This is a genomic window from Mesorhizobium caraganae (assembly GCF_016836705.1).
Lineage (GTDB): Bacteria > Pseudomonadota > Alphaproteobacteria > Rhizobiales > Rhizobiaceae > Mesorhizobium > Mesorhizobium caraganae.
In genome coordinates this window covers 1-57,671 of record NZ_JAFCGY010000025.1, presented here as the reverse complement: position 1 = coordinate 57,671, position 57,671 = coordinate 1, and the positions used below count along the sequence as shown (strand labels likewise).

Genomic DNA, 57,671 nt, shown 5'->3' with positions numbered 1-57,671 from the left:
CGGGTGACGCCGACCGCCAGCACGATGGTGAAGGCCTCGACCACTTCGACGAAGGAGGCGAGGAACGAGGCGGCCACAGCGGAAAGTATGGGCGTCAGGCCATGCATGAAGGCTTCCTGTCTGCTCGGGAATCACTGGACCGGGAATCACCAGGTATTGAGAACGATACAGCGCTGCGGCGGCAGCGAGAATGCGATCGATGCGTCGGCCGGTGGCGTTTTGGCCCAATCGAGACGGACGCGTTGCGGCCCGAGCCACCGCAAGGTGCGCCAGCGACGGCGCTGGAAGTTGCCGCCGCCGATATTGACACCTAGCAAAGCCTAGCACTAACCTGCGGCGTAATCGGTTGCGTAACCGATTACTAGGGATCACAGAGGAGGAATCATGAGCAAGAAAACAATTACGGACGGGCTCGGCCCGTTCTCGCGCCGCCAGTTCCTGATGACCAGCGCCATGGCCGTGGGCGCACTCGCGCTGCCGCTTGGGCCGGTCTTTGCCGCCGACAAGCCGAAGGTCGGACTGGTCATGAAGTCGCTGGCCAATGAGTTCTTCAAGCAGATGCAGGCCGGCGCCGAGGAGTATGCCGCCAAGAACAAGGACAAGTTCGACTTCGCCGCCGTCGGCATGAAGGACGAGCGCGACTTCGCCGCCCAGGTCGACGCCATCGAGAACTTCATCACCCAGAACTACAACATCATCGTCGTCGCGCCGGCCGATTCGAAGGCCATGGTGACGCCGATCGCCAAGGCGCTGCAGGCCGGCATCAAAGTCATCAACATCGACGTCGCGCTCGACGCCGAAGCCAAGAAGAAGGCCGGCATCGACCTCGCCTTCTTCGGTCCGGACAATCGCAGCGGCGCCAAGCTTGCCGGCGATGCGCTAGGCAAGGCGCTGGGCAAGGGCGGCAAGGTCGTCATCCTCGAAGGCAACCCGGAAGCCGACAATGCCAAGGAGCGCAAGCTCGGCTTCGACGACGCGGTCAAGGAGAACGGCCTCGAGCTGCTCGACTCCAAGACGGCGCATTGGGAGACCGAGGAAGCCAACACGCTGATGACCAACTTCCTCACCCAGTACCAGGACATACAGGGCGTGATGGCGGCCAATGATTCGATGGCGCTCGGTGTCGTCAAGGCGCTCGACGCGGCCGGCAAGTCGGGCCAGATCAAGGTTGTCGGCTTCGACAACATCCCGGCCGTCGGCCCGCTGCTCAAGGCGGGCAAGATGCTCGCAACGGTGGAGCAGTATGGCGCGCAGATGGCAGCCATGGGCATCGATTACGGCCTGCGCGAACTTGCGGGCGAAAAGTTCTCCGGCTGGGTCAAGACCGACATCAAGCTGATCACCGGCTGAGGCGAACGAAGGCGCCGGTACTCCCTCCGGCGTTTCCGCTTGTCTCATCATCGCCGCCGGCAAACTGTCGGCGGCGATGGCGACGCTCCCGCGCCGCTTTCGCGGCGGACGCGCGCAGTTTAGGATTCCGCTGCCCATGGATGCGATTCTCTCCCTTGAAGGGGTCGGAAAGATTTTTCCCGGCGCCGTCGCGCTGAGCGAGGTGTCGTTGTCGATCGCGCGCGGCGAGACCCACATCATCCTGGGCGAGAACGGCGCCGGCAAGTCGACGCTGATCAAGCTCTTGGCCGGCATCTACCAGCCGGACTCCGGCTCGATCGCCTTCAACGGCCAGCCCTATCGGCCGAAGACGCCGCATGATGCGCAGCTCTCCGGCATCCGCATCGTGCATCAGGAACTCAACCTTCTGCCCTATCTCAGCATCGCCGAGAATCTGATGCTGGAAAACCTGCCGCGCCGCGCCTTCGGCATCGTCGACGGCAAGGCGCTCAACAGCCGCGCCGTGGCGCTGTTGAACGAGGTCGGCCTCGACATCGACCCGCGCACCCGCGTCGAGGCACTCGGCGTGGCGCAGATGCAGCTGGTCGAGATCGCCAAGGCGCTGAGCAATGACTCAAAGCTGCTTGTCCTCGACGAGCCGACGGCGACGCTGACGCCGCCGGAGATCGAGCGGCTGTTCGCCATCATCAAGCGGCTGAAAGCCAAGGGCGTCACCATCATCTACATCTCGCACCGCCTGCACGAGGTGTTCGAGATCGGCGACCGGGTGACGGTGCTGCGCAACGGAAAACTGGTCGCAACCCGCGACTTGCAGGGCCTCACCGTGCCGGACCTGGTGCGCATGATGATCGGCCGCGACATTGCCGACGAATATGGCTTCGATGCTTCGATCGTGCCGGGCACCGTCGCGCTCAGCGTCGCCAATCTCAAACGCAGCACCGAGACCCCAGCCATTTCCTTCGCCGTCCGCCATGGCGAAATCCTCGGCGTCGCCGGGCTGGTCGGCAGCGGCCGCACCGAGGCCATGCGGGCGCTGTTCGGGGCCGATCCGAAACTCGACGGCGTGGTCGAGATCGACGGCAAGCCAGTGGCGATCGCCGCGCCCAAGGATGCAGTGCGGCACGGCTTGAGCCTGCTCACCGAAGACCGCAAGGGCCAGGGCCTGCTGCTCGACATGGCGGTGGACAAGAACATCACCATCACCGATCTGGGAAAAGTCTCGCGCAACGGGCTGCTCAACCGCCGGGCGGAGGCTGCCGCCGCCAACGATCTGGTCGGCCAGCTCAGGGTCAAGGCGAGTTCGATCGAGCAGGCGGTGCGCAATCTCTCGGGCGGCAACCAGCAGAAGGTGGTGCTGGCGAAGTGGCTGTTCCGGGGCACCTCGACGCTGATCCTCGACGAGCCGACCCGTGGCGTCGACATCGGCGCGCGGCGCGAGATCTACCAGCTGCTGTGGATGCTTGCGGCGGCAAAAAAGGGCATCATCATGGTGTCGTCCGACCTGCCCGAGTTGATGGGCATGTGCCACCGCATCATCGTCTTTTCCAAAAACAAGATCGTCGGCGACGTGCCGCGCGCCGCGTTCGACCAGGAGCACATCCTGTCGCTCGCCTATCAGGAGTATGTGCGACCATGAGCGAGACGTCGCAAGTGACTGCGTCGGCGCCTGTTTCCCCGGGCCGCGCGAAATTCCTGCGCTTTCTGGTGCGCGATGCCGGCGTGCTTCTGGCGCTGGTGCTGATCACCGTGTTCTTCTCGGCGACGGCGCCCTACTTCGCCACGTCGGGCAATGCGCTGAAGATCTTCGTGCAGATCGCCATCAACACGGTGCTCGCCGCCGGCATGACCTTCGTCATCCTCACCGGCGGCATCGACCTTTCTGTGGGATCGGTGCTGGCGCTGTGCACGGTGGTCGGCGCCACTGTCATGATCGACGAGAGCCTGTCGCCGGGGGTGGCGATCCTGCTGGCGCTGCTGGCGTGCATGGCCACGGGAGCGGTCTGCGGCTTCCTCAATGGCTGGATCTCGACGCGCTGGAAGATCCCGTCCTTCATCGTCACGCTCGGCATGCTCAACATGGCGGCGGGCGCGGCCCGCGTGGTCAGTGACAATTCGACCATCACCGGCCTGCCGCAGAGTTTCGTCGATTTCGGCAACCTCATCATTGGCGGCTTCCTGCCGTCGATCTTCCTGATCGCGGTGCTGGTGATCGCGGCCGGCTGGTTCGTGCTGCGCTTCACCGTGTTCGGCCGCATGATCTTCGCCGTCGGCACCAATGACGAGGCGGTGCGGCTGTCCGGCCACAATCCGGATTTCTACAAGATCGCCGCCTTCATCATCAGCGGCCTGACCGCCGGCATCGCGGCAATGGTCTATCTGTTGCGCCTCAACATAGGCAGCCCGATCGCCGGCGTCGGCTACGAGCTCAACGCCATTGCCGCCGTCATCATCGGCGGCACCAGCCTTAGCGGCGGCAAGGGCTCGATCATCGGCACGCTGGTCGGCGCCTGCATCCTGCAGGTGCTGTCGACCGGGCTGCAGCTGCTTGGCGTCGGCGATAATTTCAAGCCGATCGTGATAGGCCTTGTCATTGTGCTTGCCGTCATCCTAGACGCCTATCGGGAAAAGCTGCTGAAGGTGATCCGCTAGAGGGACAACTAATGACGACGATTGCCGATGTCGCGCGCCATGCCGGAGTATCGGTCGCAACCGTCTCGCATGTGATGAACCGCACGCGCCATGTCGAGCCGGAGACGGCCGAGCGCGTGCATTCGGCCATCGCCGCTCTGCGCTACAGGCCCAACACGCTCGCCCGCAGCCTGAGGCGCGGCGAGACCAAGACCATCGGCCTGCTGCTGCCGGACAATTCCAACCCGTTCTTCGCCAGCGTGGCGCGCCAGATCGAGGATGCCGGCTTCCTTGCCGGCTATACGGTGATCCTGTGCAACTCCGACGGCAGCGCCGAGAAGGAGGAGCGCTACCTCCAGGTGCTGATGGCCAAGCAGATCGACGGGCTGATCTTCGCCGGCTCGTCCGACCATGCGCGGGTGTTCTCCAATCTTCTGCCCGGCGTGCCGGCGGTGCTGCTCGACCGCGAGATCCATTCGGTCAATGTCGATACCGTGCTGGTCGATCACGATCATGGCGGCTATCTCGCCGGCCGCTATCTGGTCGGGCTCGGTCACGAGAAGATCGGCGTCATCGGCGGCCCGCGCGATTCCAGCTCCAGCCCGGCCCGTCTACGCGGCTTCGCCAGGGCGCTGCAAGAAGCCGGGCTCGACCTGCCGGCGAATGCCGTCGTCGATTCCGACTATCATTTCGCCGGCGGCCGCACGGCGATGGAACGGCTGATGGCGCAGGCGCCCGACATCACCGCGCTGTTTGCCTGCAACGACCTTATGGCGATGGGCGCGCTGACGGTGCTGCGTTCGCGCGGGTTGCGGGTCCCCGACGACATCTCGATGGTCGGCTTCGACGACATCCCCTATGCCGTCACCACATGGCCGCCGCTGACGACGATCGCGCAGCCGGTCGAGAAGATCGGCACGCGGGCGGTGAGCCTGCTGCTCGCGCGGGTTGCCGAGCCGGCGGCGCATTCGCGCCGCGAAGTGCTCACCCCGGTGCTTGTCGAAAGGGAGAGCTGCGCGCCGCTTCGGCAGTAGAGCCAGCCTTCTAGGCGTCTGCGCTGCCCCTCACCTGCCTGCCGGCATCCTCTCCCCGTATAGTGACGGGGAGAGGGGCGCTCTGTCCGAACCGGATAGATGGGTAACAGAATGGACCGATTAGATGGGTGACAGTTTTCTCCCTCGCCGGGAGGACCGGCGATGGTTTGGCGAGAGACTGGCATCATGGATGAGCGGCTTCGGTTTGTGGTGGGGTGCCTGACCGGCGAGGAGACGATGACGCAGCTGTGTGCGACGTTGGGTATCTCTCGCAAGACTGGCTACAAATGGCTTGAACGCTACCGGAAGTTTGGGCCGGCAGGTCTGCATGATCTTCCGCGTGCGCCACTCAATCACGGCCGGGCTACGCCTTGGGATGTGGTGGAGCGGATCGTTGCCATGAAAGAGGCGCACCCGCTGTGGGGTCCCAAGAAGATCATGGCCAGGCTCAAGCATGCGGAGCCTTGCTGCGGCTGGCCCGCGGTCTCGACGGCCGGTGAACTTCTGAAGCGACATGGACTTGTGGGGCGCAAGCGCAGGCGCTGGAAGGCGGCAGGCAATGGCCCATGGCCGGAGGCTTCGGAGCCGAACACGGTGTGGAGCGGGGACCACAAGGGCTGGTTCCGGACCCGAGACGGGTGGCGTTGCGAACCGCTGACGGTGATGGATGTGGCGAGCCGCTATCTGTTGGGGCTGGAGGCAACGAACTCGACGGCGGATGAAGAGGCCTGGCCGGTGTTTGAGCGGTTGTTTGAGGAGAATGGCCTGCCGGATCGGTTCAGAAGCGACAATGGTTCCCCATTTGCATCGGCCGGCGTCACCGGGCTGACGCCACTCGCGGCGCGCTTCGTCAAACTCGGCATCGTCCTTGAGCGCATCCAGCCGGGAAAGCCGCAGCAGAACGGACGCCATGAACGTTTCCATCTGACCATGCTGCCGATGGCCAAGGCGCCGGAAGCCGACAGAACGGCCCAAGCCCAGGCTTTCGAGGCCTTCCGGCGCAGCTACAATGAGGAGCGCCCGCACGAGGCACTTGGCATGGGAACCCCAGCACAGCATTACCGGCCCTCGACCCGGTCCATGCCCAAGACTACCCCTGAGCCGGACTATCCGGCCGAGGCAGCGGTGCGCAGTGTGCGCCAGAACGGAGCCGTCAAATGGCAGGGCGCCGAAATCTACGTCTCGGCCACGCTGGCAGGCGAACCGGTTGCCATCGAAGAAACTGAGCGCGGCGAATGGGCGATACGCTTCTATGCCCATCCGCTCGGGTTTATCGACCAGAAGCACGGGAAACTGGTTCGCCGAAGCGCCGCGCCAACCAAACCGCTTGGCGCTGCGGCGAACTCAACATAAGGCGAAAACTGTTACCTATGTATCCGGTTCAAACTGTTACCCATCTATCGGCTGGACACCGGCAGGCGGATGAGGGGCGGCGCTGCCGTGGCAAGCAGAGTTTCGATCGGCTTTGACACTCGAGCAAATTTCTTCACGCGGCCGGCTGCAAACCTGCCCTGAGCAGCATGCCGAACAGGTCGCGCGGCTCGTCGGGGTCGGCGAGCAGATCGAGCTCTTCATAGAGTCCGGTGGCCTGGAGCTGGTCACGGACATAGCGCAGTGCCGAGAAATCCTCGGTGGCGAAGCCGACGGAATCGAACAGCGTGATCTGTTCCGCCGTCTTGCGGCCTTCCGCCTGGCCGGTCATCACCTGCCACAGCTCGGTCACCGGATGGTCGGCGTCGAGCTGCTGGATCTCGCCCTCGATGCGCGTCTGCGGCGGGAACTCGACGAAGATGTCGGAGCGCAGCAGGATGTCGCGATGCAGCTCGGTCTTGCCGGGGCAGTCGCCGCCGACCGCGTTGATATGGACGCCGGAGCCGACCATGTTGTCGGTGAGGATGGTGGCGTACTGCTTGTCGGCGGTCACCGTGGTGATGATGTCGACGCCTTCCACCGCATCCTGGCCGGCCGTGCAGATGGTGATGTCAAAGCCCTTGCCGGCGAGGTTGCGGGCGCATTTTTCCGAAGCGGAGCGGTCGATGTCGTAGAGCCGCAGCCGGTCGATGCCGAGCAGGGCCTTGAAGGCTACGGCCTGGAACTCGGACTGGGCGCCATTGCCGATGATGGCCATGGAGCGCGAACCCTTGGGCGCCAGATATTTGGCCGCGATAGCGGAGGTTGCCGCAGTGCGCAGCGCCGTCAGGATCGTCATTTCGGTCAGCAGCATCGGATAGCCGGAACCGACATCGGCGAGCACGCCGAAGGCGGTGACCGTCTGGCGGCCCTCGCGCATGTTCTTCGGATGGCCGTTGACATATTTGAAGCCGTAGAGGCGTCCGTCGCTGGTCGGCATCAGCTCGATGACGCCGTCATGGCTGTGCGAGGCGATGCGCGGTGTCTTGTCGAACAGTTCCCAGCGGCGGAAATCCTCCTCGATATAGGCGGCGAGTTCGGTCAGGAACCGCTCGACGCCGATGGTCAGCACCAGCCTCATCATGCGGTCGACGCTGACGAAGGGGACGATGGCAAGGCGGGAAGGTTGGGTCATGCAATGCTTCCGGAATGGCTGCGGGTCGGGCGGTCCATGATGCGGCGGCCCATCAGGCTGGCGGCGAGGTCGACCATCAGCGTGGCGGTGCGGCCGCGCTCGTCGAGGAACGGGTTGAGCTCGACAAGGTCGAGGCTGGAGACCAGGCCGCTGTCTGACAGCATCTCCATCACCAGATGCGCCTCGCGGAAGGTCGCGCCGCCGGGCACAGTGGTGCCGACGGCCGGCGCGATCGAAGGGTCGAGGAAGTCGACGTCGAGGCTGACATGCAGCAGGCCATTGGCCTTTTCGACGAGGGCGAGGAAGGCGCGCAGCAGAGGTGCGACGCCGTGCTCGTCGATGGTGCGCATGTCATGCACGGTCACGCCCGCTTCGTTCAGCGCCCGGCGCTCGGCCGGATCGACGCTGCGCAGGCCCATGACGCAGATGCGGGCGGGATCGACGGCGACGGGCAGGTCCGGGAAATAGCCGTTGAAGCCTGGTCGGCCGCTGGCATAGGCAAGCGGCACGCCGTGCAGGTTGCCGCTGACGGTGGTTTCGAGCGTGTGGAAATCCGGATGCGCGTCGAGCCACAGCACGAAGAGCGGCCGGCCGCGCTCGGCCGCCCGGCGCGCTATGCCTGATACGGTACCGGCTGATATCGCGTGGTCGCCGCCAAGAAAGATCGGCATGGCGTCCTGCGAGGCCGCATAGGCGGTCTCGGCGATCGCCGCCGTCCAGGCGGAAATCTCCGGCAGCGCCTTCAGCGCAAGATTGCCGTGGACGATGGCGCGCGCCGCAGCCGGCTGCACCGCGCCCCAGTCCTCGACCTCATGGCCGAGTTCGGAGAGGACCGAGACAAGCCCTGCCGTGCGCAGCGCGCTCGGCCCCATCTCGCATCCCATCCTGCCCGCGCCGTCCTGCACCGGCGCGCCAACGATCCTGCAGCGCATGATTCTTTTGTCCTTGCAATTGATTGGGCGATTGATGCGTGGAATGAACCATTCCCGCCCGGCAGTTTGAACAGGTGAAATTGGCATTTCGAAAAGAATGATTTATCATTTCGAGAAGTCATCCTGATCAAAATGGATAAATCATGGACGCGCTCGACGAAAGGCTGGTCACGCTGCTCAGGCACGACGCGCGGCGCAGCATCTCCGACCTGGCGGTCGATCTCGGGGTGTCGCGCGCAACGGTCCGGGCGCGCATGGAGCGGCTGGAAAAGTCGGGTGAGATCATCGGCTACACCGTGGTGCTGCGCGCCGACGCCGTCGACCAGAGGATACGCGGGGTGATGATGATCGAGATCGAAGGCCATGCCGCCGACCGCGTGGTGCGGGCGCTCGGCGGCCTCGCCGAGGTTTCGACCATCCACACCACCAATGGCCGCTGGGACCTGGTAGTCGAACTCGGCACGGCGTCGCTCACCGATTTCGACGCGGTGCTGAGGCGGATACGGCTGATCCCCGGAATAACCGGCAGCGAGACCAGCCTTTTGCTGGCGACGCCGCGCACGACAAGGGCAAGGCTGGCGTAGTCAGGCCGGCATCTCTAGGCGAAGCTGGGGTGCGGAACTGGCGAACGGGTCGCCTGCCTGACGAAGCTCGCATTGGCCTGCGCGGCAAGCTGCTCGGCTTCGCGCCGCGTCAGCCCCATCAGCAATCGTCCTTCTACCTCCGCCGGCAGGGCTGACATCAAATCGTAGACAAGCCAGTGGTCACATGGATCTTGCATGGCTGCGAATCTCATTGGCGCTCCTCTTATCAGCGCACTTAAATTTTTTGAGGCGGTCGAACCGTCCCGCCAACAATCGATAAAACTCGATTAATGAGTGAAATATCGAGAACCTGCAGACGCTACGTACTGTCAGAACAGCTTCGGCTGATCGGCCTCCGCAAGCTCGAAATGCATGTAGTCCTTGGTTTTGATGGCAGCGCCCAGCCAGCGCAGGCCGCCGCCGTCGCTGGCGGCCAACCCGGCTGCGGCTTGCGGAGCAAGATTGAAGAAGCCGAAGCGGGCAACCGAAGCGTCGGTACCGATGATCTTGGGTGAGCTGACCCTGGCCGCCCTGCGGGAGAGGTCGGCGGCATCGGCCAGCAGCTTCGCGGTCGACTTGGCCTTGGCCGGCGTGGCGCCAGCGCCCTGAAGCAGCGTGGCGAGATCGGTCTGCTTGGCCGGCACGGCGGTTGCCAGCGCATGGGCCGTGGCGAGCTTCGCCGCCGGCAGGGTCACGCCGGCCAGCCGTGTTACGGCGTTGCCCATGGCGGCCTTGAGGCCATCGGCATTGGCGAAAGCGGCAACGACAGCGGCGTTGGCCTTCGACAGTACAATAGCCGCCGGCAGCAGCGTGTCATAAAGGCCGCCGGCGCGCAGCGTGGCGCTCTCGGCGCCGTAGAGGTCGACACCGGTGAAGGCGGCGATGATGGCCAATGGCAGATTATCCTTGTTGACATTGGGGTTGATCGCCGGATCGATGTCCACCGCCCAGCCGAAGGAATGATTGCTGAGCCGCGCGGGCGAATTGACATTGGGCCTGATGTTGAACCCGCCGACGCTCTTGATCTTGGTCAGCGCGGCCGTAGCGCCCTTGGCCGTCAGCAGCGCCACCGTGTTCGCCAGCCGGGCCTTGAGCACGGGATGCACCGGCGACTTGAAGCTCGCCTTGGGGAAGCCGGCACCCGAGAGCTGGCTGTAATAGGCGTTGAAGCGGTCGATCGCCTTGGCCGGATTGCTGGGCGCGCCGAACTGGGTATAGAGCCGGGTGCGAATGTTCTGAAATCCGGAAAAGCCATCGCTGATGTTGTTTCTGACGAAGGCCGAAGCTTGTTCCATTCCGCCAGTATGTCGGCAGCACTTGTGGGCGCGGCGGCCTCGAGAGGGCTGACCCTGTCCAGGGTCGTCAGCAGCGCCAGCCTTAGCGCGGCGGCCAGGTCGCGCCGGCTGAGCGCACGCGGCAGCGCCGTCACGGCAGGCGCCTCGAAACCGGGAAACAATGTCGTCTGCAGATGGCCATCATAGGCCATCAGCTGCTTTTCGAGCTGCGGCCACAGCCAGATCAGCGCCTCGCGGTCCGTGACCCGCGCCGTGATTGCCGCAACGATGGCTTCGACACCTTCCCTGGTAAGCTGATCAGTATTGGCTTCAGCTGTCATGGCAAATCCCCGAAGATACGGCGCGAAACAGTCTGGAAGACCGCAGGATCGCGCACCCCCAGTGTTGCCGGCCAGCGCTTGAAAGAAGACGAATCCACTGCACCCCCCGGTCAAGCAGTCGCAAACATCTGATGCGATACTACCGCATCCGGTTTTCTTTCAACGGCGAGCTGATGCTTTCGTCTCAGAACTAGACTTGCTCTCCGCACGCGCCAAAGTCACGAACAACTTCGGCTGTGGTTGCAAGCTTGTGGCGATCCGCGTCACCGAAATCTGCGTCGACCGATTGGGCAGATCATGCGCGCCCAGCTGTCGGCCTTGGCTCAGGTGCGGCGGGCGCGCTATCCGGAAACCCTCCACGTGACGAGGCTTGCCACCGGCCTACGCTGATGGCAGGATAAAAGGCCGCAACGTGCGGCCTCTGGCGGTCGTTGCGTTTCAATGGATTATGAAGCATTTTCCCAAGGTGCGGGGTTCTCCTCACAATGTGCGGCAACCTCGTTTCCCCTGGTCGCTCTCAACTTTTCGCAATATGCGCTCTGCCTGCCTCAGGCCGCAGGCATGTAATTCCACGGGGTCAAGCCTCATGACAGAGATTTGTGCTCGGGTCGTCTATCGTCTGCGAAGACAAGGGATCGCGCCACAAACAGCGCCCCTTGGCATTCGTGCCCAGGGGAAGAACGCCGTTGTGTACCTCGCGCCCATCACGTCTCAGAACAGGTCGGCAGGCCCGCGGATGATTTCGAAGCTTGCGGGGTTGCCCACCGTCCGGCGAGAATTCTAAAAGACGTTCAACATGACACAGCACGCAAAAGACGCTCGAATTCTCATGTACAGCCACGACACGTTCGGGCTCGGCCATTTGCAGCGGTGCCGAACGATCGCGCATTCGCTGGTCGGGGATTTCCGCGGACTTCAGGTGCTTATCATCTCGGGTGCGACCATCGCCGGCGCCTTCGACTATCGCGCCCGTGTCGACTTCGTGAAGATCCCCAGCGTCATCAAGCTGCGCAACGGCGAATACACCTCCCTGGAAAAGGATATCGATCTGCATGAGACGCTGAGGATGCGTCAGTCGATCATCCGCCACACGGCCGAGAGCTTCCGGCCGGATATCTTCATCGTCGACAAGGAGCCGCTCGGCTTGCGCGGTGAGATCGAGGACACGCTGTCCTACCTCAAGACGCGGGGCACCACGCTCGTGCTCGGCCTGCGCGAGGTGATGGACGCGCCGCATCTGCTCGAAGCGGAGTGGGCACGCAGGGACGTGATGCGCAAGATCGGCCTGTTCTACGACAAGGTCTGGGTCTATGGCCCGCCGGATTTCTACGATCCGTTGACCGGCCTGGATGTGCCGCCGGCGGTCAGGGCAAAGATGAAGTTTGTCGGTTTCCTGCAACGGAGCCTGCAGCAGAACGAGTTGCCCGGCCACAGGCCCGAGGGCGACTATATCCTGGTTACCACCGGTGGCGGCGGTGACGGGGCCGACCTGATCCACGACGTCATCGATGCCTATCAGCAGGATTCGCAATTGCAGCATAGGGCGCTGATCGTGCTGGGGCCCTACATGCCGGCGCGCAAGCGCAACAAGCTGGTCAGGAAGGGTGCCAAGATCCCCTATGTCAAGATCATCGAGTTCGACAACCGCATGGAAGAGCTGATTGCCGGCGCCAAGGCGGTGGTGGCGATGGGCGGTTACAACACCTATTGCGAGATATTGTCTTTCGACAAGCCGGCGCTGATCGTGCCACGCGTCACGCCCCGCGAGGAACAACTGATCCGCGCCCGGCGCGCAGCCGAACTCGGCCTCATCGAGATGCTTTTGCCGGAAGAAGCCGAGGATTCCCAGCGGTTCGCCGATGCATTGAAGGTGTTGCCGGATCGGCCCCGCCCATCGCAAAGCAATCCGCATCTGACGCTGGAAGGGCTGCCTCATATTTCCGAAATCGTCGCAGAACTGCTCGACCGCCGGGCCGGCCATCACCTTTCGGTCATTGAAGGTGTGAACTGAGTTGCAAAGCCGCAAGATCGTCGTGGTTCTGAAGGGCTATCCGCGGCTGTCGGAAACCTTCATCGCGCAAGAACTGCTCGGTCTGGAGCGTGCGGGGTTCGACCTCATACTTTTCGCGCTCAGGCGGCCGACCGACGCACAGCGTCACCCCGTGCATGACGAGATCAAGGCGCCCGTCCATTATCTGCCGGAATATTTGCATGACGAGCCGTTGCGCGTGGTTCGCTCGCTGTTTGCCGCCCTGCCGCGGCCGGGCTTTTGGCGCGCGCTCAAATCGCTGGCTGCAGATATCGCCCGCGACTTTACGCGCAATCGCGTGCGCCGCTTCGGGCAAGCGCTCGTGCTGGCGGCCGAATGGCCGCAAGACGCGGGTTGGCTGCACGCCCATTTCGTGCACACGCCGGCATCGGTGACGCGCTATGCCAGCCAGCTTCGTGGCCAGCCCTGGAGCTGTTCGGCCCATGCCAAGGACATCTGGACTTCGGCGGACTGGGATCTGGCCGGCAAGCTTTCCTCGGCGCGCTGGACGGTCACCTGCACGCAAACCGGCTTCGACCGCCTGAAAAAACTCGCCAACGGCAGCTCGTCCGTGCATCTGAGCTATCATGGGCTCGACCTCGATCGCTTCGGCAGTTTCGAGGCGGCGCGAAATCAACATGACGGCTCGGCGCCGGACGAACCGGTCCTCATCTTGAGTGTCGGGCGCGCCGTTGCAAAGAAAGGTTACGACACGTTGCTGGAGGCTCTCGCCCTCTTGCCTGGTGATCTGGCGTGGCGGTTCGAGCATATCGGCGGCGGTGAGGAACTGGAACGGCTCAAGGCGCTGGCGCGAAAGCTCGGACTGGAGGGTCGCATCTCCTGGAAAGGCGCGATGGCGCAGAAGGAGGTGCTCGAGCACTATCGCAGCGCCGACATCTTTGCGCTCGCTTGCAGGATCACCGCGGATGGCGACCGGGACGGTCTGCCCAATGTTCTGGTGGAGGCGGCCAGCCAGCGGCTTGCCTGCGTGTCGACCGATATTTCCGGCGTGCCGGAGCTTTTATCGTCGGATGAAACCGGGCTGCTGATTCCCTCAGAAAACCCGGCTGCCCTGGCACAGGCGCTGGAGCGCCTGATCCGTGATCCCGTGCTGCGCGCCCGCCTCGGCGACGCCGCGGAGCGGCGCGTGCGCGGCAATTTCGATCATATGGCAAGCATTGGACAGCTCAAGGACCTGTTCGAGCGGGAGTGGCGGGCCGCCGAATGAAGCGGCTGCGCGCTTTCTTCTATGTCCAGCACCTGCTCGGCATCGGCCATCTCGCGCGCGCCAGCCGCATTGCGGCGGCCCTGGCCGATGACGGGTTTGACGTAACCGTCGTGACCGGCGGAACGCCGGTCACGGGGTTTCCGGGACCTGGTGTAAAATCTGTAACGCTGCCGCCTGTCACCTCCGGCGATGAAGGATTTTCCGGGCTTGTCGACCTGCAAGGCAAGCCCGTCGACGATGATTTCAAGACGCGGCGCTGCGAGATGCTGCTGCAGGCATTCCGCGATTGCAGGCCTGACATCGTCATTGTCGAGGCGTTTCCCTTTGGACGCCGGCAGATGCGTTTCGAACTCTTGCCGCTGATCGGGGCCATCGACGCGATGTCGCCCAGGCCGCTTTTGGCGACGTCGGTGCGCGATATCCTTCAGGAGCGCGTCAAGCCGGGCCGAAACGAGGAAACGGTCGATCTCGTCAACAGGCACTTCGACCTTGTCATGGTCCATGGCGATCCGGCTTTCGCAACCATCGAGAAGACATTTCCACTGGCGGGAGCGATCAGGGCCGAGGTTGCCTACACAGGGCTCGTTGCCGCGCCCCCGGCGCCCGCGGCTTCCGAGCGTTTCGACGTTCTGGTGTCGGTTGGCGGCGGGGCTGCCGGAAAGAGCCTTGTCCGATCCACCATCGCGGCGGCGCACAATGCCGATAACTCCTGGAAGTGGTGTTTGATCACCGGCCCAAACCTGCCGAAGGACGAGTTTGACGCGATTTCACGCGATGCCACGCCGGGCCTGTCCATCTTCAGGTTCCGCGAGGATTTCGCCAGCCTGCTGACCGGCGCCCGGCTGTCCGTCTCGCAGGCGGGTTACAACACGGTCTGCGATGTCCTGCGCGCGGGGTGTCGCTCCCTGCTTGTACCGTTCGCGGCCGGCGGGGAAACCGAACAGACGGTCCGCGCCCAGATGCTAGAAGAACTCGGTCTGGCAACGGTGCTGGCGGAAAAGGACCTGACGCCTGAGGGTCTGGCGAAAGCGATCGAGCAGGCGCTTGCGGGACCGAAGCCGGCCGCGCATCGTCTCGATCTGGAAGGCGCGCGCCGCTCGGCGCAAATCCTGCGCGAGCGGTATCGGACCTGGTCCCCGAAAACCTAACGCGGGTCGCGTCCGGGTTCGATTCGCCCAACGCGCTTCAAACAGCTCCAATCAGCATGAAGCGCGTATAATTTTTTGTCGGCAGTTCGCCGGAGAACCTGATCTCCCGCAGCGCCGCCATGGCCTCGAAGGCTGCCAGTGACGCCACGCAGTTGATGTGCGTCGGCTCGCTGAAATAATCGTTCGATTGCAGCAGCACAGTCGTGCCCCGCGGAAGCAGGGCAAGCCAGGCGCTGAGGTCGGCTATGTGTTCGCAGCTCGTATTGACCACCAGGTCAGGCTGCCCGGCCGCATAGTCGAGTGCGTACATATCTTCCGTCAGCGCCCGGAAGCGGTCGCCGGCTTCCCGGTTGAGGGTTCGGGCGACCGGCCCGACTTCGGGATCGATGTCGATGCTGTCGACCGCCGCGATGTCGAAACGGGCGTCGTTGAAAAGCATTGCCGGCAACACGCCGTACCATCCACCCAGAACCCATATGCGCCCGAACCGGCCGCCGCAGCTTTCGAACAGCCTGTCGAGCGCCCACATCTTGCAGGCGACCTGCTTGTGGTTGAAGGCGTTGGCGATATTGGCCTGCGGATGCTTGGCGATGACGCGCGCCAGCCCGGCCACGAGAGGGTCGTTGACGTAGGCAGCAATTCCCCGCGTGAGGTCCAGGGCTTGCTCGTGCCCGTCCATGCCGGCATTGCGTGGTTGCGTGACATCCATCATATTCGTCTTCTATGTTGGGATTTCGGGCGACACAACGCAATCTTGCCTCCCGCGAGGCTGTTCGACTTGCGGACGTGACTATGCCGCAAGTCGTTTTGCCATTGCCCGCTGCCGGAGGGAACCTATTGCATCTGTTCGGACCATTGGCGTCCATCCGCCGGCACGAGTCGCGCAGCGGCCGCCCCCTGCTGTTAGGCTATTCGCCAAAATCCCACGCAAGCCGCCAGCCGTTTGGCCGCCTGCATCGTTCCAACTGAGGGGTCCGCAGTCGCATATGGAACCCAGCCTAACCCGCTATATCTGGAGGCACACCAGGAAGCAGCAGATCTGGATATTGGCGATCGTCTTGCTATCGATGATCCCTTATTTCATGTCCTTCAACCTGCCGAAGCTGATCGTCAACGGCCCGATCCAGGGCAAGGGCTTCGAGCAACCCGGCGCGACCCTTCCCTTCATGAGGCTCCACTATGACCTGCCGTTCATTGGCGAGGTCCAGTTCTTCTCCGGTTTTCAACTCGACCGCACGGCGACGCTGCTTGCCCTCAGCATCGTGTTCCTCTTGCTGGTCGTCATCAACGGCCTGTTCAAACTCTACATCAATACCTACAAAGGCCGCCTCGGCGAACGCATGCTGCGGCGTATCCGCTTCGATCTGATCGATCGTGTGCTGCGTTTTCCGCCGATTTACTTCAAGCGGGTGAAATCCGCCGAAGTGGCGACCATGGTGAAGGACGAGGTGGAACCGCTGGGCGGCTTCATCGGCGATGCCTTCCTGCAGCCGGTGCTGCTCGGGGGCCAGGCGCTGACGGCCATGCTGTTCATCATGGTCCAGAACGTCTGGCTCGGCATGATTGCGGTCGTGATTGTGGTGATCCAGATCGTGCTCATCCCGCGCATGCGGCGGCGCCTGCTCGTGCTCGGGCGCCAACGGCAATTGACGGCGCGCGCGCTTTCGGGCCGGGTTGGCGAAATCGTCGACGGCATCGGCGCGGTTCACGTCCACGACACCTCGAACTACGAGCGCGCCGACATAGCCGCCCGGCTAGGGCTCATCTTCAAGATCCGCTTCGATCTTTACCAATGGAAATTCATGGTAAAGTTCCTCAACAATTTTCTCGCGCAGCTCACGCCGTTTCTGTTCTACATGATCGGCGGCTATCTGGTCATCGCGGGCCGGCTCGACGTCGGCCAACTGGTGGCCGTGATCGGTGCCTACAAGGACCTGCCCGGACCGATGAAGGAACTGATCGACTGGGATCAGGATCGGCAGGACGTCCAGGTCAAATACCAGCAGGTCGTCGAACAGTTCAGCGTCGAGGATATCATTGCGCCGAGCATCGGGGCATTGACGATCGACGATCCCGGTCGGATGACAAACCCGCTGTCGGCGGTCGGTCTGTCCATAGCAGACGATGGCGGTGCAATGCTCCTCAACCGTATCTCCATGCAGGTCAGGCCGGGCGAGACGGTGGCGTTGGTCAGCACCTCAACAGGTGGAGCGGAGGCGCTGGCAGAAGCCTTCGCACGGCTGAACTGGCCGGAAAGCGGAAAGGTCGCTTCGGGCGCCGATGACCTGCTTGAACTCCCCGAAGCAGTGACCGGCCGGCGCATGTCCTACGCCTCGTCGGATGTTTTCCTGTTCCAGGCAAGCCTGCGCGATAACCTGCTCTACGGGTTGAAGCATGCGCCGCTGACATCGGTGACTTATGAAGGCGCCGCGGCAGACAAGCAGCGCTGGAACATCGACGAGGCGCGCCGGTCGGGCAATCCGGATTTCGATATCCACAGCGACTGGATCGACTATGTCTCCGCCGGTGCTACCGGCCCGCATGACCTCTTTGAAGCCGTGCGCCGGGTGCTCGACGCGGTTCTTCTGTCGCGCGACATTCTGGATCTTGGCTTGCGCTCTTCGGCTGACCTCACGCGTCACACGAAGCTTGCCGGGCGGATCGTCGAACTGCGTGCAGCGCTGCGAACCCGGCTGGAACAGGAAGGGCTGCGCGAACTGGTGGTTCCTTTCGAGCCGGGCGCTTACAACACTGAAGCGACGATCGGTCAGAATCTGCTTTTCGGCGCTGCCGCCGGCCCCGAGCTGGCCGACAAGGCTCTGGCGGCCAATCCCTATTTTGCTTCCGTGCTGAAGCAAGCCGGCCTCGACCGCACGCTCTACGAAATGGGCATGGAGATTGCCGAACAGGCGATCGAGCTGTTTGCCGACCTGCCGCCCGATCACCAGTTCTTCCAGCAGCTCGCCTTCATGAGCGCCGAGGAGATACCCGCCTACGAGACCTTGCTGCAGCGGCTCAAGAACCGTCCCTACGAGGCGGTTTCGGAGGCCGACCGCGCCATGATCATCACCTTGAGCTTTGCTTATATCGAGCCCCGGCACCGCTTCGGCCTGCTGACCGACGAGCTGATGGGCAAGATCGTCGCCGCGCGCAACCAGTTCTATGAAAATCTGCCGCCCCAGCTGCAAAACGCGATCGAACGGTATGATCCTGACAAATACATTGCCGCGGCCACCGTCATGGACAATGTCCTGTTTGGGCGCGTGGGCACCAACCATCCCGACGCGCCGGACCGCATACGCTCAATCGTCTATGACATTCTTGACGAACTGGGGCTTTATGCCGAGCTGCTGGATGTTGGCCTGGACTTCAATGTCGGCGCCGGCGGCAGGCGGCTGACCGGTGGACAGCGCCAGAAGCTCGATGTTGCCCGGGCCCTGCTCAAGCGTCCCGATTTTCTCATTCTCAACCGGCCGCTATCGGCGCTCGACCAGCGCATTCAGGACAAGGTGCTGCGAAACGTGCTCGAGGAAGCCAGACGCGACGGCCATTCGCCGGCAATCGTGTGGGTCGTCACGAGTCCGGCAATGGCGATGATGTTCGACCGCGTTATCGTCTTTGACTCTGGCCAATTGGTGGAAGACGGTACGCACGAGACACTTTTGGCAGGGAACGGTATCTTCAAGGAACTTCTGTCATAGTCTGGCAGACGCGAATTTAGGAAGGTTTGCGACAATGCTGCTCAAGGATGAAGTTGGAATGCTGCAACGCGTTCCCTTGTTCTCTGGCATCGAGCCGGCAAAGCTCAAGCTGCTTGCGTTCACATCCGACCGCGTGAACTACAGCGCCGGCGAGATTCTTTTCCGGCAGGGCGACGAGGGAGACGCTGCCTATGTCATCCTTTCAGGCAAGGCGGATATTCTGGTCGATTCCGACAGCGGGCCGATAAAAGTTGCCGAACTGCTGCCAAATTCGATCGTTGGCGAGATAGCCATATTGTGCAACAGCTCCCGCACCGCCACCGTCAGGGCGGCAACTTCGCTGGAAGTCCTGAGAATCCGCAAGGATCATTTCCTGAGGCTTATGAAGGAGTTTCCGGAAATGACCATCGAGATGGTGCGGGTTCTTGCCGATCGGCTAAGCCATACGACCGCGGATCTGATCGATGCACGAAACGCCTGAACTACGGTAGGCAAAAGGTAGCATGGACGACGATTTTTTCCTGGTCAGGTTTTGGGGCGTGCGCGGCAGCATTGCGGTATCCGGGCCAGAATTCGCTCGCTATGGCGGCAACACAATCTGCATTGAAATGCGATGCGGCAAGCATACGCTTCTGTTCGATGCCGGCTCCGGCCTGCGGCCTGCCGGAAAGGCGCTTAGGGCGTCGGGCGTCACCGATTTCGACCTGTTTTTCACCCATTGCCACTACGACCACATCATCGGGCTGCCGGCTTTCAAGCCGATGTATGAACGGGGCGTCAAGCTTACGCTTTGGTCCGGGCATCTCGCTGGACACATGACAACCCGCCAGATGATCGACGAGTTCATTCGGCCGCCGTGGTTTCCGGTAAAACTGGATATCTGCAGGGCAAGCCTAGACTACCGCGATTTCGTATCCGGAGCCGTGCTTCGGCCGCGCGAAGGGGTTGTGCTGCGAACCGGCAGTCTTACCCATCCGGGCGGCTGCATCGGCTACCGGGTCGAATGGGGCGGCCGCGTCGTGGCGGTGATCACGGACACCGAGCACGAGCCGGGAAAACTCGATCAGGCGGTGCTTCAGCTGATCGAAGGTGCCGACCTCGTCATCTACGATTGCACCTACACCGAGGAGGAAATGGAGCGCTACCGCGGAAATGGGCACTCGACATGGCAACAGGGCGTCAAGCTGTGCGAGGCGGCCGGTGCGCGGGGGCTTGCGCTGTTTCACCACGATCCGACACGCACCGACGAGCAACTGGACGAGATGGAGAGACTGGCCAAGGAGAGGTTTGCCGGCGCTTTTGCCGCGCGGGATGGCCAGACGCTCCAATTCCCGGTCTCGTTGCACAAAAAGCGCTGAGCTATTTTTCTTTCCTTGTTTGAGCATGATCTCTGGACCAACGGAAACCGTTTGTCCGAGAAAACCGGATTCCACTTTTCGGGATCATGCTGTAGCGGCGCTGCGCCCGATCAATGTCCGGATCGGAAGCCATGTGCAGGCTTCAGTCCGAGCGGTGACTGCGAACAGCCGTTCAAGGAAAAGCCAGGCCGATTCATCATGGACGAGGTGGTGGGTGAGCAGGCCGACCGGTTCGCCGCCATCAAATGCATGCTGCAATTGCGCGATGATGGCCTGAACCAACAGGCCATGGTCGCGGCAGCCGCGCGTGCCATGCCAATCCATGATGTCGACATTGCTGTTGATGACGGCCAGGGGAGCCGGCTTCGGCGGCCCATAGATCGACAATGCCGCAAATCCTATGGATCCAAGGTCGGATACCAGACCGGCGTCGATCCTGTTCCAGGGTGGCACCAGCATGGGAACGGCACGTGCGCCGTGCAGGCCGCCTAGGTGCGACAGCCCGCGAGCCAGATCGTCGAGCACCACCTCCCGTGGCCGATGCGGGCCGAGCTCCTGCTTTTTCTGGTCCGCGGGCGCATGATTTCGGTGCGCCCAGCCATGGATGGCGACCGTGGCATGCGGCGCCTCGTCAAGCCGGACGACAAGCTTGCCGTCGGTCTCGGCCGGAATGACAGCCAGAGTGACCGGAACCGCGAATTCACCGGTGAGGTCGAGCAGCCGATCAAGCGCGGGCGTCGGATCCACGGCGTCATCGTCGCGCAGCCAGAACTCCGCCTTGCGGCCCGCCCGTTGCCGGCGCGCCAGTTCGTCCACCAAGGGCTGCCAGATCGGATCGGGTGTCATGAGACCGGGATCTTCTTGAGAAGTTCGGCCAGACGCGCCGCCGCACCACCCAGCGAGCGCTCTTCGAGGACGAAACGCCTGGCTTGTGCGGCCATGATGGTCCTTTCGTCGTCATGGGCCAGAAGCCTTGCAATGGCGGAAGCGAACGCCGCCACATCGCCCGGTGGGGTGAGAAACCCGGTCTGGCCATCCCGCACGACCTCCGGCACGCCGGCAATGTCCTGAGCCACCACCGGCAGGCCGGCGGCCTGTGCTTCAAGATAGGCAACGCCATAGGCCTCGCCGTAACCCGGCCAGACGTAAATTCCCTTGGTGTAAAGGACATCCGGCACGGCGGCCGGCTCGATCGCGCCAAGCCATTCAATACGGTTGGCGGGCAAGCCGGCGAATTGCGCCTTGACCTCGTCACGGGCCGGCCCGTCGCCGATGACCGACATGGTCCAGGGCAGGTGGCCGATCGAGCCGAGCGCTTGCGCCAGCATGCGATAGCTTTCGACTTTGTCGCCCGGGCGCATCATGGCAACGGTCACGAGGCGCGTCGGACAACCCCGGGCTGGCGTTTCCCGGAATGCCGATGTGTCGATGAAGGGCGAAAGCATGCCGAGAGCGGCGTCAGGAATCACATCTGCCAGTCCCTGCCGATCCCTTTGTGTGAAGCAGATGTTCAGCGCCGCCTGTTCGATGGCTTGCGCCACCAACGCCTGGCTATCGGCCCACAAGCCGGCGTTGCGCCGCCTGGAATAGGAGGCTTCCGCCGTCACATAGGGGACAGCAAAGGCCGACGCCAGCTCTGGTCCGATCAGGTCGGGCGCCTTGTAGTAGGGATGATAGCAGAACCAGAGATCGGGCTTGCCGTCACGCTGCCAAAGCCTTGTCAGCCGCGCGGCTTCGTCCCGGGCCTCGATCTTGAGCGCATCGAAACTTTTCGGCTCCGGCTGGCGTAGATAGAAGCGCAACTCCGATGCCAGTTCGACGCTATGCCCGCCGTGCTGCAGCGCCTTGACCAGCATCCGTGCCATCTGGCGGTCGCCGGAGACAACGGGATCATTGGGCGACTTCAGCGGCGCGTAAAAGGCAATTCGCATTGCGCGATCCTATCATCGCAAAGCTGTGCCAAGTCAATTTCGACGCATGATCGACTTCACCTTCAAGGGCTGGAATGTGCTATCTGATGCTCATGGAAACAGCTGTCGCGTCCGACCCGTTTGTCGCCTCTTTGCCGGTCTTCGCAAAGTTCGAAAGCGTTGCCGATATCGATAACTATCGGCCGCTCCCCGAGGGCTGGGCGCTGGCCACGGCCGACATCGTCGGCTCGACCAAGGCGATCGGGGCCGGGCGCTATAAAACCGTCAATATGGCCGGCGCCAGCGTCATTTCGGCGCTGCTCAATGCGCTGGGTCGGCAAGATCTTCCCTATGTCTTCGGCGGCGACGGCGCACTCGTGGCGTTTCCCGGCTCGGCGCTGGAGATCGCCCGCAACGCGCTGGCTTCTGTCCAGAGATGGGTAGCGGACGAACTGGACCTGACCTTGCGTGCGGCAATCGTGCCGATAAAGGACATAAGAGCGCAAGGCCTCGACGTTCGCGTGGCGCGGTTCCAGGCCTCCGAAGCGGCCTTCTATGCCATGTTCGCCGGCGGTGGCGGCAGTTGGGCGGAAGCCGAGATGAAAGCGGGGCGCTACCGCATCGACCCTGCGCCGGCCGGTGCGCGGCCGGATCTGACCGGCCTCTCTTGCCGCTGGAACCCGATTGAAGCCCGGCACGGCGAAATTGTCTCGATCATAGCCATACCAGGGGCTTCGCGAGATTTGCGCGGTTTTCAGTTTCTGGCGTCCGACATCATCGCCCTTGCCGGCAGGCAGGAACGCGATGGCCACCCGGTGCCGGTAGACGGGCCGGCCTACAGTCTGCTGCCCGCCGGCCTCGATGTCGAGGCGCGGGCCACGGCGCCGCCAGGGCGGCGGTGGCTGGCGAAGCTGTGGGTGATATTCCTGATGACGCTTACGGCCGTCACCGACAGACTTGGCTGGACGATCGGCCGTTTCGATCCGAAGGTTTACAAACGCGAAGTGGCCAGCAATTCGGATTTCCGCAAGTTCGACGACGGCTTGAAGATGACCATCGACGTTGACGCGGATGTGTTGCAACGAATCGAGAGCCGGCTGAAACAGGCGGAAGAAGCGGGCATTTGCAGCTATGGCCTGCACCGCCAGAAATCGGCCTTGATGACATGCCTCGTCATCTCGCCGCTGCAGCCCGATCACGTTCATTTCATCGATGGCGCCGACGGCGGCTATGCGATGGCTGCCGCGAGCCTGAAGGCTAAGGCGCCCGCCTGATGACGGCTTGCGGAAATCGGTTTTCCGCAATATGCCTCGGCCACGGCTCTCGGGGCCAGGTGAGCCTCCCCATGGAGCGGATAGTCTGTCCGAATTGACGGGAAAGCAGATTTTTGGACGCCTCACGATCGACATATGACCGTCTTCTGAACCGGATTTCGACGCGCGCCGCGCAAGTCGGCGTGATCGGACTGGGCTATGTCGGGTTGCCGCTGTCGGTTGCAATCGCACGCGCCGGCTTCCCGGTTTCCGGCTTCGACGTCGAAGCCCGGAAGGTCGAGAGCCTGAACAGCGGACAATCCTACATCGAGGCCGTGACGTCGACGGCCCTTGCCGGCCATGTGGCGAGCGGACGGTTCCGCGCCACCGCGGATTTTGCCGAACTGGCCGTCTGCGATGTCATCATCATCTGCGTTCCGACACCGCTGACGAAACACCGTGAACCGGACCTCTCCTTTGTCAGGAACACGGCAGGCACCATCGCCAAGCATCTGCGCCTCGGCCAGCTGATCGTGCTGGAGTCGACCACCTATCCCGGCACCACCGACGATGTGATCAAGCCCATACTGGAAGAAACCGGCTTGCATTCGAAGACGGACTTCTTCCTTGGCTTCTCGCCCGAACGCGAGGATCCCGGCAACCGCAGCTTTGAAGTCGCGACGATCCCCAAGGTCGTGGCAGGCGACGGCGTTGAGGCAGCGACGCTTGTGCAGGCTTTCTATCAAAGCGTGGTCAAGACCGTCGTTCCGGTTTCCAGCACGGCGACCGCCGAGGCGGTCAAGCTGACGGAAAACATCTTCCGCTCGGTCAACATAGCCCTCGTCAACGAGTTGAAGGTCGTGCTCGGTGCAATGGGTATCGACATCTGGGAGGTGATCGAGGCGGCAAAGAGCAAGCCCTTCGGCTACATGCCTTTCTATCCTGGCCCAGGCCTTGGCGGGCACTGCGTTCCGATCGATCCCTTCTACCTGACGTGGAAGGCGCGCGAATACGAACTGCCAACCCGCTTCATCGAGCTGGCGGCGGAAATCAACACGGCCATGCCGCGTCATGTGGTCGATGAACTGGCAAAGGCGCTGGACCGGCGCTGCGGCAAGGCGCTCAGCCGCTCGCGTATTCTCATCATCGGGCTCGCCTACAAGAAAAATGTGCCCGACATCCGCGAAAGCCCCTCACTGCGGCTCATTGAACTCATCGAGGAATGGGGCGGCAAGGCGGAATTCCACGATCCGCATGTTACCGAGATTCCGACCACACGCGAGCATATGGCGATCAAGGGGCGTCGCTCGGTCGAGCTGACCGAGGCGGCCTTGACGGAGTTCGATGCGGTCGTCGTTGCAACCGACCACGACGCGATCGACTATCAGGTGATCGCTGATCACGCACTTCTGATCGTCGACACGCGCAATGTTTTTGGCCGCCTCGGGCTCCCCCGAGGGACGGTGGTGAAGGCCTGACAGCGGCTGAGCCGGCGAATTCTTTGCCCGATGTCAGGATTGGGATTGCACTCCGAGGGCAGCCTCGCCACATAATGTTTCGCGAAGTAAACGCAGTTACGCCTGTTTCCTTCCTGCAAGGACAGTCATTCGGGAATTTCTTCGCCGGCTTTTGCCCCCGAAGCCGGTTTCATTGACTTAGAGGATTTGGCAGATCAAAGGAGATGGCTCGTCTTCGACGGGTTTCGGGATAGCATGAGCACAACGCAAGCAGAAATTTCCAGCATTCTCATGGATAAGGTTGCCGATTGGCTGACCCAATCGGCGCTGGCCGGCGACGACCTGGAAACCTTGGTAAAGGGCTTTTGTGAACGGCTGGCTGCTGCCGGCGTGCCGCTGAAGCGGGTGCATTTGAGCTTTTCGATGCTTCATCCGCTTTATGACGCGCTTGGCTTCACCTGGCTTCGCGGCCAGGGCCTGGAAGTGGAAGGCTTCCGCAGTGAGAACGGCGTTCATTCCGACAGATTCCTGACCAGCCCATACTACCATCTGCTCAGCAACAAGCTCGACCATCTGCGCCGCCGGCTCGACCCGTCGGTGCGGTCGGAGTTTCCTGTTTTCGATGACCTCAGGCTCATGGGCGTCACCGATTACATGGCTTTCGTCCATCCCTTCAACGGCGACACCAGTCAGGGCATGATGGGGTCCTGGTCCACGGACAGTGCTTCAGGCTTCAGCGACAGCATGATTTCGGCGCTGCTGCGCGTCCAGAACCATCTCGCTATCGCAGCCAAGATGGCTGTGCTCACCAAGCTCGCCGACAACATGATGACCACGTATCTCGGTGGCGACGCCGGCAGGCGCGTCCTGGACGGCCAGATCAAGCGCGGCGAGGGCGACACAATCCGGGCCGCACTGGTCATGGGCGATATGCGCGGGTCGACGAGGCTTGCCGAAACCTCCGGCCGCGAGCTCTATATCGATACGTTGAACCAGTTTTTCGATGCCATTGCTGCACCTTTCAATCGCAAAGGCGGGCAGATCATGAGTTTCCTGGGGGATGGCTTCATTGCCGTCTATCCCTGCGAAAGGCACCGCGCGCAGTCCGAAATCGCCTGCCAGGCTGCTCTTGCGGCAGCGCACAAGGCCAGCACGCGTATGATGGAGCTCAATCTGCGCAGAAAAGAGCAGGGGTTGGACGACATAAAATTTGGTATCGGCCTGCATGTCGGCAATGTGATGTTCGGCAATGTCGGGCTTACCGACCGGCTCACATTCTCCGTCTTCGGCTCGGCTGTAAACGAGGTCCAGCGCCTCCAGACCCTGACCAAGAAATATCCGCACAGCGTTCTCGCCAGCAAAGAGTTCGCGGGCTATTGCGGCGCCAACAGCTGGCTGACGCTCGGTAAGGAGGAGCTGGCCGGCATCAAGCAGAAGCTGACGGTGCTTTCACCCGACCTGTCGGGTGCTCTCGCACTCGATGAAGACGTTGCGCTGGAGCCGTTTCACGACCGGATATCGGACGCCGAGCAAGTCATGCTGCTTCATCGTGATGCCGCGCGGCTGTCGGCGGGCGACCGGAGGAAGCTCCAGTAACCGTCACGATCTGATCCGAACGCCTTGGGTCGGCAGTTCGGTCGCCGTCCACCGGCGAACTCGTTTCGAATCCAAGTTGCTCTAGGCTGACAATGCGCTAGTCTTGCTTCTGGGCAGGCCGGGAGGGCCGCCAGAGTGGGGGCTGGTGCTGGGCATGAGTGCAGGCGTTGATCTGCTGCGGATCGAGGATGTTGGCATCTCGTTTGCCATTGTCGGGGGACCGCTGCATGCCGTCAGGCGCGCAAATCTGCGCGTCCTGCCGGGCAAGGTTACCGCGCTTGTTGGCGAGTCCGGTTCCGGAAAATCGGTTCTCAGCCAGGCAGTGATGGGCATTTTGCCGAACACAGCCCATGTTCGCGGCCGTATCCTGTTTTCCGATCCCGAAAAGCCCGGCACGACGCAGGATATCCTGAAGATGCCGCGTGATGGACCCGAAATCCGGGCGTTGAGAGGCAGCCGCATCGGCAAGATCTTTCAGGAGCCGATGACATCGCTGTCGCCGCTGCACACGATCGGCAATCAGGTCAGCGAATCCCTGCAGATTCATACGCCCATGGCTCGAGCAGAGCGCAAGGCGCGGACCGAGGAGATGCTCAGTCTTGTCGGGTTTCCCAATCCCAAGCGCGCCTATGACATGTATCCGTTTGAACTTTCGGGAGGATTGCGGCAACGCGCCATGATCGCCATGGCGCTTATCTGCCGGCCCGCTCTGTTGATCGCCGATGAGCCGACGACGGCGTTGGACGTCACCATCCAGGCGCAAATCCTGCAACTGCTGCGCGGGCTTCAGACCAAGCTGAACATGGCGATGCTGCTGATCACGCACGACCTCGGCGTTGTCGCCAATGTCGCCGACGAGGTGGTGGTCATGTACCATGGCGAGATCATGGAAGCGGGACCTGTGGAGGCGATATTCCGCCGGCCAGGTCACCCTTACCTGAAGGGCCTGATGGCAGCCGTTCCGCATTTCGACCTGAAGCCCGGCGAGAGGCTAAAGGCGCTCCGCGAGGTGCCGGTGAATGTCGGCAACCTGCTGGGCAAACAGACAGCGCCGGACTCGAAGGGGCCGGACGACATCCTGCTGTCGGTCAGGGATCTGAAAAAGGTCTACACCACCCGCAAGTCCGCATGGTTCGGCGGGAGCCATCAAACCTCTGTTCGCGCCGTGGACGGCGTGAGCTTCGACATCAGGCGGGGTGAGTGCCTGGGTCTGGTCGGCGAAAGCGGCTGCGGCAAAACCACCGTCAGCAAGATCCTGATGCGGGCTGTCACCCCCAGCGGCGGCTCCGTGGTCTTCAACGGCCGCGAAGGACCGATCGACGTTCTGGACGCCGAGGGAGAGGCCCTGCAGTTGCTGCGCGCGAAAATCCAGATGGTCTTCCAGGATCCGGTTTCGTCGCTCTCCCCTCGCATGACGGTGGAGAACATCTTGAGCGAGCCGTTGGAAATCCATCAACGCGGCAATGCCGCGTCCCGACTGGCCACGGTCAAGAGCCTGATGCAGGCAATCGGGCTCGATCCGCGCTTCATCCAGCGCTATCCCCACAGTTTCTCCGGCGGGCAGCGTCAGCGTATCGGCATCGCGCGCGCGTTGGCGCTGGGGCCTGAGCTCCTGATCTGCGACGAGCCGGTCTCGGCGCTCGATGTCTCTGTCCAGGCGCAGATCCTGAACCTTCTGAAGGACCTGCAGAAAGAACTGGGTCTGACCTACCTGTTCATATCCCACAATCTGGCGGTGGTGGACTACATGGCGGACCGCATCGCGGTGATGTGCGGCGGGCGTATCGTCGAGCTTGCGCCGCGCGAAATTCTGCTCAGGAAACCGATCCACCCCTACACGCGCTCACTGCTCGCCGCAGTCCCTTTCCCCGATCTCGACCGGCCGATGGATTTCAAGACGCTGAAGCTCGGCGGCGCTTCCGACACCAGCGCATGGGGACCGCAATTCCGCGATGAGGGCGGAGAGGATATGCTGTCGCCGCTCGATCTTGGCGGTGGCCATCTCGTGCTGGCCAGACGTTCCGCCGATGTCAGCGAGTTGCGCCATTGATCAGCCGTCGCACCCTCCTTGGCCTCATGGCTTCGGCATTCCTGCCGGGCACGTCGCGCGCTGGCGATCTGGAGCCGGATTTTCTTCAGCCGCAGCTGACGGCCAAGGCGCTGCCGGCACTCGCTGAGCGCTTGCCCAAGAGCCCGCGCGCGTTGAATCTCGCCGCCATGGGCCGGCAACCCGGCGAGTATGGCGGCACGCTGCGGACGATCATCGGCAGCCAGAAAGATATCCGGATGATGACGATCTACGGGTATTCTCGGCTGGTCGGCTATGACGAAAAGCTTAGCTTGCAAGCCGACATTCTCGAAAGTTTCGACGTAGCGGATGATCGCATCTTCACCTTCAAGATAAGGGAAGGACATAAATGGTCCGATGGCAGCCTGCTGACGCCGGAGGATTTTCGCTATTGCTGGGAAGATGTCTGGCTGAACGATGAGCTTTCGCAAGGCGGGCTCGCTCCGGCCCTGATGGCGAACGGCAAGCCGCCACGCTTCGAGATCGTCGATCCGTTGACGGTGCGCTACAGTTGGGATGCGCCCAATCCCGACTTCCTGCCCAAGCTCGCTGCCGCTGCGCCGCTATCGCTTGTTCTGCCGGCCGCCTATCTCAAGCAGTTCCACAAGAAATACCAGGATCCATTCCGGCTCGCCGGCCTGATGAAGGAGAACCGGGCCAAGAAATGGACGCTCCTGCATATCCGCATGTCGCGGCAGTATCGCCCGGAGAACCCTGATCTGCCGACGCTCGACCCCTGGCAGAACCGGACCAAGCCGCCGGCCGAGCAGTTCATCTTTGAACGCAACCCGTTCTTCCATCGAATAGACGAGAATGGCCGGCAACTGCCCTATGTCGACCGGATCATCATGAATGTCAGCTCATCGGCGATCATCTCGGCCAAGACCGGTGCGGGCGAGAGCGACCTGCAAGGCCTGGGAATTGACTTCACTGATTACGCTTTCCTGAAGGACGCGGAGAAGCGCTACCCGGTGAAGATGCATCTGTGGAAACGCACTCAGGGTTCGCGGCTGGCGCTGCTACCCAATCTGAACTGTGCCGACCCAGTGTGGCGTGGCCTTTTGCGTGACGTGCGCGTGCGCCGCGCCCTTTCGCTCGCTGTGGACAGGCGCGAGATCAATTTGGCCGTGTTCTACGGATTGGCGCAGGAAAGTGCAGATACGGTCCTTCCGGAGAGCCCGCTCTACCGGCCGGAATTCGCGAAAGCATGGGTCGCCCATGATCCCGACCAGGCCAATGCCCTGCTCGACGAGGCCGGGCTTCAGGCACGTGACGATGACGGCCTGCGGATGCTTCCCGATGGACGTTCTGCGAAGATCATCGTGGAAACGGCCGGCGAAAGCACACTGGAAACCGACGCGCTCGAGCTCATCACCGATCACTGGCGCAAGATCGGCATCGCCTTGTTCATCCGGACTTCGCAGCGCGACATCTTCCGCAGCCGCGCGCTTGGCGGCCAGATCATGATGTCGATGTGGTCGGGCATCGACAATGGCGTGGCGACCGCCGACATGAACCCGTATCAGCTGGCTCCCACCATCGACGACCAGCTGCAATGGCCGCTCTGGGGTGCGCACTACCTATCTCATGGCAAGATGGGCGAGGCGCCCGATCTTCCTGAGGTGGTCGAGCTGATGGCTTTGCTCGAACGCTGGAACGCATCGACCGCAACCACGGAGCGCGCCGAAATCTGGAATTCGATGCTGTCGATCTACACCGATCAGGTGTTTTCGATAGGCACCGTGAACGGAACGCATCAGCCGATTCTGGTGTCCTCGCGGCTGCGCAATCTGCCTGACAAGGCGCTCTACGGCTACGACCCGACAGCCTATTTCGGTGTCTACATGCCGGATACATTCTGGCTTGGAGGCTCCTGAGCGTGCTTCGATATCTTGTCTGGCGCATCGCCGTGATGGTTCCAACGTTGCTGGTCATATCGGCACTGGTGTTCACGATCATCGAACTTCCGCCGGGCGACTATTTCGACAGCTATGTCGCCGAGCTTCGGGCCCAGGGCGAAGCGGTGGATTCCGATCGCATCGAGATGATGCGCAAGGAATATGGTTTCGACCAGCCGCCGGTCATTCGCTACTTCTACTGGGTCGGCGGGATGCTACACGGCGATTTCGGCTATTCCTTCGAATATGAGCTGCCGGTTCGCGACGTCGTCGGGGACCGAATGTGGCTGACCGTGCTGGTTTCCTTCGTCACGATCATCTTCACCTGGCTCATTGCCTTTCCGATCGGCATGTACTCCGCCACGCATCAATACAGCTGGGGCGACTACGGCCTGACTTTCTTCGGCCTTCTCGGCCTTGCCATTCCGAATTTCATGCTGGCGCTGATCCTGATGTACTTCGCCAACATCTGGTTCGGCACGTCCATCGGCCACCTCATGGACCAGCAATATCTCGGCGAGCCGATGAGCTGGGCCAAGGCGAAGTCGATCCTCGCCCATCTCTGGATCCCGGTCTTGATCATCGGCACCGGGGGCACGGCAAGCATGATCCGGCGGCTGCGCGCCAATCTGCTCGATGAGCTGCACAAGCAATATGTCGTGACCGCGCGCGCCAAAGGCCTTCATCCGTTCAGGGCACTGGTCAAATATCCGCTGCGCATGGCGCTCAATTTCTTCATTTCCGACATCGGCTCCATCCTGCCGGCCATCATCTCCGGCGCCGAAATCACGGCGATCGTGCTGTCATTGGAAACGACCGGGCCGATGCTGATCAAGGCGCTGCAAAGCCAGGATATGTATCTGGCAGGGTCGTTCCTGATGTTTCTCGCCTTCCTGACGGTCATCGGCGTGCTGATTTCCGACCTGGCGCTGGCGATGCTTGATCCACGAATTCGTTTGCAGGGCGGCAGCACCAAATGAACACGCAATCACCGCTGCCCGCTCCGGGTGCTCCACTGCAGCACTACATTTCCATCGAGCCCTTTGACCTGCAGTCGGTCGAGGCGATGACGCCGGAGCAGTCGAAGGTCTTTCAGGCGTCGCAGTTGCGGCTGATGTGGTGGAAATTCCGCAAGCACCGGCTTGCCCTTGTATCCGGCATCTTCCTGGCGGTGCTTTATTTCGGGATACTGATCTGCGAGTTCCTGGCGCCCTACAATTTGCACACGCGCAACATGGACTACATCTATTCGCCACCGCAGCAGGTGCACCTGTTCCACAACGGCGAGTTCATCGGGCCGTTCGTCTATGGCCGCCAGATGATGCTGGACATGGACACGCTCAAGCGGAACTACATCGACAAACAGGATGATGTTCAGCGGCTCCGTTTCTTCTGCAAGGGCGACAGTTACCAGTTCTGGGGCCTGATCGAAGGTGACAGGCATTTTGTCTGCCCGGCCGAAAACGGCCAGCTCTTTCTGGCCGGCACTGACAGGCTCGGGCGCGATGTGCTCTCGCGCATGATCTATGGCGCACGCATTTCTCTGACAATCGGCCTCGTCGGTATCAGTTTCAGCTTCCTGCTCGGCATCGTCATCGGAGGGCTGGCCGGCTACCACGGCGGTATCTTCGACCTGATCGTTCAACGGATAATCGAAGTTCTGCAATCGATCCCCAGCATTCCGCTATGGCTGGCTCTGGCGGCGATCATGCCGATAACCTGGAGTCCGATCCTGATCTATTTCGGCATCACCGTCATCCTCGGGTTGCTTGACTGGACCGGACTGGCGCGTGCGGTGCGTTCAAAGCTTCTGGCCTTGCGCGAGGAGGATTACGTTCTGGCCGCGCAATTGATGGGTGCCGGGAGCAGTCGCATCATCCGGCGGCATCTCATTCCCGGCTTCATGTCGCATCTGATCGCGACGGCGACGCTGTCGATACCCGGCATGATCCTGGGCGAGACGGCGCTGAGCTTCCTCGGGCTCGGCCTGAGGGCGCCGATAACCAGCTGGGGCATCCTGCTCACCGAGGCTCGCAGCGTCAGCGTGATCGCGTTCTATCCATGGCTGCTTTTGCCGATGCTCCCCGTCATTCTCGTCATCATGGCGTTCAACTTCCTCGGCGACGGCTTGCGGGACGCCGCAGACCCCTACAAGTGACATCGCAGTTGCGCGGCGGCGGGCGCCTATTCCACCCGGTATGATCCTTGTCGGCAGCCTATGCGGTTGTTGCAGGGTCCGTCATTCGCCTCTATATGCGGCAAGCCTCGATCGGGGCTGCTGGTTCAGGACATACAATCGCATATGAGTCGCCTCGATAATTTCATCAGCAGGATGACCGCACAGCGCGACATTCTCAATCAAATCTGCCCCGAGGTGGCGAAGATGGAGGGGCTTGTGTTCGAGCTCGGCCTCGGCAATGGCCGGACGTTCCACCATCTGCGCGAGCGCCTGCCCGGACGCCGGATCGTGGTGTTCGACCGCGAAGTTGGCGCACACGCCAGCTCAATTCCCGACGCTGAAAATCTCGTGCTCGGCGATATACGCGAGACGGCGAGGAGATTCATTGGCATCGACGCCGCTCTTGTCCATGCCGACATCGGCACCGGCTATGAAGATCGCGATGCAGTGACCGCCACCTGGCTTCCCGATCTGATTGCGGGCATGCTTCGCGTCGGCGGCTTCGCGGTGAGCGGCACGCCGCTCGATCACCCGCAACTGCAACGCCTGCCGGCGCCGACTTCGGAGCCCGCCGATCGTTATTTTCTCTGCAAGCGCGTGTGAGGGTGGAGACGGGTCTTTAGAGCGTTTCACCGTTTCACGGAAACGGCGAACCCCTCTATCTCTTTGTTTTTCGCAATTCCCGGACGGAAAACCGCTCACACTTTTCCTGGAATTGCTTTAGGGACCAAGTCTTCAGGGGATCGTATAGACTGCTATCTCCCGCTCAATGCCGCGCAGCGAGACCTCATGAGGCACGGGCGTCAGCGCCTTCCTTTGCAACAGATCGGCGGTGAGATTGTCGTCGACCACCGCACGCGTGGCGAAGATCGCCTGTGCCTTGGCAAGGTTCTGGACCCGTGAAGCTATGTTGACCGTCTGGCCGAAATAGTCCTGCCGCTCGTTCATGGACACGGCGATGCAGGGCCCGGCATGGACTCCGATCTTGAGCAGAAGGTCCTCGCGCCCGCTCTTGTCATTGAGCGCACGCATGGCATCGCGCATCCTGAGGGCCGCGGCAATCGCACGATCTGGCGTCGCGAAGGTCGCCATCACCGCATCACCGATCGTCTTCACAACCGCGCCTGCCTCCGCCGCGACGATCTCGTGCAGCACCTGGAAGTGCTCGCGCACGAGATCGAAGGCTGAAAGATCGCCCACCCGCTCATAGAGCTCGGTCGATCCGCGCAGGTCGGTGAACAGGAAGGTCAGGCTGGTGATCTTCAGTCGTTGGTTGATGTCGAGCGTATCCGTGCGATAGAGATCGCGGAACGTCTGGTTGGTGAGCAGGCGCTTGGCGGTCACGAAGGGCCGGCGTTTGCCCAGGAAATCATGCAATGCATGGCCGGCGATGAAGACCGCCGGCAGCACGCGGGTGTCGGTCCTGTTTTCCAGCGAGATGCGCAACGGGCCGGGTTGCATCTCCAGCGTCTGGCTCTGGACATGGTCGCGGTCGAAGACCAGAGAGAGAGTTCGGCGCTCTGTCGCAGGTTCACCCTTCACGTCGATGAACTGTGCCGAATGGGTGACAGGCTCGAAGACGATGACGAATTGGGACGGAAGCTGTATGTGCAGAACCGCCTTTTCACCGGGCGCAAGCTCGAGATCCTTCAGCGAGAACGATTCCATCTGTTTCGCCAGATCCTCTTCCGGAAGATCGGCGCCGGACCCCCAGTAGATCTGGCGGTAATATTCCGCCAACGGCAGTTCGTGCGGATTGTGGGCGGCAATCCTGCGCACGCGGGGACTGACGGTGAATGTTACCTCGACCATCTCGTCGAGGGTCGGCGAATAGTCCTGGGAGCACAGCGAGCAGGTGTATTCGTCCCTCTGCATCGTTTTCAGCGTGGCGTTGGTGTCGAGCACGCCGCCACAGCCGGGGCACAGAACATTCCAGGAAATGTCGAAGATGCCCACCCGCGCCGCATGGAGAAAGGCGCTGATGGCGCGTTCCTCGTCGAGGCCATGCTTGCTGGCGAAGGCCAGCGCGTTGATGCGGCAAAGTTCGCGGTCCTTGCCTTCCGCGATGGTTCGCCGGATCGCGTCGATTGCCTGCGGATCGACATTGGTCGATTGCCGCAGAAGCGAGAACAGATCCTGAGCTTCGTTCATCGTGCAGGCTCCGGAAAATGCGCCACTAGAGCATGATGCCGAAAAGTGTGAAGCGGTTTTTCGGACGAAATCATGCTCTATCTCTTGATTTAGAGACGGATTCAGATTTCAGGTCGGACAGACCTGAAATCATCCGGCTCTAGGCGGGTTGGCCGGACCGCTCCTTGGTCCGAGTCCGCCATTTTACGCCGAAACGGGCCGTACGGCCATTCGAATAGACAAGCCTGGTGACAGTGCAATTTCCGTCCGCCGATTTTCACCGGCCGCAAGCGGCACTATGATGCTACATTGGGCATGCATTTTGGGGGCTTTCTCCATGCCGACATCCGACAACCCGCCATTTCCGGCGGCCCTGCGCATTTTCTCCTTAGGGGTCATCATCGTCCTGATCGTGGGCGCCGGCCTGTTTTTCGCGCCGGCACTGGTCAAGCCGCGTTGGCCTTGGTCTGTCACGCCATTCAGTGCCCGCTTCCTCGGCGGCTTCTACACCGCCGAAATGGCGGTGATGGCGGCGCTCTTGTTCTGGAATCGCTGGTCGCCCGGCAGGCTGGTGCTTGTCATGGCCTTCATCTTCACCGTCATCGTGTCGGCGGTTTCGTTGATCAATCTCGGCTATTTCAACTTCGGGCGAAAAGCGACCTGGCTATGGTTCCTGGTCTATCTTGCCTCGGCCGCGGTATCCGGGCTGTTCCTGTGGCGGGCCAGGGCCCGTCCTTCAGCAAAAGGCGTGACCCTGAACCCCGCATGGCGCGGCTACATGTTGGCGGAAACGGCGATCCTTGGGCTCTATGGCGTCGGCATGTTGCTGTTTCCCCTGATGGTCAGCAGCACCTGGCCATGGCCGGTCGATCCCTTTCACGCCCAAGTCTACAGCGCCATCTTCCTCGCCGGCGCTGGCGGCGCATATCTCGTCTCGAAAAGCGCACCGCGCGAGGAGCTGCTGGTGCTCGGCCTGGCGCAGTTTCTGGTTGGCCTGCTTGCCATTCTTGGCCTTATCATCACCGACGCTGCGGTGCACCGGATCGACTGGACGGCGACCAGGACATTGTGTTGGCTCGCCCTTTTCGGCTGGATCGGCGTCAGCGGCGGCGTCAAACTCACCGCCGCTTCCCGGTATTTCAGCGCGCAATCGGCGTCATAGGCTGCAGAGACGGCTGGATTTTCAGGTGATGTCCGGTGCATCGTGCGGGGCTGATAGCCTTCGCCAGGAAAACCATGACCTCGCCATCCCTAGAGAAGATCCAGCCGCAGCTCCGGGCCGTACGGCCAAGCGATGCGGAGGCGCTTTGCGCCATCTTCAACATGCCGGGCTTCCGCTGGGGCACGCTCAGGATGCCGTTCGAGATGGTGGAGCAGGTGGAGCGGCGCATCGCCAAGTCCGGTCCGGAAACCACCTGGATCGTTGCCGAGATCGACGGCAAGGTGGTCGGCCATGGCAGCCTAGTCGTGCAAGGTTCGCCGCGTCGTTCGCATATAGGCGAGATCAACATCGGCCTTGACGACGGCTTTGTCGGCAAGGGCATAGGCTCTGCCATACTCGCCGCGCTGCTTGATGTGGCCGACAACTGGCGCGCCCTGAAGCGGGTCGAATTGACCGTTTATGCCGACAACGAACCGGCCATCCGCCTCTACACCAGCCACGGCTTCGAGGTCGAAGGCCGGCATGTGAAGGCCGGCTTCACCGACGGGCGGTACCACGACCTCCTGAGCATGGCGCGGCTGCGGTTCTGATGACCGCCATCCTTGCCCCAGCCCCTGCGCCTCCGGCGGAAATTCTGGCCGTGCTGTCGCTGCTCTGCCCGGAAGTGGTGCATGACATCGAGCAGAACTGGAATGCGCCGGTTTCCGACTACGCCCGCCATCTGTGGCGACCGGTGGCAAGGCCTGCATCAGGCCCGACGATCGCTGCCCGCTCGATTCTGCGCGACGTTCTGCATCAGCGCCTTGCCGCGATCATGCAGCCCGAAGAGGTCGGCAAGGCGCTCGACGAATTCGAGCACAGACCAGTGATCCAGTCCGGCCTGCACTGCCTGCTTCTGATGGACCGGATCACCTTCGATGCCCTGCTGCTTGCCTGGCTCGGCGCGGTCGAAAATGGGCTGTCGGCCTTCTTCGGCTTCATGGGAACGACGATGACTATGGAGACCGTCGGCCAGGAGGGACCGGGATGGCTCGATGTCGGCGACGACAAGGTCAATTTGTTTGGCATGGGGCGCCACAAACTGTGCCGCAAAAGCGTTTGCGCGGCCGGTCCCGTCTCCCTCAACAAGCGCGCCCTCGAAGCGGTGGGCGATGAGACGGATGCCAGCCGCTGGCTGGGTACACTGCTCGCCAGCCAGGAGAAGGTGTTTGCAACCGCTGCCGATGCGCTGACAGAACTCAATGGGGATCTGGTCGCCGATTGGGATCGTTCCGGCATGGCCCGGCCGGTTTTCATCGACGATCGGCTCGCCGCTTCCGCCATGGCGCGGCATCTGGACGATGATCGCAGCCTTCTTTCCAGGCTGTTCTTTGAGCCCGCAAGGCGCCAGCGTCTCGACCATGCCTTGCAAGAGGCCTCATCGGGACCATTCGGCAGATTCCTGCCTAATGCCACTGACTATTTCTGGGGCATTCGCGAAGAGCGCGTGCGCAAGCTTGTGCTGGAGAACGGGCGCCTGATCGAGCCCGACAGGCCGCATGGTGTTTCCATCCCATTCGAGCGGCTGCATCTCAGGCAGGCGCTGCTGGACGGCGTGCTTTTGCCGAACTTGTTCCTGATGTTCCTTGTGCTCGCCATTTTGCCGCGGGTGCGGGTTGTGGGTGGCCTGAGACAGATTGGCTATGTCGCGCTTTTCCACTCGGTCCTGCTGGCTGCGCTGGATGAAAACGCTCCCGAGGAGCGAGATCTGGCTGCGGAACTGCAGGTTCGGGAAAATGCCTGGGGCATGCGGGTCATCGATGAACAAATCTCGGTCCGCGAGCAGCTTGCCGGCCTGCCGGAAGGGGCGCTCTTTCCGGATCTGCTCCGGCAATACCGTTTGCGGACATTTGCGGAGACGACCGACGACTTGAAACTGGTTCGCGAAAACGCCCGATGGCGCAAGATCGGCCGGGCCTTTGGCGTCTGAGCAGGCCGCTACCCGATCATTGCACCACACCGGCCTTGTGGAGGCCGTCGACCATGAGTTCGAAATCGGCAGGGTTCTTGTAAGGCAAGACTTTGCGACGGTATTCCAGCGAAAAGTCGGGATTGACGCGAAGCACCTCCTGCCACGCCGCGCGAGCCTCCTCCAAACGGCCCAGATGGCCGTAGCTGGCGGCCAGAAGCGCGCGCGAGACATCGGTGGTAGCGTTGCGAGCCAGCCGTTGCAGCAAGAGCTCAACGGCCTCGTCGTACCTTGCCAGTTGAAACAACGCCAAAGCCTGGAAGTGCAGAACCACATCCGGAAAGTACGGGTTCAAGGTCTTTCCCCGGGCGAAACTCTCGAGGGCCTCCTCGGGTCTGCCTGAATAATACAGTGTTTCGCCGCGGCAGACATGCGCTTCGGCGAAGTTCGGATTGAGGGCCAGTGCGCGCTCGACCTCGTCGACGGCCTCATCGTGCCGTCGTGTGTACAGCTTGGCTATCGCCAGCGCCCAGTGTGCCCAGGGATCGCTGTCATCCAGCGTTACCGCTCGCGTTGCGGCCTCTTCGGCTTGCGCCATCGATTCCGGCGGTGACGCACCCCACCTGTTCAGGTAATCAATGCCGTGCGTGAGGGCAAGGAAGGCGTAAGCAGAGGCAAAGTTCGGGTCCAGCTCGGTGGCACGTTGCAAGAGGTCGCGGGCCGCGGTGTTCGTCTCCTTCGTCAGCCGGTGCCACAGCTCCCGGCCGCGCAGGAAACAGTCATATGCCTCCGTGTTGCGCGGGGGCTCCGGCGCCAGCCGCGGACGGGCGCCATCCGTCAGGTTGAGCGCCAGCGCACCGACGATCTGCTGCGTAACGTCATCCTGCACGGCGAATATGTCGGTCAGGTCGCGATCGAACCGCTCCGCCCACAGATGGCCGCCCGAAATTGCATCGATGAGCTGCGCGGTGATGCGCACCCTGTTGCCCGACTTGCGTACGCTGCCCTCAAGCACATGCCGTACGCCCAGCTTCGCACCGACGTCCTGCACATGGACGTTCTGGCCCTTGAAGGTGAACGACGAATTGCGTGCGATGACGAAGAGCTGCGACAGTTTGGACAGCGCCGTGATGATGTCTTCGGAGATGCCGTCGGCGAAGTAGTCCTGTTCGGCGTCACCGCTCATGTTGGCGAACGGCAGCACGGCGATCGACAGTTTCGGCGGCGCTGCCGTGGCCGGCCGGCTCGTCGTGATTTCCGGGGTCGCGGCAGCCTTGGCCCCGACTTGCAGTGAATAGACCCGGATCGGCTCGGCGATGTTCTTGAGCTGCGTGCTGCCGAGATCGCTGACCGAAAGGTCGAGCCTCGCCTTGACCTGGCGATAGGCATCCTCGGACAGGCAGATGGCGCCGGGCGCCGCGACGCCCTCCAGGCGCGAGGCGATGTTGACGCCGTCGCCCATCAGGTCGCCGTCGCTTTCCTCGACCACATCCCCCAGATGGATGCCTATCCTGAACTCGATGCGGCGGTCCTGCGGCACGCCGGCATTGCGTTCAGCCATGCCGTTCTGAACCTCAACGGCGCAGCGCACGGCATCCACCACACTGCGGAACTCGACCAGTGCCCCATCCCCGGTGCGCTTGATCACCCGTCCGTTGTGCACTGCGATGGTCGGATCGATCAGGTCGCTGCGCAGTGTCCGCAACCTCGCCAAGGTACGATCTTCGTCCTCGCTCGCGAGTCGGCTGTATCCGACCACGTCTGCGGCCAGGATTGCGGCCAGCTTACGGTTCTCGCTCATGGGCCCGCCTCCTCATCTCCACGATAGCAGGAAGATGGGGGTGAGAGAGAATTTTCGCAAACGACGGCCACGCGGCCGACCGTATCGGCAGCGCTCTGCCGCCGAACCCATCCGGATGCCCATTTGCGCTACCGCTTGCCGGTTGACAGCTATCGGTTCATCCTTGTGCTGGCCGTGACGAGCGTGGCGAGATCACGCGTCATGCCCTCGGTCAAAGAGATAGAGCATGATGTCGTCCGAAAACCGCTTTACACTTTTCGGTATCATGCTCTGGTGAGGTGTCCATGGACTGCTCGGGCTGCGGTTTCGAGATTGAGGGCGGCTTCGCCTTCTGTCCGAAGTGTGGCCGGCGCCAGCCCGTGCCTTGCGCCAGTTGCGGCTACGCCTGCGCACCCGATTTCGAGTTCTGTCCGAAATGTGGGGCAAGCGTCGGCGCGTCCGCAAAAGCCGCCGAACGGCCTGCTCCAACACCAGGCCGGACCATTGCGCCACCCTCTCGAACTCCGTCACCGAACATCGAAAGCGAGGAAGGGCAGTCTCCCGTCTCCGACGCCGATCGACGGACGGTAACGGTCCTGTTCGCCGACCTCTGCGGCTTCACGACACTCAGCGAGCAGCTCGACCCCGAAGTCATGCAAGCGCTGCAGAACGAACTGTTCAAGGAATTGACGGCGGCCGTGCGAAACTTTGGTGGCTTCGTCGACAAATTCATCGGCGATGCACTGCTCGCCCTATTCGGTGCGCCGGTCGCGCATGAGGACGATCCGGAACGCGCGCTTCGCGCCGCTCTCGACATGATCGCCCGGACGGCGCGGCTCGGTGAAAGCGCCCGTCATTCCGGTTCGCCTCTGTTGCTCCATATCGGCATAAACACGGGTCCGGTCGTTACCGGCGGATTGGGCATCGGCACCGCCAAATCCTATTCGGTGACCGGCGACACGGTGAACACGGCGCAACGCCTGCAATCGCTGGCAGCGCCGGGTGAGGTGCTGGTGGGCGAGCTCACGCACAGGTTGACCCGGCATGCCTTCTCTTACGAGTCGCTGGGCGATGTCGCCTTGCGCGGCAAGGCCGGCAGTGTGCTCGTCCATCGACTGGATGCACCGCTGGCCGCGCCGCGTGCAGCGCGTGGGCTCGAGGCGCTCGGCCTCAGTGCGCCGATAATAGGCCGTGATGCGGAGCTCAACAGAATGCTGGCGAGCCTTGACCAGGCGTGCGGCGGCTCGGCCCAACTTGTCCGCCTCGTCGGAGAAGCCGGTATCGGGAAATCGCGGCTGGTGAAGGAGTTCGTCGCCCGCGTCGGCGACGAGGATCGTTTTCGCAATGTCGCCGTGCGGCAGGCTACGTGCTCACCACTGGGCGAACAATCATTCGGCGCCCTGGGCGCAGTGGTGCGCAGCGCTGCCGGGATGATGCAAAACGACAATGGCGACGAAATGCGGGGCAAGCTCGCAGCCTTGCTGACCGATCTCGGCCTGCAGGGCGAGGAGGCGAAGCGGCTGATGCCTTTGCTCTACCATGTGCTTGGCCTTGGCGACCCCGATGCCACCTTGCAGCATGTCGAGCCCGAGCAGCTGCGGCGGCAAATTCTCTATGCAGTCCGCACAATCATCGAGCGGCGGCTTGCGTTGTCGCCGCTGTTGATTGTCGTCGAAGACCTGCACTGGGCCGACGCCGTGTCGCTTGAGGCATTGCGTTTCGTGATGGACAGGCTGGAACGCACGCGGTTGATGTTGCTGGTCACGCATCGTCCGGCGCCGGACAACGACCAGCTCGACTCAAGTCGGGTCAGTCACACAGCGCTCAGGCTGTCGCCCCTCAGCAGCCGTGACGGACGCAGCCTGGTGGCGGCGCTTTTCGGCGAGAGCTGGGTAAACTCCGCGGGAGTGCTTCTCGACCAGATCCTCGAGCGCGCGGGCGGCAACCCGCTTTTTATCGAGGAGATCGTTCGTGGGCTTATCGATCGCGGTGTGTTGACGCGCGAGGGTGAGCAATGGCGGACCGTGGCAGGCGAAGTCGCAACCGGCATCCCGGCCACGATCCAGGCAATGTTGCTTGCTCGCGTCGACCGGCTGCCCCAGGAGGTACGCCGGTTGGCTCAAGAGGCCGCGGTAATCGGCCCGCGCTTCGATGCCACGCTTCTGAAGGCCGTGACGGCCGACCCCGGCCGGCTGGAGGCCGGCTGCGAACTGCTTTGCGATGCGGAAATCATCGAGGAAGTTGCCGGATCTGGTTCTGTCTCGTCGCAAAGCTACCGCTTTACGCAAACATTGCTGCAGGACGTGATCTACCAGAATCTGCTCCTGCAACGCCGGACCGACATCCACGGGCGGGTCGGCGCCGCCCTGGAGCGATTGTGCGGCGACAAGCCGGAACGGCTCGAGGATTTGACCGTGCTCGGTCACCATTTCGCACTGAGCGCGGAGCGCGAGAGAGGGGCGCATTACCTGCAGGCGGCGGGCGATCGCGCTCGCATGATATACGCCAATGACGACGCCCTTCGTTTCTACGAGCGCGCGCTGACCGCGTTGGGCGAGAAGGCACAAACACCGCTCAAACTGGCAATTGCAGAGCGCATTGCCGATTTGAGCGGCCCGGCAGGCCGCCGCGAGATCGCGCACCAGCACTACGAGACGGTGCTGCAGGCATACCGCGCGTCAGCCGATCGCGTCGCTGCGGCGCGCGTTTTGCGCAAGATAGGTCGACTGCTCTGGGACGTCGGCAAGCGGGACAACGCGGAATCCCGCTATGCTGAAGCGGCGGCGCTCCTCGATGGAGCGGATGCCCCGGTCGAGCAGGCGCATCTGTGGCAAGAGCGCGGCCGACAGGCATTCCGTAGCGGAGATCACGCCCTCGCGGCAAAATTGGCAGATGCAGCGCTGGATTGCGTAGGCACTCTGACAACGGGGCATGTCTCCGAGGTGGGGCGCGATGCCACTCTCGTGACCGCCGAGGCACTCAATACAAAGGGTGTTGCGCTGGCTCGCCTTGGGCGAAACCATGAAGCCGTGCGGGAGGTTGAGCGCAGCATTGAATTGGCCGAAGCCGCCGGTCTGCCGGGCGCGGCCTGCCGCGGCTACACCAATCTCGGCGTGCTTTACACGACCATCGATCCGGCCAAGGCGATGGAGGTCTGTCGGCGCGGTCTTGAAGTGGCGCGCCGTATTGGTGATCTGGGCTTCCAGGCGCGCCTCCTCGTCAATCTGGCGGTGGCTTGTTGTACTTTCACGGATCGCTGCCCAACGGAGGGCGTGCCTGCTGCCGAGAAGGCCATCGAGATCGACCGGGCGCTAGACCAGCGCGAACACCTGGCGGTGCCGTTGATCGTGCTTGGGCAGATCCACCAGTGCAACGGCCGTCCCGACCTGGCGGTTGGCTTGTTCCACGAAGCACTGGACGTAGCCCGCGAAACGGGCGAACCGCAACTGCTGTTTCCGTGCTATGATGGTCTTGCAACGCTTAATCTCGACCTCGACAACCTGCCCGAGGCCGAACGCTACTTTTCCCTGGCGCAGGGTATATGCGCCCAGCACGGGCTCGACCCGGAAGGGCTTGTCGTGCTGCCGTTTCTCGACTAGCCGGGGGTGGAGGTTGGAAATGTCCGCGCATAGTGACTTGTTGCCGCTTCAGCCGGGTGACCGTGCGCCGAACGTGGTCCTCGACGCCATTACCCAGGAAGGCAAGATCGCGCTTGACGACTTTCGCGGACAAAAGCCGGTGCTGGTCGGCCTGTTTCGAGGTCTGCATTGCGCGTTTTGCCGGCGCCACATCGCCGCCCAGGCGCGGCTTGATCCGGAGCTGCGCGAAAGGGGCGTGGGGAGCCTGACGGTGGTCAACACACCGATCGAACGGGCGCGTCTCTATTTCCGCTACCACCCGATGCCGAACCTGCTTGCGGCCTCGGACCCGGAACGTGCTTCACATCGTGCTTTTGGACTGCCCAATCTCGAATTCACCGAGAACGAGACGAACTGGCCGTACAAGGTCGCGATGGCAGCGGCACAGGATATGCGGGTAGACATCCCTGGCGAATTGCCCGGTCCCATGGATCCTATGACCGCCGCCGCAATCCTCGACAAGAAGGACCACTACGAACTGACCGAAGCCGACGAGCAGATGATCGCAACGGGACACGGACAATTGGTCGGTCAGTTCCTGCTGGACCGGCAGGGGATCGTCCGCTGGAGCTTCACCGAGGTGCCGGAGGGTGGGCGATACATGTTTGGCGCGCCAAACCCGCAGGAGCTGATGTCAGCCGTGTCGCAGGTCGCCCAATAGGCTTGTGAACGAGGTAAACAGGCGGGTTACTGGGGCCGAGGCAATGGCTGCGGCACGCAGTCGCGTTCTATCCTCGCATGATGCGATAGACAGTTGCATCGCCCTCTACACCTCGAAGAGGCGCATCAAACGCGACGACGCTTCGGCCCGCGAGCAGGTCGCTCACGCCGGGCGCGCCATAGAGCGCCTCTGAGATGCAAACCTGTCCGGCTTCCGCCAGTGACTGCACGCGCGCGGCGACATTCACGGTCTGGCCGAAATAGTCGAGGTTGTCGTTGAGCGTCACGGCAATCGACGGTCCACAGTGGGCACCGATCTTGAGGATGATCCCCGGCCCGTCGTGGTCGCCGTTGAAGCGATCGATTTCTTCAAAGATGTGGAGTGCGGCCGAGATTGCATCCGATGGCCGCGAAAATACTGCCATCACCGCATCTCCAATAGTCTTGACCACCGCTCCGGAATGTTGCTGAACCGCCGCGTTGACCAGAGCGAAATGCTCGCGGACCAGGGCATAGGCGTTGAGGTCGCCAAGGCGCTCATACATGGCGGTGGACCCCTTGAGGTCCGTGAACAGGAAGGTGATCTGCCGGATGCCGAGCCCCTCCTTCTCGTCGACACGCTCGGAACGGAAGAGGTGGCGGAAGGTTTGCCGCGCAAGCAGCGCGCCGCCGGAAACGTATGGGTCGAAATCGAGCGTCGGTTTGGTCGTCAGCGCGACAAGCTCGGGCGGCCAGTTGATGAGAAGCAACGCGCCACGACCGGGTCCGGTGTTCGCAACCTCAATGACGACCGGACCGGGTGGCACGACCGGCAACGCCGGCAAGAAACGCTTGCCGTCATAGCTGATCTTGAGAAGTGTCGGCGCCAACACCGGATCCCCTGATATGGGTACAGCGAATGCCGCCTGTGTCTGCACGTTGACGCCCGACAGGGAGCCCGGACCGAGATCAGCGCGCAGCATTGTTGTGGTACCCGGCGGCAGGAACGTCATGCCCCGGACGAAGCTGCGCAGAACGTCGAGAAAGCGAACGTCTTGCCCCGGTAGCCGCCCGTCATGTCCGAAGTGAAGCTTCCAGTGAAAATCCTCGACAGAGAGCGTTTGGGGTTCGTGGAACGGAAGGCGCCGCAGATGGGGCGACACGGAGAAGGAGACCTCGATGAAGTCGTCGAGGTCGGTATCGCCCGATACGTCGCACAGGCCACAGACGTAATGTGTCTGCAGCGTGCGCAGGGCGCCGAAACTGTCGAGCACCATCCCGGACTGGGGACAGAGTACGTCCCAGCTCATATCGAACAGGCCGCAGCGGGCCGCGTAAAGGAAGAGGTCGATTGCTTCAGGCTCGGCGATTGCGCGGTCGCGGGCAAAGGCCAGCGGATTGACGCGATAGAGCGCCTGGTCGTCGCCGTTCCTGATAAGCATTTCGAATTTTGAGATGACGCGCGGGCTCCATACTCGCGCTTGCTCGATCTCGGTCATCTTGCCTTCGAGAAGGCGATCGTTGACCACCATCACGCCGAAATCCCCAATTTACCTTGCGGCAACCTACTAAAAATCCTGCCCGATGCGAATGGATGGAATCCTTCGTGGTCTCAGGACTTAGGGCGGAGCTGGCGCGGGACTATGCGCTACGCTGCGGGGCGTCTCGTCGATTGTATCTCGCGCATTGTGGGCGGGACACTGACGCGTTCAGCGTTCATCGAGCACAGCCTCGACAGTGGCGACAAAGTCATCGAGCGAGCGGTCACCGCGTATCTCGATGCGCGGAAGGTCGATGGGATTGCTATCGAGGTCCGCCGGCCCGTGTTTGCGGCCGAAGCCTATTCGATAGCCGCACTCCCTGGCCAGCCGGCCGAGCCGCCGGTCGGTGACAGAGAAGGGTGCCGCGAACGCGGTGGTTGGCCGGCCTGTCCACCGTTCGATGAACAGACGGGAGCGCAGGAGCTCGGCGGCCAGGTCAGCGCTCGACAGACCATCGATGGCGCGATGCGTCGCCATATGGCTGCCGAAGAACGCGCCTTCGCCGGCGAGGCGTCGCACCGTCCCGGCGCCCATAAGCTGCGCCGGCGGACCGCTGTCGGCGTCCCATCCTGCCGTTTCACCCACCAAGTCCGTCACCAGGAACACTTCCGCGGTCAGGTCGTTGGCGCGCAAGATCGGCCAGGCGTGGTCGGCGAAATTCTGGAAGCCGTCGTCGAAGGTGATGACCACGGGGCGGCCAGCGAAAGGCTGACGGTTGGCGATGAAGCCTTCCAGCTGCTCGGACCCGATCGCGTGAAAGCCATTGGCGCGCAGCCATGCCATCTGGCTGGCGAATGCGGCGGGCGCGAGCCGAAAACGGGCGAGCGCCGCCGGACCTTCATCGGAGACGCCGTGGTACATGAGAACAGGGATGCGTTGGCGCCGCTCGCTGCGCGCGACGTCGCGGCGCAAGGCCCGCGCCCCGCCCCAGACGATATTTCGCGCGACCTCGATGTCGATGGGCGCGCGGATTGGCACATGATCGATCACCGGTTCCGTCGCCACATCGTCCGACGACAGGCGGCGGAAGCGGTCTATGCGGTAGAGCTCGGTCTGGATCGATTGCTCGAGCACGAGGCCTTCGGTCGCTGCCAGAGTCTCGGAGATCGCCTGGGCACCGAATGTGTTCCAGTCGAAGCCCGTCTTTTCGACATTATCACGCAGCACGAATGCGTGTGCGCTGATGAAACTGCCGCCAGGCGCCAACGCCGCAGCGAATTTTTTGGCGATGCGCCGCAACTCGGCGAGGTCATCGAGGTAGTAGAGCACTTCCGAACAGAAGATCAGATCCATCTCACCCGGCAACGTGTCGGCAGCGAAATCGAGTACGCCGAACTCAACATTCGGCTGATCGCTGCATCGCGCACGAGCCCGCTCGATGGCTATGGCGGAGATGTCGGTTGCGGCCAGATGGCCCACACGCGGCGCCAGCTGCCGCGTGAAGTGGCCCTCCGCGCAGGCCAGCTCAAGCGCCCGTCCGATGGGACCGGCAGGCAGGATTTCGAGCTGCCGCTGATATTTTTCCTGCTCATAGAGCGAGCCGTATTTCCACGGATCCTCGGTCGCGAAATAGCTGTTCCAGAACGCCGTGCGATCACTCCTGTCCGCGGTCCGTGCTCGGCGTGGCGTTGCAGGAGGCTGTGCAGGTTCGGCGCTCGACCGAACCAACTCCCGCGCTTGCGCGGCCAATTGGGCGAGTTTGCCGAAATGGCTGTCCGGGTCGGACCGGCCTTCCGCCGAGGTCGACAATGCCTCAGCTGCAAGGCCAAGCCGCTCAGCGGGCACGACATTCTGGATCAATTCAATCCAATGATCCCTTGTCACAGCTCCGAGCACGCCGAACTGCACGACAGCCTGGATCCGGCCATCCATCATCAGGTGGGCGTAGATCTGATCGATCCCTTCAGGCAGTTCGGTTGCGGTCGGGTTTCGAGCGTCGACGCGAATTCCAAGCGTCCGCGCCAGCCTGCGCGGCGCGGCAAGATCGTCGGCGTCGAGAAGCATTTGCTCAAGCTGATACTGGATGCGGCGAGCTGCCGCAGGATTGTCCCAGATCTTGCCGAGTCCGACGATCAGCTCGGTGATGGCGTCGCCGAACCTGTCCCATCCGGCAGCCAATTGCGCCGGCGCCGACAGGCCTCCCGCCATAAGGCCATCGACGATCACCCTGGCGATCTCATCCGCCCACTTGCGTCCTGCCGGGAGCGCGCGCAGGGGCTGCTGGTCGATCGAGCGCAAACCTGAGCCGCAATCCGACGCGGCGTTCCGCAACGCGAGCCACGCGAGTGCTTCGGCAGCGGTGCCGCCGTTCGCCGAACTGGAAACCAAGGAATTATGCGCCACGCCGTCTTACCCGCGCCTGGTTCTAAGGTAGAACGAGAGTCCCGCAACGCGCCTACAATGAGCCTTCATTGCCGGTTTAGAAAGCCATGTAAGCAAAAGGCGCCCCGAAAGGCGCCTCTTAATCGCTTGATTCCCTTTGAGGAAATTGGAGCGGGTGAAGCGATTCGAACGCTCGACCCCAACCTTGGCAAGGTTGTGCTCTACCCCTGAGCTACACCCGCTCACACGGCCCTAGGGCCGCAAGCCGGGCCTATATGGCTGAAGAGCGCGGCGATTGCAACAGGGAAATGACGGGCTTTTTGGTCGCGCCAAATCGCCTGGCCGAACCTCGTTGGCAACGCTGGTCATTCATTGACTTCCCGCATGACGGTCTTGTCTCGGCGGCATCATTGGCCGTAAACGGCTTTGCGCGTGGCCAGACTTGTACCAGATAGGGAAAGACCATCGATGCCGAAGACTGAAGCCGAGCTTTTCGCCTTTCTTGCCGATCTCGGCATATCGGTGTCGACCGTGCGCCATCCGCCGCTCTACACGGTCGCCGATTCGCAGTCGCTGCGCGGCGAGATTTCGGGCGGCCACACGAAGAACCTGTTCCTCAAGGACAAGAAGGACAATTTCTTCCTGGTCAGCGTCGGCGAGGATGCGGTCGTCGACCTGAAGCAGATCCACACGATCATCGGCGCCGCCAGCCGTGTCTCCTTCGGCAAGCCGGAGCTGCTGATGGAGCTGCTCGGCGTCATTCCGGGCGCCGTCACCGTGTTCGGGCTGATCAACGACACCGAGAGACGGGTCAAGGTGGTGCTCGACCAGGATTTGATGGCGCATGACGTCATTAATGCGCATCCGCTGATCAATGAGGCGACGACGTCGATCGCTTCCGCCGACCTCATCAGATTCGTCGAGGCAACCGGCCATGATGCTGCTATCTTGAAAGTCTCGGCTTGATCGCCACATGGATGGCGAAAACTGACTTTTTGTTTCAACGCAATTCCGGGCGGAAAACCGCTTCACACTTTTCCTGGAATTGCTCTAGCAAGGATGTCGCGCCTGCTCCGCTGGCGAGGGGCGCGACCGGAAGGGCGACGACATGAGCGACAACAGCAATCCGTTTGGCGGCCAATTCGGCGGCAATTCCGGCCAGTACACCACCTCCGTGCAGTATGGCGGCGCCGAGCCGGCCAAGGCCGTGCCCGGCGCGGCACCGGCCGGTGGAGACCTGATCAAGGACACCACGACCGCCGCCTTCGCCGCCGACGTCATCCAGGAATCGCGGAAACAGCCGGTGCTGGTCGATTTCTGGGCGCCGTGGTGCGGGCCCTGCAAGCAGCTTACGCCGCAGCTGGAAAAGGCGGTCAAGGCCGCCGGCGGCAAGGTCAAGCTGGTCAAGATGAACATCGACGATCATCCCTCGATCGCCGGCCAGCTCGGCATCCAGTCGATCCCGGCGGTCATCGCCTTCAAGGACGGCCAGCCGGTTGACGGCTTCATGGGCGCCATTCCCGAGAGCCAGATGGGCGAATTCATCACCAAGGTCGGCGGCAAGGGTAATGGCGCGCCGCCGGTCGCAGAGGCTTTGGCCGCGGCAGCCGAAGCGCATGCGGCGGGCGATGCGCAGACCGCAGCCGACATCTATGACGCCATACTGGCGCAGGCGCCGGAGACGATCGAGGCGATCGCCGGGTTGGGCGAGCTTTTGTTCGAGGCTGGCGACGCGCAAGGCGCCGAGGCGCTGCTGGCAACGGCGCCGGAGGCCAAGAAGGATGCGCCTGCACTTGCCGCGCTGCGCGCCAAGATGACGCTGGCGGCTGAAGCGGCAGCGCTTGGCAATCCCGCCGAGTTCGAGCAGCGCCTGGCCGCCAATCCCGGCGACCACCAGGCGCGTTTCGATCTAGCCATGGTCCAGAATGCGCGAGGCGATCGCCATGCGGCGGCCGACAATCTGCTGGCCATCATCAAGGCCGACCGCACCTGGAACGAGGACGGCGCCAGGGCGCAGCTGTTGAAGCTGTTCGAGGCCTGGGGCATGACCGACGAAGCGACGCTGGCGGCGCGGCGCAAATTGTCGTCGCTGCTGTTTTCCTGAGCCGTTCGCCGGCGAAATTACCGGCGGAATGGTTTTGGGACCTTGCGGCCGGCGTCGGCTGCGCCAGATTAGGCCGATACTGTCGCGCCCGAAGCGATCGGAGGACTTAAGTGCAGGTCGGAAACGCACATTACCGGGTCGGCAAGGATCTGCCGTCGACCATCCCGGTGTTTCCGCTTGCCGGCGCGCTGCTCCTGCCGGGCGGCCGTATGCCGCTCAACATTTTCGAGCCGCGCTATCTGCAGATGGTGGATGAGGCGATCGCCGGCGCGCGGCTGATCGGCATCATCCAGCCCAGCCTCGACGGCGCACTGCGCGCCGATGGCGAGCCGGAACTGTGCAATGTCGGCTGCGCCGGGCGCATCATCTCGATGGCCGAGAGCGGCGACGGCCGCTATTTGATTTCGCTGCAGGGTGTGTGCCGGTTCCGCATCACGCATGAGCTGCCGTTGAAGACGCCGTTCCGGCAATGCAAGCTGGCGCCGTTCCTCACCGATCTTAGCGAAGACCAGGCGGCGAGCGAGGTCGACCGGCCGGCGCTCTTGAAAGCGTTTCGCGCCTATCTGCAGGCCAATGAGCTCGAGGCCGACTGGGAAAGCGTCAGCCGCGCCGAAAACGCCATGCTGGTCAACGCGCTGTCGATGATGGCGCCTTACGGCCCGGCCGAGAAACAGGCGCTGTTGGAAGCGCCCGACTTGAGAGCCCGTGCCGAGACGCTGATCGCCATCACCGAAATGGCGCTGGCGCGCGAGAATGAGGATTTTGGCTCGAGTTTGCAGTAAGGTGTGTCAACGCATCTTGGGCCGGTGATTGGCCGGGAAGAGGAACGATGGCAGCGGACGGGCGTGACGGCAAGACGGCCAATGTCGATCCAAAACTGCTGGAGCTGCTGGCCTGCCCGCTGACCAAGGGGCCGCTGGCCTGGGACCCGGAACGCGGCGAGTTGATCTCGCGGATCGCCAAGCTCGCCTACCCCGTACGCGACGGCATCCCGATCATGCTGCCCTCGGAGGCGCGGACGATTTCGGCGGAGGATGTGCTGTCGCCGCCGCGGCTGAGTGGGCCGGCGCAGGCTGGACGCTGATCGGCAGGTAGCCCTTGATCGTTCCTTTTAGGGGCAAATCGCAAACCTTGGAGATTGACCGAAACGCTCCTCCCTTCGTCATCCTAGGGCGGAGCAGCTGCGAAGCGGCGTCGCGGAGACCCTAGGATCCATGCCGCGACGTGATCGAAGGGTGCAGCGGAGCAGAATTCTGCACCGTTTCACGCCTTAATGTCACGGCATGGATCCCGGGAGTCTGCGCCGCGTCGCTTCGCTCCTTGCTTCGCCCCAGGATGACGACGCGATGGGCGTCTCCATAAAGCCCTACTGAAAATTCCTTCCCTTGGGCATGACCCTCTCGGCCTTGTCTGACAGCGTTGCGATATCCGGCCGGGCTGGCACGGCCGGTGTCATCTCCTCCAGCAGCACCGTCAGCCAGGGCGTCAGATCCTCGATCTTTTCGGCGACGATGTGGATGACATCGGATTCCGACTGCAGCTTGCCGGTGACCTTGACGAAGCGGGCGCCCATGACGATAGGGCGGAAGCGGGTAAACGTCCTTTCCCAGAAAATGACGTTGGCGACGGCCTTGTCGTCCTCCAGGGTCAGGAAGATCGCATTGCCCTTGCCGGGACGCTGGCGCACCAGCACCAGGCCGGCGACGGAAACCCGCCTGCCGTCGCGAACCGCGCCAAGGTTGGCATTGGGGATGACGCCGGCGCGGTCGAGCCGCTCGCGCAGGAAGGCGACCGGATGCGCCTTTAGCGACAGGCCGAGTGAGCGGTAGTCGTGGATGACATGTTCACCGAGCGGCATTGTCGGCAGTTTTGTTGCGGGTTCGAGCTCGCGCAGGCGGATCGCCGGCTGGTCGAACAGCGGCAGTCTTTCGGCGGCACTCTTGCCGTCCAGCGCGCGCACCGCCCACAAGGCTTTACGACGGTCGAGGCCGAGCGAGCGGAAGGCGTCGGCCTGCGCCAGTCTTTCGATGTCGTCGACATCGAGGCCGGAGCGCAGCCAGACATCCCTGACGCTTGAATAGCCGGCGCCGCGCCGCTCGGCAAACTGCTCCATGCGCTCCTTGGACAGTCCCTTGATCTGCCTGAAGCCGAGCCGCACGGCGTGCTTTGTCTCGATGACACCGCGCATCTCGGCATGGCGCGGCAGGATGCGGGCCGGGTCGAATTCGTCTTCCTCCAGCGTGCAGTCCCAGCCGGAAAAATTGACGTCGACGTCGCGGATATCGACGCCATGGTCGCGCGCGTCGCGCACCAGCTGCGCCGGTTGATAAAACCCCATCGGCTGCGAATTGAGGATCGCGGCGCAGAACACGTCGGGATAGAACGTCTTGAACCAGCACGAGGCATAGACGAGCAGCGCGAAGGAGGCGGCGTGGCTTTCGGGAAAGCCGTATTCGCCGAAACCTTCGATCTGCTTGAAGCAGCGCTCGGCGAAGTCCTTGGTGTATCCCTTGCCGACCATGCCGTCGATCATGCGCTGGCAGTAATTGCCGATGGTGCCGGTGCGCTTGAAGGTGGCCATGGCGCGGCGCAATTCGTCGGCCTCGCCCGGCTTGAAGCCGCCGGCGACGATGGCGATCTTCATCGCCTGCTCCTGGAACAGCGGCACGCCCAGCGTCTTCTTGAGGATCGCCTCCAGCTCCGGCTTTTGATACTCGGCTTTCTCCTTACCTTGCCGGCGGCGCAGATAGGGATGAACCATGTCGCCCTGGATCGGGCCCGGCCGCACGATCGCCACCTCGATGACAAGGTCGTAGAAATCCTTTGGCTTGAGCCTTGGCAGCATCGACATCTGGGCACGCGATTCGATCTGGAAGACGCCGAGCGTGTCGGCGCGGCCGATCATGTCGTAGACATGCTTGTTCTCTGGCGGGAGGCTGCCCAGCACATAGGGCCTGCCATACTCATCGCGCGCATCCGGATAATGATTGGTGAGCAAGGTGAAGGCGCGTTTCAGGCAGGTCAGCATGCCGAGCGCCAGCACGTCGACCTTCAAAATCTTGACCGCGTCGAGATCGTCCTTGTCCCATTCGACCATCTTGCGCGCCTCCATCGCCGTCTTGACGATGGGGACGATCTCGTCGAGCCGGTCCCTGGTGATGACGAAGCCGCCGACATGCTGCGACAAATGCCGGGGAAAGCCCATGATCTCGTTGGCGTGGGCGATCACGTGACGGGTCGAGGTCTCGTTGCGGTCGAGGCCGCCGGCATGGGCCTCCTTCTCGCCGAGCTCCGAGGTCGACCAGCCCCAGATCGAACTGGAGAGCGCGCTGCGGACATCGTCCGACAGGCCCATGGCCTTGGCCACCTCGCGCAATGCCGAGCGGCCGCGATAGCTGATGACGGCGGCCGCCAGCGCGGTGCGCTTGGCGCTGTATTTGGAGTAGATGTACTGGATCACCTCCTCGCGCCGCTCATGTTCGAAGTCGACGTCGATATCGGGCGGCTCGTTGCGCTCCTCGGAAATGAACCGCTCGAACAGCGTGTCGATGCGCTCGGGGCCGACCTCGGTGATGCCGATGCAGAAGCAGACGATCGAATTGGCGGCCGAGCCTCTGCCCTGGCACAGAATGCCCTCGTTGCGGGCGAACTGGACAATGTCGTAAACGGTGAGGAAATAGCGCGCATAGTTCAGGCGCTCGATCAGAGCGAGCTCTTCGCCGATGCGCTGCGAGACGGAAGCGGGGACGCCCGCCGGATAGCGCGTGGCGGCCCCCTCCCTGGCCAGACGCTCGAGCTCGGCCTGCGGCCCGAGGCCCGATTGCGTCGGCTCGTCGGGATAATTGTACTGGAGATCGCCAAGCGAGAAGCTGAGTTCGCCGGCAAAGCGCAGCGTCTCGGCCAGCGCCTGCGGATGGCGGCGAAAGAGGCGGGCCATTTCCAGCGGCGGCTTCAGATGGCGCTCGGCATTGGCCGTCAGTTCCAGCCCGACCTCGGCGACCGGCACATTGAGGCGGATGGCGGTAAGCACATCCTGCAGCGAGCGCCGCTCGGCTGTGTGATAGAGCACGTCGTTGGTCGCCATCAGCGGCACGCCGGCGGCTTCGGCCATGGCGGCCGCCTGCTCGATGCGGAAGCGATCATTGCCGCGATAGTCCGGCGCCACGCCAAGCCGCAGGTTTGCGCCAAAACGCTCCTTCAGCTGACGGATCAATGCCAGGGGATCGTCGGCACTCGCCGAGAGATCCGGCAGCACCGCCAGCGACAGCAGGTCGCCCCATTCGAGCAGGTCGCTGCGCTGGAGAAGGGTCGCGCCCTTCTCGTTTTCGTCGCGCAGATTGGCCTGCGTCAGCATGCGGCAGAGATGGCCCCAGCCCTTGCGGTTCTGCGGATAGGCGAGAATGTCCGGCGTGCCGTCGCCGAACACCAGGCGGCAGCCGGGGTGGTAGGCGAGCTTCTCGACCTTGGCCTGCTGCCAGGCGCGCACGACGCCGGCGACCGTGTTGCGGTCGGCAAGCCCGATCGAGGAGAAGCCGAGGAATTTGGCCGCCACCACCAGCTCCTCCGGCTTGGAGGCGCCGCGTAGGAAGGAGAAATTCGACTGGATGCCGAATTCGGCATAGGGGATGACGGTCAGCGCGTTCATGCGAAGACCCCGTGCATGAACCAGCGCGGCGAAGGCTGGCCGGCGCCGTAGAGCCCCTGGCGGTAGAGCCAGTAGCGGCGGCCGTCGCTGTCCTCGATGCGGAAATAATCGCGCGTCGGCGCGTCCTCCTCACCCTTCTGCCACCATTCCGGCGCGATGCGCTCGGGCCCTTCGGCGCGGGCGACCCGGTAGAGCGCGCGGCGCCAGCGGAAATTCATCGGCGGTCCCTCCGGCATTTCGGTGGCCGGCACTTCGATCGGCTCGGGCGAACGGAACAGCCGGATCGGCCGCTCCGGCGGGAAGATGGTTGTTGGCGGTGCGTCTTTCCGGTCCGATCTTTTCGGCGGCGTGGTCCGCTGCGGCGCCTCGGAGAAGGGGATGGTGGCGACGGCGCGCTCCGGCAGATGGCTCTCGACGGCGACCGCTTTGAGCACAGCATTGTCGCCGAGCCGGGCGCGGATGCGGTCGGCAAACAGCGCGATGTCGGCGCCGTCGTCCTCGATCTCTCCGGTCAAATCGGCCTGCTGCATGTCGAAGGCGGCGGCCGCCAGCACGGAAAGCCGCACCAGGTCGAAGCCGTAACCGGCATCGATGTCCTGTTCGAGTGCGGTCAGCCGCTCGTGGAACAGGCGCTGGATCAGCTTCGGCTCGCGCAGGGGCCGTGAGGTGCCGACGGCGATGCGGCTGACGGCGCCGTCGACGCGAAACAAAAGCAGCGCCAGCATCCTGGCGCCTTCGCCGCGGCGCTCGAGGTCGATCTTCAGCGTCACCGCCAGCATTTCCACCAGCCGCTCGATCTCGGCGGTGAGCACGACCGGCTCGGCGAGGTGGCGCTCGACCGAAAGCGGCGCCACCGGCAGGCGCGGCGACACTGCCTCGTCGAGGCGGCCGAGCGCCTGGTCTAGCCGCAACAGCAAGGTAGAGCCGAAGCGGCGGGCGAGCGGCGCGCGCGGGGCCGCCATGACCGCACCCGCGGTGCGCAGACCCACGCTTTCCAGGCTGGCGCGGATATCGGCTTCGATGCGTAGCGCGGCCAGCGGCAAAGGGGCAAGCAGCGCTTCCTCCTCGCCTGAGGGAACGATGCGGTCGCCGCAAAAGCGCGCTGCCGCCCAGGCAGCACCCGGCGTCGCGGCAAGCCCGGCGCGAACATCGAAACCCTGCTGGAAAAAGCGTGCAAGAATGTCATCCAGCATGGCGCGCTCGCCGCCGAACAAATGCGTGCAGCCGGTGACGTCGAGATAAAGCCCGTCGGCGCCGTCCAGCGCCACCAGCGGCGTGTAGCGATCGCACCAGTCGGCGAGGCCTTCGAGCAGCCTTCGGTCGGCTTCCGGGTCGGCCTCGACGATGTCGATCGAGGGATGCATGGCGCGCGCGTCGGCAATGCCCATGCCGCGCTTCAGATGCAGCGCCTCAGCCCGCTCGTCGAGGGCCGATATGCGCTGGGCGCTGCGGTCGCGATGGCTGATCACCAGAGGCAAATGATCCGACGGCCGGGAACGCCACGACCGTCCCAGGCGCTGGCGCAGGATCCGCTCCGCCCCGAGATGCGGAAACCACAGCGACAGAATTCTCTGGCCGTTCTTCCCGTCTTTCTTCGAAACTGTGTTCATCGGGGTTCCACTCCAGTGTGAATTGTCCGGGCAGAGCGCTACGGCTCTTGCCGATGCTGACGGTGAAGGCGGGGCGGCCGATCGAGCCGGCGAGCGGCCCGGCGATGGTCCGGCGACTTGCAGCCGCTGCGGCCGACACGATGAGGCGTACGGGTGCCGCCGTCGGTTCGGCCTCGCCGGCCTGGCGCAGCAGAAACACCGGCCGGCCGGCGCTTTGCGCGCGAGCGTGCAGCCGGCGCGTTGCGGTGAGGTCGAGCCGCTGCGGGCTGCCGCGGATTTCGAGGATGATTGCGGCCAGCGCGGTCATCTTCGCGGCTTCCTCGGCCACCCACAGCGCATCGGTGAGTTTCGCCGCCTCGGAAAACAGCAATTGCTCCGGCGCGATGCCGAACATGCCCTGCAATCCCCTGGCATAGGGAAAGCCGGCCTCGCGAAAAATCTCCGACGTGCCGATCCACAGTACGGGCAATCTCTGCCCCCTGAGGATCAGGCTGACCAGCGACAGCACAAAGCCGGCGACCGCCCCGGCATTGCGGGTCTCGAGGCCATGGATCTCGGTGAGGGCGGCTTTCGGCAGGCCGCCGCTGAGTGTGGCATCGAGGCGTTCAACGCCGGTGGGCAGGAAGGCATCCGGTGACGCTACGGCAAGGCCGCGCCGGATGATGGTGATGTCCGGTGCGATATCGGATTCTGGCCCGCCGGCATCGCCGTCAGCACGCGCGCGAGGCCGCTCGCCAGCCGGCGCGGCCAGGCGCTCGGGCAGCGTTCCCTCGATCTTCGCGATCTGGCGGCGCAGGGCAAAAACAGTCTCCCGCGCCACGGCTGATGTCGCCATGACGGTCAGTTTCTCTCACAATTGTTCCTGTTATGTTCCTATAGATTCCAGAGGGTGCCCCAAGAGTCAAGCGGAGTCAGAAGGAATTTATTCCTCTATAGCCATTGACGTCATGAAATTGCCGCTTCATTGCCGAGTCCGGTGCGAAAGCCTATATGCCGGGATCAAAGGACAACGCATGGCCCGCATCTACAAGACCCGCACCTGGCACGACGAACTCTCGCCCTCGATCGAGGAAATGGAGTTTCTGGCGCTGGAGGCGTACGCGCATCTGCCGGACGATTTTCGCAAGCTGACCGGCGAGATCGTCATCATGATCGCCGAGTTCCCGACCGACGAGATCATGGACGATCTGTCGCTGGAGACGCCGTTCGACCTGCTTGGCCTGTTCGAGGGCCGCGGCATTGCCGAGCGTTGGAATCCGCAGACCGGCGAAGGCCCGAACCGCATCACCCTCTACCGCCGCGCCATCCTCGACTACTGGGCCGAGAACGAAGAGACGCTGGGCGACATCGTCACCCACGTGCTGATCCACGAGATCGGCCACCATTTCGGCCTGTCGGACGATGATATGGAGAAGATCGAAGAGGCGGCCGAGTAAGGCTGTGCCGATCTTCAGGTGAGGCCGGCCTGCGAACGGCAGCTTCCAGCGCTTCCGGTGCTCATATGTGGACGGCCCCCCTGCTTGCAAGGCTTGGTGAGATAGTTTGATCGGATCGCTTGCGCTCATATGTCCGGCCTTTTGCGCGCGGATATCTGAGCGCGGGCCTAGATGGGCTACACGGATGGCGAGTTCCAAACACG

At 62.9% G+C, this 57,671-nt stretch carries 47 protein-coding genes and 1 tRNA gene (1 of these 48 running past the window's edge); 32 read left to right on the top strand and 16 right to left on the bottom strand.

Features of this window, described 5'->3' with window-relative positions:
- A protein-coding gene (locus JQK88_RS27830; RefSeq protein ID WP_203280095.1) for a COG4280 domain-containing protein crosses the window boundary here: on the bottom strand, nt 1–107 show its beginning. 643 nt of this gene lie to the left of the window's left edge; only the first 107 of its 750 coding nucleotides appear in the window; its start codon is at nt 105–107; the stop codon falls past the left edge of the window.
- A 334-nt stretch (nt 108–441) separates the two neighbouring features.
- Here JQK88_RS27830 and JQK88_RS27825 point away from each other — a divergent pair, with 334 nt between their 5' ends.
- From JQK88_RS27825 to JQK88_RS27805, 5 genes are all read left to right on the top strand, one after another.
- Nucleotides 442–1,350: a sugar ABC transporter substrate-binding protein gene (locus tag JQK88_RS27825; RefSeq protein WP_246750072.1), complete on the top strand. Its 909-nt coding sequence runs from the start codon at nt 442–444 to the stop codon at nt 1,348–1,350.
- Nucleotides 1,351–1,486: 136 nt separating this feature from the next.
- Nucleotides 1,487–2,986, top strand: coding sequence for a sugar ABC transporter ATP-binding protein (locus JQK88_RS27820; protein WP_203280093.1), 1,500 nt, complete (start codon nt 1,487–1,489; stop codon nt 2,984–2,986).
- Nucleotides 2,983–3,999, top strand: a complete 1,017-nt coding sequence (locus JQK88_RS27815; protein ID WP_203280092.1) for an ABC transporter permease — start codon at nt 2,983–2,985, stop codon at nt 3,997–3,999. The genes JQK88_RS27820 and JQK88_RS27815 overlap by 4 nt, the downstream gene beginning before the upstream one ends.
- A gap of 11 nt (nt 4,000–4,010) precedes the next feature.
- Nucleotides 4,011–5,012: a LacI family DNA-binding transcriptional regulator gene (locus tag JQK88_RS27810; RefSeq protein ID WP_192251771.1), complete on the top strand. Its 1,002-nt coding sequence runs from the start codon at nt 4,011–4,013 to the stop codon at nt 5,010–5,012.
- Nucleotides 5,013–5,174: 162 nt separating this feature from the next.
- Entirely contained in the window at nt 5,175–6,365 is a 1,191-nt protein-coding gene (locus JQK88_RS27805; RefSeq protein WP_203280091.1) for an integrase core domain-containing protein, read from the top strand.
- A gap of 133 nt (nt 6,366–6,498) precedes the next feature.
- Here JQK88_RS27805 and ocd read toward each other — a convergent pair whose 3' ends face one another.
- Together ocd and rocF are read right to left on the bottom strand one after the other, a co-directional pair.
- Entirely contained in the window at nt 6,499–7,557 is a 1,059-nt protein-coding gene (ocd, locus tag JQK88_RS27800; RefSeq protein WP_203280090.1) for an ornithine cyclodeaminase, read from the bottom strand.
- Nucleotides 7,554–8,489 carry an arginase gene (gene rocF / locus JQK88_RS27795; protein ID WP_203280089.1) on the bottom strand — a complete coding sequence of 312 codons (936 nt, stop codon included), beginning with the start codon at nt 8,487–8,489 and terminating at the stop codon, nt 7,554–7,556. The genes ocd and rocF overlap by 4 nt, the downstream gene beginning before the upstream one ends.
- Nucleotides 8,490–8,632: 143 nt before the next feature.
- Here rocF and JQK88_RS27790 point away from each other — a divergent pair, with 143 nt between their 5' ends.
- Complete coding sequence (locus JQK88_RS27790) at nt 8,633–9,073, top strand: Lrp/AsnC family transcriptional regulator (protein WP_112560188.1); 441 nt, start codon at nt 8,633–8,635, stop codon at nt 9,071–9,073.
- Nucleotides 9,074–9,087: 14 nt separating this feature from the next.
- On the opposite strand, the gene JQK88_RS27785 is transcribed toward JQK88_RS27790, so the two are convergent.
- Together JQK88_RS27785 and JQK88_RS27780 are read right to left on the bottom strand one after the other, a co-directional pair.
- Nucleotides 9,088–9,285, bottom strand: a complete 198-nt coding sequence (locus JQK88_RS27785) for a hypothetical protein (protein ID WP_203280088.1) — start codon at nt 9,283–9,285, stop codon at nt 9,088–9,090.
- Nucleotides 9,286–9,402: 117 nt separating this feature from the next.
- A complete protein-coding gene (locus JQK88_RS27780) occupies nt 9,403–10,368 on the bottom strand; it encodes a M15 family metallopeptidase (protein WP_203280087.1) in 966 nt (321 codons plus the stop codon).
- 173 nt (nt 10,369–10,541) lie between these two features.
- Between JQK88_RS27780 and JQK88_RS27775 the strand changes: the two genes are divergently transcribed.
- The 4 genes from JQK88_RS27775 to JQK88_RS27760 all read left to right on the top strand — a co-directional run bounded on the left by JQK88_RS27775 (nt 10,542) and on the right by JQK88_RS27760 (nt 15,093).
- Entirely contained in the window at nt 10,542–10,820 is a 279-nt protein-coding gene (locus JQK88_RS27775) for a hypothetical protein (protein ID WP_192258802.1), read from the top strand.
- A 664-nt stretch (nt 10,821–11,484) separates the two neighbouring features.
- A complete protein-coding gene (locus JQK88_RS27770) occupies nt 11,485–12,699 on the top strand; it encodes a glycosyltransferase family protein (protein WP_192258801.1) in 1,215 nt (404 codons plus the stop codon).
- A 1-nt stretch (nt 12,700) separates the two neighbouring features.
- Nucleotides 12,701–13,945 (top strand): glycosyltransferase family 4 protein, encoded by a 1,245-nt coding sequence (locus tag JQK88_RS27765; protein ID WP_203280086.1) that lies wholly within the window; start codon nt 12,701–12,703, stop codon nt 13,943–13,945.
- Entirely contained in the window at nt 13,942–15,093 is a 1,152-nt protein-coding gene (locus JQK88_RS27760) for a glycosyltransferase family protein (RefSeq protein WP_203280085.1), read from the top strand. Before JQK88_RS27765 ends, JQK88_RS27760 begins: the two co-directional genes overlap by 4 nt.
- Before the next feature lie 37 nt (nt 15,094–15,130).
- Here the strand turns inward: JQK88_RS27760 and JQK88_RS27755 are convergent, their stop codons facing one another.
- A complete protein-coding gene (locus tag JQK88_RS27755) occupies nt 15,131–15,802 on the bottom strand; it encodes a class I SAM-dependent methyltransferase (RefSeq protein ID WP_203280105.1) in 672 nt (223 codons plus the stop codon).
- A gap of 277 nt (nt 15,803–16,079) precedes the next feature.
- On the opposite strand from JQK88_RS27755, the gene JQK88_RS27750 reads away from it, so the two are divergent.
- The 3 genes from JQK88_RS27750 to JQK88_RS27740 are packed head-to-tail and all read left to right on the top strand — an operon-like array spanning nt 16,080 to nt 20,152.
- Nucleotides 16,080–18,794, top strand: coding sequence for an ABC transporter transmembrane domain-containing protein (locus JQK88_RS27750; RefSeq protein ID WP_203280084.1), 2,715 nt, complete (start codon nt 16,080–16,082; stop codon nt 18,792–18,794).
- A gap of 34 nt (nt 18,795–18,828) precedes the next feature.
- The gene (locus tag JQK88_RS27745; RefSeq protein ID WP_192258797.1) at nt 18,829–19,275 is read left to right on the top strand and encodes a cyclic nucleotide-binding domain-containing protein; all 447 of its coding nucleotides are present in this window, start codon (nt 18,829–18,831) and stop codon (nt 19,273–19,275) included.
- Nucleotides 19,276–19,297: 22 nt separating this feature from the next.
- Nucleotides 19,298–20,152 carry an MBL fold metallo-hydrolase gene (locus tag JQK88_RS27740; RefSeq protein WP_203280083.1) on the top strand — a complete coding sequence of 285 codons (855 nt, stop codon included), beginning with the start codon at nt 19,298–19,300 and terminating at the stop codon, nt 20,150–20,152.
- A gap of 84 nt (nt 20,153–20,236) precedes the next feature.
- On the opposite strand, the gene JQK88_RS27735 is transcribed toward JQK88_RS27740, so the two are convergent.
- Together JQK88_RS27735 and JQK88_RS27730 are read right to left on the bottom strand one after the other, a co-directional pair.
- Nucleotides 20,237–20,998, bottom strand: coding sequence for a polysaccharide deacetylase family protein (locus JQK88_RS27735; RefSeq protein ID WP_203280082.1), 762 nt, complete (start codon nt 20,996–20,998; stop codon nt 20,237–20,239).
- On the bottom strand, nt 20,995–22,083 hold the full coding sequence (locus JQK88_RS27730) for a glycosyltransferase family 4 protein (RefSeq protein WP_203280081.1): 1,089 nt from the start codon (nt 22,081–22,083) through the stop codon (nt 20,995–20,997). Before JQK88_RS27730 ends, JQK88_RS27735 begins: the two co-directional genes overlap by 4 nt.
- A gap of 74 nt (nt 22,084–22,157) precedes the next feature.
- Here JQK88_RS27730 and JQK88_RS27725 point away from each other — a divergent pair, with 74 nt between their 5' ends.
- The 8 genes from JQK88_RS27725 to JQK88_RS27690 all read left to right on the top strand — a co-directional run bounded on the left by JQK88_RS27725 (nt 22,158) and on the right by JQK88_RS27690 (nt 33,116).
- Nucleotides 22,158–23,336, top strand: a complete 1,179-nt coding sequence (locus tag JQK88_RS27725; RefSeq protein WP_203280080.1) for a DUF3095 domain-containing protein — start codon at nt 22,158–22,160, stop codon at nt 23,334–23,336.
- A 113-nt stretch (nt 23,337–23,449) separates the two neighbouring features.
- A complete protein-coding gene (locus JQK88_RS27720; RefSeq protein ID WP_203280079.1) occupies nt 23,450–24,793 on the top strand; it encodes a nucleotide sugar dehydrogenase in 1,344 nt (447 codons plus the stop codon).
- A gap of 234 nt (nt 24,794–25,027) precedes the next feature.
- On the top strand, nt 25,028–26,368 hold the full coding sequence (locus JQK88_RS27715; RefSeq protein WP_203280078.1) for an adenylate/guanylate cyclase domain-containing protein: 1,341 nt from the start codon (nt 25,028–25,030) through the stop codon (nt 26,366–26,368).
- 154 nt (nt 26,369–26,522) lie between these two features.
- On the top strand, nt 26,523–28,418 hold the full coding sequence (locus JQK88_RS27710) for an ABC transporter ATP-binding protein (protein ID WP_203280077.1): 1,896 nt from the start codon (nt 26,523–26,525) through the stop codon (nt 28,416–28,418).
- Nucleotides 28,415–30,313 carry an ABC transporter substrate-binding protein gene (locus JQK88_RS27705; protein ID WP_203280076.1) on the top strand — a complete coding sequence of 633 codons (1,899 nt, stop codon included), beginning with the start codon at nt 28,415–28,417 and terminating at the stop codon, nt 30,311–30,313. Before JQK88_RS27710 ends, JQK88_RS27705 begins: the two co-directional genes overlap by 4 nt.
- Before the next feature lie 2 nt (nt 30,314–30,315).
- Nucleotides 30,316–31,314 carry an ABC transporter permease gene (locus JQK88_RS27700; RefSeq protein ID WP_192258788.1) on the top strand — a complete coding sequence of 333 codons (999 nt, stop codon included), beginning with the start codon at nt 30,316–30,318 and terminating at the stop codon, nt 31,312–31,314.
- Entirely contained in the window at nt 31,311–32,492 is a 1,182-nt protein-coding gene (locus JQK88_RS27695; protein ID WP_192258787.1) for an ABC transporter permease, read from the top strand. The genes JQK88_RS27700 and JQK88_RS27695 overlap by 4 nt, the downstream gene beginning before the upstream one ends.
- Before the next feature lie 144 nt (nt 32,493–32,636).
- Nucleotides 32,637–33,116, top strand: a complete 480-nt coding sequence (locus JQK88_RS27690; RefSeq protein ID WP_192258786.1) for a class I SAM-dependent methyltransferase — start codon at nt 32,637–32,639, stop codon at nt 33,114–33,116.
- Nucleotides 33,117–33,248: 132 nt separating this feature from the next.
- Here the strand turns inward: JQK88_RS27690 and JQK88_RS27685 are convergent, their stop codons facing one another.
- Nucleotides 33,249–34,664 (bottom strand): adenylate/guanylate cyclase domain-containing protein, encoded by a 1,416-nt coding sequence (locus JQK88_RS27685; RefSeq protein ID WP_203280075.1) that lies wholly within the window; start codon nt 34,662–34,664, stop codon nt 33,249–33,251.
- A gap of 316 nt (nt 34,665–34,980) precedes the next feature.
- On the opposite strand from JQK88_RS27685, the gene JQK88_RS27680 reads away from it, so the two are divergent.
- From JQK88_RS27680 to JQK88_RS27670, 3 genes are all read left to right on the top strand, one after another.
- Nucleotides 34,981–35,805, top strand: a complete 825-nt coding sequence (locus tag JQK88_RS27680) for a hypothetical protein (protein ID WP_203280074.1) — start codon at nt 34,981–34,983, stop codon at nt 35,803–35,805.
- Between the two features lie 74 nt (nt 35,806–35,879).
- A complete protein-coding gene (locus JQK88_RS27675) occupies nt 35,880–36,395 on the top strand; it encodes a GNAT family N-acetyltransferase (RefSeq protein WP_203280073.1) in 516 nt (171 codons plus the stop codon).
- Nucleotides 36,395–37,774: a hypothetical protein gene (locus JQK88_RS27670; protein WP_203280072.1), complete on the top strand. Its 1,380-nt coding sequence runs from the start codon at nt 36,395–36,397 to the stop codon at nt 37,772–37,774. The genes JQK88_RS27675 and JQK88_RS27670 overlap by 1 nt, the downstream gene beginning before the upstream one ends.
- A 16-nt stretch (nt 37,775–37,790) precedes the next feature.
- Here the strand turns inward: JQK88_RS27670 and JQK88_RS27665 are convergent, their stop codons facing one another.
- Nucleotides 37,791–39,554 carry an adenylate/guanylate cyclase domain-containing protein gene (locus tag JQK88_RS27665; protein ID WP_203280071.1) on the bottom strand — a complete coding sequence of 588 codons (1,764 nt, stop codon included), beginning with the start codon at nt 39,552–39,554 and terminating at the stop codon, nt 37,791–37,793.
- A 284-nt stretch (nt 39,555–39,838) separates the two neighbouring features.
- Between JQK88_RS27665 and JQK88_RS27660 the strand changes: the two genes are divergently transcribed.
- Together JQK88_RS27660 and JQK88_RS27655 are read left to right on the top strand one after the other, a co-directional pair.
- Nucleotides 39,839–43,132, top strand: coding sequence for an adenylate/guanylate cyclase domain-containing protein (locus JQK88_RS27660; RefSeq protein ID WP_203280070.1), 3,294 nt, complete (start codon nt 39,839–39,841; stop codon nt 43,130–43,132).
- 19 nt (nt 43,133–43,151) lie between these two features.
- On the top strand, nt 43,152–43,832 hold the full coding sequence (locus JQK88_RS27655; protein ID WP_203280104.1) for a redoxin domain-containing protein: 681 nt from the start codon (nt 43,152–43,154) through the stop codon (nt 43,830–43,832).
- Between the two features lie 67 nt (nt 43,833–43,899).
- Here JQK88_RS27655 and JQK88_RS27650 read toward each other — a convergent pair whose 3' ends face one another.
- Together JQK88_RS27650 and JQK88_RS27645 are read right to left on the bottom strand one after the other, a co-directional pair.
- A complete protein-coding gene (locus JQK88_RS27650; protein WP_203280069.1) occupies nt 43,900–45,345 on the bottom strand; it encodes an adenylate/guanylate cyclase domain-containing protein in 1,446 nt (481 codons plus the stop codon).
- A gap of 174 nt (nt 45,346–45,519) precedes the next feature.
- Nucleotides 45,520–47,040: an SAM-dependent methyltransferase gene (locus JQK88_RS27645; RefSeq protein ID WP_246750071.1), complete on the bottom strand. Its 1,521-nt coding sequence runs from the start codon at nt 47,038–47,040 to the stop codon at nt 45,520–45,522.
- Between JQK88_RS27645 and JQK88_RS36475 the strand changes: the two genes are divergently transcribed.
- The gene (locus JQK88_RS36475; protein WP_246750070.1) at nt 47,041–47,595 is read left to right on the top strand and encodes a hypothetical protein; all 555 of its coding nucleotides are present in this window, start codon (nt 47,041–47,043) and stop codon (nt 47,593–47,595) included.
- Between the two features lie 245 nt (nt 47,596–47,840).
- On the opposite strand, the gene JQK88_RS27640 is transcribed toward JQK88_RS36475, so the two are convergent.
- A tRNA-Gly gene (locus tag JQK88_RS27640) sits at nt 47,841–47,915 on the bottom strand.
- A 226-nt stretch (nt 47,916–48,141) separates the two neighbouring features.
- On the opposite strand from JQK88_RS27640, the gene JQK88_RS27635 reads away from it, so the two are divergent.
- The 4 genes from JQK88_RS27635 (at nt 48,142) to JQK88_RS27620 (ending at nt 50,861) form a co-directional block, all read left to right on the top strand.
- On the top strand, nt 48,142–48,639 hold the full coding sequence (locus tag JQK88_RS27635; protein ID WP_192258779.1) for a prolyl-tRNA synthetase associated domain-containing protein: 498 nt from the start codon (nt 48,142–48,144) through the stop codon (nt 48,637–48,639).
- A 142-nt stretch (nt 48,640–48,781) separates the two neighbouring features.
- Nucleotides 48,782–49,777: a thioredoxin gene (trxA, locus tag JQK88_RS27630; protein WP_192258778.1), complete on the top strand. Its 996-nt coding sequence runs from the start codon at nt 48,782–48,784 to the stop codon at nt 49,775–49,777.
- A gap of 110 nt (nt 49,778–49,887) precedes the next feature.
- A complete protein-coding gene (locus JQK88_RS27625) occupies nt 49,888–50,559 on the top strand; it encodes an LON peptidase substrate-binding domain-containing protein (RefSeq protein ID WP_192258777.1) in 672 nt (223 codons plus the stop codon).
- Nucleotides 50,560–50,606: 47 nt separating this feature from the next.
- The gene (locus JQK88_RS27620) at nt 50,607–50,861 is read left to right on the top strand and encodes a Trm112 family protein (protein ID WP_192258776.1); all 255 of its coding nucleotides are present in this window, start codon (nt 50,607–50,609) and stop codon (nt 50,859–50,861) included.
- 282 nt (nt 50,862–51,143) lie between these two features.
- On the opposite strand, the gene JQK88_RS27615 is transcribed toward JQK88_RS27620, so the two are convergent.
- The 3 genes from JQK88_RS27615 to JQK88_RS36470 are packed head-to-tail and all read right to left on the bottom strand — an operon-like array spanning nt 51,144 to nt 56,867.
- On the bottom strand, nt 51,144–54,422 hold the full coding sequence (locus JQK88_RS27615; RefSeq protein ID WP_203280068.1) for an error-prone DNA polymerase: 3,279 nt from the start codon (nt 54,420–54,422) through the stop codon (nt 51,144–51,146).
- The gene (locus tag JQK88_RS27610; protein ID WP_312037334.1) at nt 54,419–55,891 is read right to left on the bottom strand and encodes a DUF6504 family protein; all 1,473 of its coding nucleotides are present in this window, start codon (nt 55,889–55,891) and stop codon (nt 54,419–54,421) included. The genes JQK88_RS27615 and JQK88_RS27610 overlap by 4 nt, the downstream gene beginning before the upstream one ends.
- Entirely contained in the window at nt 55,833–56,867 is a 1,035-nt protein-coding gene (locus tag JQK88_RS36470) for an ImuA family protein (protein ID WP_246501860.1), read from the bottom strand. Before JQK88_RS36470 ends, JQK88_RS27610 begins: the two co-directional genes overlap by 59 nt.
- 178 nt (nt 56,868–57,045) lie before the next feature.
- Here JQK88_RS36470 and JQK88_RS27605 point away from each other — a divergent pair, with 178 nt between their 5' ends.
- Nucleotides 57,046–57,468, top strand: coding sequence for a metallopeptidase family protein (locus JQK88_RS27605; protein ID WP_023702572.1), 423 nt, complete (start codon nt 57,046–57,048; stop codon nt 57,466–57,468).
- Nucleotides 57,469–57,671: the final 203 nt, after the last annotated feature.

Bases quoted from the DNA above. Each gene is read 5' to 3' on its own strand.
- JQK88_RS27825 (WP_246750072.1), top strand. From the start codon at position 442: ATGACCAGCGCCATGGCCGTGGGCGCACTCGCGCTGCCGCTTGGGCCG.
- JQK88_RS27820 (WP_203280093.1), top strand. From the start codon at position 1,487: ATGGATGCGATTCTCTCCCTTGAAGGGGTCGGAAAGATTTTTCCCGGC.
- JQK88_RS27815 (WP_203280092.1), top strand. From the start codon at position 2,983: ATGAGCGAGACGTCGCAAGTGACTGCGTCGGCGCCTGTTTCCCCGGGC.
- JQK88_RS27810 (WP_192251771.1), top strand. From the start codon at position 4,011: ATGACGACGATTGCCGATGTCGCGCGCCATGCCGGAGTATCGGTCGCA.
- JQK88_RS27805 (WP_203280091.1), top strand. From the start codon at position 5,175: ATGGTTTGGCGAGAGACTGGCATCATGGATGAGCGGCTTCGGTTTGTG.
- ocd (WP_203280090.1), bottom strand. From the start codon at position 7,557: ATGACCCAACCTTCCCGCCTTGCCATCGTCCCCTTCGTCAGCGTCGAC.
- rocF (WP_203280089.1), bottom strand. From the start codon at position 8,489: ATGCGCTGCAGGATCGTTGGCGCGCCGGTGCAGGACGGCGCGGGCAGG.
- JQK88_RS27790 (WP_112560188.1), top strand. From the start codon at position 8,633: ATGGACGCGCTCGACGAAAGGCTGGTCACGCTGCTCAGGCACGACGCG.
- JQK88_RS27785 (WP_203280088.1), bottom strand. From the start codon at position 9,285: ATGAGATTCGCAGCCATGCAAGATCCATGTGACCACTGGCTTGTCTAC.
- JQK88_RS27780 (WP_203280087.1), bottom strand. From the start codon at position 10,368: ATGGAACAAGCTTCGGCCTTCGTCAGAAACAACATCAGCGATGGCTTT.
- JQK88_RS27775 (WP_192258802.1), top strand. From the start codon at position 10,542: ATGGCCATCATAGGCCATCAGCTGCTTTTCGAGCTGCGGCCACAGCCA.
- JQK88_RS27770 (WP_192258801.1), top strand. From the start codon at position 11,485: ATGACACAGCACGCAAAAGACGCTCGAATTCTCATGTACAGCCACGAC.
- JQK88_RS27760 (WP_203280085.1), top strand. From the start codon at position 13,942: ATGAAGCGGCTGCGCGCTTTCTTCTATGTCCAGCACCTGCTCGGCATC.
- JQK88_RS27755 (WP_203280105.1), bottom strand. From the start codon at position 15,802: ATGGATGTCACGCAACCACGCAATGCCGGCATGGACGGGCACGAGCAA.
- JQK88_RS27750 (WP_203280084.1), top strand. From the start codon at position 16,080: ATGGAACCCAGCCTAACCCGCTATATCTGGAGGCACACCAGGAAGCAG.
- JQK88_RS27745 (WP_192258797.1), top strand. From the start codon at position 18,829: ATGCTGCTCAAGGATGAAGTTGGAATGCTGCAACGCGTTCCCTTGTTC.
- JQK88_RS27740 (WP_203280083.1), top strand. From the start codon at position 19,298: ATGGACGACGATTTTTTCCTGGTCAGGTTTTGGGGCGTGCGCGGCAGC.
- JQK88_RS27735 (WP_203280082.1), bottom strand. From the start codon at position 20,998: ATGACACCCGATCCGATCTGGCAGCCCTTGGTGGACGAACTGGCGCGC.
- JQK88_RS27730 (WP_203280081.1), bottom strand. From the start codon at position 22,083: ATGCGAATTGCCTTTTACGCGCCGCTGAAGTCGCCCAATGATCCCGTT.
- JQK88_RS27725 (WP_203280080.1), top strand. From the start codon at position 22,158: ATGTGCTATCTGATGCTCATGGAAACAGCTGTCGCGTCCGACCCGTTT.
- JQK88_RS27715 (WP_203280078.1), top strand. From the start codon at position 25,028: ATGAGCACAACGCAAGCAGAAATTTCCAGCATTCTCATGGATAAGGTT.
- JQK88_RS27710 (WP_203280077.1), top strand. From the start codon at position 26,523: ATGAGTGCAGGCGTTGATCTGCTGCGGATCGAGGATGTTGGCATCTCG.
- JQK88_RS27695 (WP_192258787.1), top strand. From the start codon at position 31,311: ATGAACACGCAATCACCGCTGCCCGCTCCGGGTGCTCCACTGCAGCAC.
- JQK88_RS27690 (WP_192258786.1), top strand. From the start codon at position 32,637: ATGAGTCGCCTCGATAATTTCATCAGCAGGATGACCGCACAGCGCGAC.
- JQK88_RS27685 (WP_203280075.1), bottom strand. From the start codon at position 34,664: ATGAACGAAGCTCAGGATCTGTTCTCGCTTCTGCGGCAATCGACCAAT.
- JQK88_RS27680 (WP_203280074.1), top strand. From the start codon at position 34,981: ATGCCGACATCCGACAACCCGCCATTTCCGGCGGCCCTGCGCATTTTC.
- JQK88_RS27675 (WP_203280073.1), top strand. From the start codon at position 35,880: ATGACCTCGCCATCCCTAGAGAAGATCCAGCCGCAGCTCCGGGCCGTA.
- JQK88_RS27670 (WP_203280072.1), top strand. From the start codon at position 36,395: ATGACCGCCATCCTTGCCCCAGCCCCTGCGCCTCCGGCGGAAATTCTG.
- JQK88_RS27665 (WP_203280071.1), bottom strand. From the start codon at position 39,554: ATGAGCGAGAACCGTAAGCTGGCCGCAATCCTGGCCGCAGACGTGGTC.
- JQK88_RS27660 (WP_203280070.1), top strand. From the start codon at position 39,839: ATGGACTGCTCGGGCTGCGGTTTCGAGATTGAGGGCGGCTTCGCCTTC.
- JQK88_RS27655 (WP_203280104.1), top strand. From the start codon at position 43,152: ATGTCCGCGCATAGTGACTTGTTGCCGCTTCAGCCGGGTGACCGTGCG.
- JQK88_RS27635 (WP_192258779.1), top strand. From the start codon at position 48,142: ATGCCGAAGACTGAAGCCGAGCTTTTCGCCTTTCTTGCCGATCTCGGC.
- trxA (WP_192258778.1), top strand. From the start codon at position 48,782: ATGAGCGACAACAGCAATCCGTTTGGCGGCCAATTCGGCGGCAATTCC.
- JQK88_RS27620 (WP_192258776.1), top strand. From the start codon at position 50,607: ATGGCAGCGGACGGGCGTGACGGCAAGACGGCCAATGTCGATCCAAAA.
- JQK88_RS27615 (WP_203280068.1), bottom strand. From the start codon at position 54,422: ATGAACGCGCTGACCGTCATCCCCTATGCCGAATTCGGCATCCAGTCG.
- JQK88_RS36470 (WP_246501860.1), bottom strand. From the start codon at position 56,867: ATGGCGACATCAGCCGTGGCGCGGGAGACTGTTTTTGCCCTGCGCCGC.
- JQK88_RS27605 (WP_023702572.1), top strand. From the start codon at position 57,046: ATGGCCCGCATCTACAAGACCCGCACCTGGCACGACGAACTCTCGCCC.